The following is a 57,671-nucleotide window of genomic DNA, read 5'->3' as shown; positions in this document are numbered from 1 at the left end:
GTGCGTTGTCTACGACGCCCGAAGGTTTGTGTACGCCCCAATTGGCACACATGCTGGCAGCCCTCTCGCCCAGACGGGAAGGGGGCCACTCGGACGACTTGTTAAGATTTTCGTCGATGCCGGGCGTGCCAATCAGGTCCGTGACTTCGTCTAGGATTAGGACGCTGTCGCGGGGGATGGTCCGCCCGAACAGGTGGAGGTCTCTCTTCGCACGCAAAGCGAGGTGCGCCACGCTCGGGGAGGACAGGCCCCAGTCGATGCCCACCACCGGAGCCCAGACGTCGCCGTTTATGCTGTGCGGTGCGACGGAGATGACGTGCTTCTCGGTAGAGAATTGGGGCCACATGAGGCCTTCGCCACGGGTCCAATCGCCGAACAACCATTGGGACAGACGCACCGCGTCGCCGTGGCACGCTTCGCGCAGGCGGGTGATGTAGTCCTCTAGGTCGATAAAGGGGTTGTCCGCTGGGCCAGAGTTTATGGTCGCCCAGTGCTCGCCATCGACCGTGTATGGTACGTGGCTGCGGCGGTCTTTTACGTGGCGGTCGAAGATGCGCCCATGCAGCGGACCACCGGGGTTGCCCAAGTAGACGACGCGCGTCGGGACACCGGGGGCGGCGCGCAGGTTAGAGCGTAAGAGGCGCAGGACGCGCTCGCTGGGATACTGGGTGACTTCCTCGACGATTATTAGATGAAAAGATTTTCCCTGAAGCTTGTCGTAATCGGCGGCGCGTTCGATTGCGGCGAGCGTTACCTTGCCGCCGTTCCAGCGGAGGATCTTCTCGGCGCGGTTGTAGGAGTGGGTGCCGCCCGAGACGAGCCCAATGAGGCGGAGAAGCTCCTCCTCAAAGTCGGACAGGGCGCGAAGGGTGCGGCGGACAACCAGTACGCTGGCATCTTCGCCGTATTCCTGTAGGTCGCGCGCGATTAGAGCGACAGCGGCAGTGGACTTGCCGCCGCCCCGCGCGCCGAGAAGGGCGAGGTTTAGTTCGCGGGGCGTCTGTAGGACGCTAGCCTGAAACGGCGACAGGCGATCCATCGGCGATCCTCCGCATGTAGGTGTCCATGTCCTGCGCGGACGGGAGGGAAATCGTTTGTGTGCGGTTGTCCTGATTGATCGTGATGTGGGTAGGCACCTTGGTGCCCTCGTAGCCGCGCCGGGTCTTAAGCAGGAATATCATTGCGGTTACGGCGGCTTTGCTGTCGCTCATCGAAAGTGTCATCAGCCGGTCGACCAGCACGTCCTCCATGCGGGAGTAGCCGCGCTCGATAGCTTCCTCGACTTCGGGCTGGCGCTTCTTAATCTCGGTTAGCGTGCTGCGGTCCATGCGCAGCGTCTTTGCCATGCTGGTCTGCGACATGCCCTTGGCGGCCATCTCTTCCAGCAGGGCGAGGCCCTTCTTACCGATGGCGCGGTTCCGGCCTCCGGCGTTGTGTACGATGACGTCGTCGGTCATCAAGCCCCGGCGCGTTGCATCAAGGCTTGGCGGCTGACTTCGGCGACGGCCTTGGCGTCGGCGGCTGCGGCTTCGTTCCTGGCCCGATGGGCTTCGGCGGAGCGCTGGCGCTGCTCGGCGTCGTGCTTGTCGGACTGGGAGAACGCGCTGCGGGGGTCGTTGGCGTGGCGGGCTATAGTGATGCGCATTAGTCGTCCTTTCGTGGTGGGTGCCGGGGCGGGCCTCGCGGGAGGAGAAGGCCCAACCCGCCCCGGCGCGGGGGTGTTTATGTCCCCGCTGTCTCGTCTAAAGTTACCTGCAGAGTTACTTGCGCCGCAAAAGCCTCGTAACTGCGGGGTTTTCGATCTTAGGTGCTAACCGGCAGCAGGTTGGGGTCTGCTTTTTGGGTCGCCGGAAACGCGCCATTGCGGCCACTGTACCGCGCCCATCGAGGATGACTCGCGCAAACATCTGCCAATCGCGAAGAGCCCAGAGGGGAGGGGCCTATATCCCCTCTGGGCTAGGTTTCTCTAAAGCCGGAAACCCGAAGAACGTTAGTTCAAACGTACATTCGTTTGAACGTAACTTCTTCGTAGTTTCCTTTAGGAAACCAGGATGATTTAAACGTACGTTCCGTGAGTTCCGCCGTGAGTTCCGCCTCGGAATGTACGGTCAAAACGGGATGTCTCCCTGATCCGGGTCGTGCGTCGGTTTGGCGACCGCCTTCTTGTTGCCGTTGACCCACTTCTCCTTCGCTTCGACTGCGCCTTCCTCGACCAACCGGTCGAGCGTCTCGCGGACCACCTTAGTCGACACGCCCAGCAATGCCGAAAGCTCGGCATCGGCCCGGCCCTTGGTCGTTCCCTTCTTGGCCAGCGTCCAATCGTTCTCGCGCAGAAGGTTTAGGACCAGATTGTCGTCGATCTTTGTCGGAGCATGTTCCAGCACCGCGCGCTGCATAGCCGGATAGCTTTCGCCGTTCGGGTGCTCGACCGATTCAGTCCGCAACCACTTGTCGCCTTCGCGCGGTGCATAGTTCTGCTTCGCGGAGGTTACGTGCTGATACCGCCAGTAGTCCTTCTGCTCTTCCTTCGGGAGGAACGCAGCGTCGGCCTTGTCCAGCGGCACCAGCGTGACGACGCACCGCGCCGCATTGACAAGGGCCGAACCGCCGCGCGCCGAGTCTTGCTCGCCGGCAGACATGTTCTTCCGGCCGTGGTGAACCGCGAGGACAGCCGCACCCGTATCGCGCGCCAGAGCCCTTAGCGCCTCCATCACGCGCATCATGTCGCCGTTGCTGTTTTCGTCGAGCCCGGCGTGGGTCTCGACCAGCGGATCGATCACGATAAGGGCGGCGTCGATCTCGCGGGCCTTGCGGAGCAGGGCGTCGTACAGCGGCGTTTCGGTCGGCTTGCCGTCCGTCTGCGCCAGCAGCACGAGGTTCCGCAGGTTGGCTGTAAACAGCCAGCCCGGCTCGGGCCTGTCCTGTACGTGGCCGATGCCGTAGAGGCGGCGCTGGATTTCCATCTGGTCGTCCTCGGCATTGAGCAGAAGGACGCGGCCCCGCTTCCGGGCTTCCCAATGTGCCCAGCGGTTGCCGTTGGCGACCATCACGGCGAACTGGAGGGCGAGCAGGGACTTACCGGCTCCACCTTTGCCCGCTATGATATTGACTGCCCCGCCGAGCGCGATGCCGGGGATAATCCAAGGCCGGGGCTCGATGTCGCCTTCGGGCGCGATGTCGATAAGTTCGAGTTCCATCGGCTTCGGGTTCGCTTCTTGTAACTTAAGCATCGACCTGCCTCCCGTTCTTCTTCAGCCAGTCTTTTATCTGTTGGGCGACATGCCGCTCCGGGTCGCTCCGGGGGTCGCCGTTGGCTTCGTAATAAGCCCGGTGGCTGACGGAAAACTCGTCTACCGGCTCGCCCAGCAGGCAGGCGGCCACGAGGTCAATATCGTATTGGCTGATGGGGCAACGTTCGCCCAGCACTGCGCCGAGGAAGGCGAACTCGTGTTCCGAGCGGGACGGCACGTCCGGTCGATTGACCAGCAACCAGAAAGCCCGGTCGGAAAGACACTCCCGGACCCGCTCCATCGTGAAGCCTTCGGCCGCGAAAGTCACATCGGCCACCTGCATCGTCACAGGCGGCGTTGCACGACCGACTTCGGCCATGGGTAGCCGCGCGGCCCAATCGGCGTGGACGACGCTGCAAAGCGTCTGCCTGCCCGGCTTTCGGTTTATCGTGCCCGGAAGGCGCCAAACGTGATCACAGGTCCAGCAGTTCTTATCGACCGGGACGACGGCGGCCATCTGGTCCCGGAGCCAAAGATTGACGGCTTCGGCGTCGGCTGTGTCGGCTGTATATTGATCGAATCGCCAGTGTGCTTGATAGCCGCCGCCGGTAAACGCCACATAGGTGGGAACCCAGTCGAGGTAGCTGACCAGCGTGCTGGCAACGTCGGGGTCCCAGCCGGTGCCATCGACATCGAGCCACACGCCCACGGCCAACTCTATGTCCGCCTTCGTGGGCTTGCTGACTTCGGCCATGCGGTGCGAGTTGCCGACGAAGTAGACCGACCGGCCCTTCTCCTCGTTCCACCACTTCGCACCCCATGCAGCCTTGCGGATGGTGGGATACTGCTTCGTGTAGAAGCGCCGGGTCTCGTGATCGAGAAACGAGAGGGTTGGCTGCTTCCGACCGAAGTTCCGCAGGAAGCTCTCGATCTGATTTACTTCAGGCCCAGAGGGTTTACTTTGGAGGGCGAAGGCTTGGTCGGCTTTCTCTGCGGTAGGGCCTCCGGCGTCAGTGCTGGGGGCCTTTATCATTGGACCATCCCCCAACTCTCAAGTAGCTCGACGCACGACTCGTCGATCACGACGAGCGTTACCGCCGCCGGGTTGTAGAGCGGAAGCACTTCCACGAGCGCTAGGTCCCACCGGCTTTTAAGAATAGTCCGACAACGTTCAATCGCGTCCGACGCGAGGGAGGGGCGATAGGGGCTGGTGATGAGGGCGAACGTTTCGCGCCCGCCGCAGATGTATTCGGCATGGTCGATCAGCCGAAAGGGCTGCATGATGTCGGAGATTGGCAGATGACCGCGCGCCCAAGTGTGCCGGGGCACCACTGGTCGCCATTTCTCCCGGATGATCGCGCGTTCATTGGCGACGCGGGAGAACCGGAACGGCTTTTCAAGTTCGATCTTGTGAAGGGTCATTTCTGGCCCCTCCGTCGCTTGTCCAGCCATTCGACAATGTCGCTTCGGCTGTAGAGGACGCGGCTGCCGACCTTGAGGTAAGGTGGGTGGCCCGGCGACGCGAGCGAGCGCCCGACCTCAAAGAACGAGACCGATAGCCCGGTCATTTCTGCGACCTGCTTAGTGGTGAGGTAATCTTCCTCGGCCCGTATAGGCGCGCTCTGCGCCTGTACGACCGACATTTCTTCACGCACGATTGCGCGAATACGGGTTTCGATATCCACAAGGATCTCCGATCAAAACAGAATTTGGGTTTTGATCGGCGACAGGCTGACCGGCATGAATCCGGCACTCTAGATCTTGTCTCATGCCCCCGCCTAAACATGGGGGCTGCCGGACTGGCTTACTTACTGCCCGTGCGAAACGGGGCTTACGCCAGTCAAGTGTTACATAGGCGAATATCGTGCCAACTTAAAGGCTCAACTTCGCTTCTACAGTATTGGCGATGCGCTGGGCCCAATCAGCAACAATATCGGGGGCAATATTGCGATGGCCATACAGGTCGGTCGTGCTCCGCTTCTCGCTATGGTTCATCAGCCGCATAACGATCGGGAAGGGGCACCCCGCCTCTACTTCGGCCACGTACCGCCAGAAGTGGCGCAGGGCGTGCTCGGAGCAGAGGTGCCGAATGGAGGGCGGCTTCGGATTGACGATGTGGCCCGACTGTCCCGGAAAGATCCACTCGCCCATGCGAGGCATGTCCCGGACGACCGCCAGCGCCTGATTGGACAGTGGCAAGTCGAACGCCTTTTCCGCCCCTCCCTTGGGCTCGGGCAGGTAGAGCCAGCCGTTGCGCAGGTTGTCATGGCGCGCGGTCTTCACATCGTTCTCGCGCAGCCCAGTGAGGGCAACGAAGCGCCAGTAACCCCGGACGACGGGGGACTCGGCGCGTTGGATTTCGGACCACCATGTGTCTGGGTCAATGACTCTGCGCTTGGACGAGGGCGGTTTTAGCCCGCCAATGCCCTCACCGGGCCACGGGTCGTCTGAGACGGCTCGGTGCATCGTGCCCCAGTGGCGCAAGATGTCGTTGGCGGCATGTACCGAGGACTTGGCAATTTCAAGTTGTAGGGCGGACACCTGCCGCTTTGTCCAAGAAGTAAGCGGGCGGTCCATCTGGTCGCCCAGATGCTTGCGGAATTGCCGGCGGCGGTTCTCTACCGTGGCTTCCGACGCGCCGTTGGCCAGCGCCCGCTGTGCCCAATGCTCTAATGCTTGGGACAGGGTATCGGCCCGCGAAGAGCGACCCCGCGCGGCGAGGTCGGCGGCGCGGTCGCGGGCGGCGCGCAATCCGAACTCGGGCCACCGGCCCAGTGTGATGCGGGCACCGCCGCTACGCTGGAACACCCACGCCTTGCTGCCGGACTTGCCAACCCGGCACCCCAGACCGGGATTCTGCTTGCACCAATAGAGGCCGGACTTCTGGGGGCGGTCCAGCCATGCTTCTGTTAGCGTCGTGCTGCTGCGGGCCATGCGAGTAACTCTCCAAGTAACTTCCTTACAAAAACAACCTATAGTTGCGTAGTGCAGAAAAGCTATTGGAATCAGTGTTCTCTAAGGCATGGAAAGTTCCATAGTGAGCATACGCTTACCTTGCCAAGGTTGGGGTCGAGAGTTCGAATCTCTTCGCCCGCTCCAGAATAACGCCCATAAAAATCAATAAAAACAGTACCCTAAGGGGCCTTATGACCCCCTGCGTCTGACTGTGTGCGGATTTTGACCTACAAACAGGCCTACAATCGGGGTTGGGTCGTGGATAAAGAGTGTCCGTCGTCAGGTATTTTGAGACAGAAGACTGCCTGACTTAAGGAGGGTCTGGCGCATCTGGATTTTAGTTAAGCAGCAGACTCGGCGCGCTGCAAGCGCCGTAGTTTCATGGTCCTCCTTTTGATTTTCTCACGTTCGAGCAGGATGGTCTGCCCGCAGCCGGTGTAAACATCGGCCGGGGTCAGGTTTTTCAGGCTCTCGTGATACCGCTGATGATTGTGGTGGCCGACGAACGCGTCGATCTGCGCTTCAAGGTCTCCGGGCAGGAAGTAGTTCTCCAGCAAGATGTGGCTCTTCAAGGTTTGGTGCCAACGTTCGATCTTGCCCTGGGTCTGGGGATGGTAAGGCGCACCGCGTGTATGCTTCATACCCTTGTCGGCGAGATATTTGGCCAAGTCGCCAGAGATGTAGGATGGTCCGTTGTCTGACAGCAGGCCTGGGCGGTGAACGACGTTGGCGGTTTCGAGCCCCGAAGCATCGAGCGCCAGGTTGAGCGTGTCCTGCACATCACTCGCCGCCATGCCCGTGCAGAGCTTCCAGGCGATGATGTAGCGGGATAAGTCATCGAGCATCGTGGAGAGATAGAACCACCCCCAGCCGATGACCTTCAGATAGGTGAAGTCGGTCTGCCAGAGCTGGTTGGGTGCAGTGGTCTTGTCGCGGAACTCCCTGGCGGCTTTCATCACGATGAAGGCCGGGCTGGTGATCAGGTCATGCGCCTTCAGAAGCCTGTAAACACTGGCTTCCGAGACGAAGTAACGCTTCTCGTCCGTGAACGTCACCGCCAGCTCCCGGGGCGAGAGCTCCGGCTGGTCGAGGGCCATTTCCAGAACCCGGTCACACACCTGCGCCGGGATGCGGTTCCAGACGCGGCCAGAGCCGCCGCGCCGGTCTTCCAGCCCTACCTCGCCGAACCGCCGGTATAGGTCATACCAGCGATAGAAGGTCGGACGCGACACGCCGATCTGATCGAGCGTATTCTTTACCGGCTGGTGCGAGTTCTCGACCAGCCGGATGATTTCGAGCTTTTCGGATGCGAGGTATCTCATTCTTCGCCGCCCCCATCCCCGATCACGCTTTTTTTCAGAATGCGGTTTTCCAGCGTCAGGTCAGCCACGACCTCCTTCAGGTCGCGCATCTCACGCTTCAGGCCCGTCACTTCGCCGGACATCGCCTGACGCTCAGTGTCGCCTGACAATCGCTTCTTGCCGGCTTCGAGGAACTCCTTCGACCAGGTGTAATACAGCCCCTGCGTGATCCCCTCACACCGGCACAACTCGGCGATCGAGTACTCGCCGCGAAGGCCTTCAAGGACAATCCGGATATTCTCCTCGGCTGAAAACTTCCGACGGGTCTGACGCTTGATCGCTTGCACATGCTTCTCGGACGAAGACTCTTTCGGCCCGGATTTCTGTCTGATCTTCACTCCTCGTATCAGTTACGATGAGCCAGAAATCCTCCTTAAGCAATTTGGCCGATCTGTCTCACAGTCGCTGACGGGGAACAGTCCTCCTGAGGCCGAAGCTCATTCGGCATCACAAGCTGACATGCCGGCTGACGATCCAGAGCGGCCTTTAATTTTCCAACATGAAGATCGGCGTGTGAACCCACTTTGATCTCAGCAAATCCAAAAAGCCGCTTCGACCTTCACTGTTAAAACGAATTTTGACCCGGCTGCTATCTTGAGAACCAGCTACTCGGTCACCTGTAAATAGGCATAAGGCCGCTGGCCTGCCCAAGCCTCGTTAACGGGCGCGTAAAAACTCCCCGATTTCGCGCAATTTAAGGTACGTCGTCTTGCGAGCGACGGGGCAGGATGTTAATAAAAACTTAAGTGAGAGTAAGGATTTCACGCGTCAGGGGAAAATGAATACTTGAGTTCTGTTTCGCTCGAGTCTTTGGGCTGGGTTCCGCGCGAACTTCTTACAGCGATCTTCCAAAGATTGTCACTCACACGACCTAGAGGGGACAAAGCGGTTGATCGGGACATCACAATTGTTGCAGGCGGCCAGACCGCCAAATCGATCCGTTCTTGGTGCAGCCGTAGGCGCCGTGATGCTTGGGTCATGCTCTAATGCCCAGCCCGTCGTTGAAGACTGGGGCGACCTCGAACTGTCTGGTTACGAACTGTCATTCTCAGAGGAGTTTGACGGCCCTCTCGACGTGTCGAACTGGGGTTGCAACACGAAATGGATCGCGCACACGCCCTGGGCGGGAGATTTTGGCGCGGCGGCTTTCTCCGAGCCGAGGCTCGGTTTTCCGTTTACGATCTCTGACGGGATCCTGGCAATCGAGGCGCGCCGGGCCGAAGATGGCAGCTGGTGGTCAGGGCTGCTGGCATCATGGGACAAGTGCGGCAGTGGTGCGGCGGCCCAGTACGGATATTTCGAGAGCCGGCTGCGCGTTCCAAAAGATCCTGGGTTCTGGCCCGCGTTCTGGCTGATCGGTGTCGTCAGTGAACCGCACGGGACCGCCGAGATAGACGTCTTCGAGCACTATACGGTCAATACCGGGTCTTTTTCGACAGGTTTCCACAAGCACCCCGGCTCAGATGGTTCTCCAAAAATAAGTGACGGTCTGACTTATACCATTCCTAACGGCACGCGGCTTTCCGATTTTCACCTCTACGGCGTTCTGATCGACGAAAAGGAAATGGTCATGTACTTTGACCGAAAGGAAATCTGGCGCGCACCAATGCCCCCTGAGTTCCGCCAGCCCATGTACCCATTGATCGACCTGGCCGTCGTCGCGAACGATATCAGCGCCGACACACCGGACAGGGCCAAGATGTTCGTCGATTACGTCAGAATTTATCAGAAACCTTGGTAGCCGATGCAGACGGGACGCAGAATGTGAAGAAATTCTTGGAAGCAGCTGCCATGCCATTGATCCGCTATGCGTCACGTTCTTATGTTGCCGGCGATAACGCGGCGTCGGCCGCCAGGCTGGCCGAGACCGCGTCTCAGCACGGATTTTCTTCCACGCTCTGCTACTGGAATGACGGGCGCGAGGAGCCGGCTTTGGTGGCCCGCAGGTATCACGAAGCGATCGATACGATCGACAGGGCGCGGCTCGATTCATACCTTGCGCTCAAGATTCCGGCGCTTTGGGACAATTTCGATCTGGCTGCGGAGATCGTCACTCATGCACGCGCCTGCAGGGTTCCGGTCGTGCTCGATTCACATGCGCCGGAACAGGCCGATGCGAATTTCGCTTTCATCGAAAAGGTTGGTCCTGATGGCATGGGCTGTGCGATTCCGGGCCGCTGGCGGCGGAGCGCAGCGGACGTCGAACGGGCCATTGCGCTCGGTGTTCAAGTACGGGTGGTGAAGGGCCAGTGGGTCGATCCCCAACAACCGGACATCGATCTTCGGGCGGGCTATCTCGCATTGATCGACCAGCTCGTGGGCCGCGCGAAGCATGTGGGAGTAGCCACGCACGACGGATGGCTCGCCCGACAGGCGTTCGATCGTTTGCGGGCCGCGCAGACATCTTGCGAGCAGGAGCTGGTCTATCCGGATCCGACAAACAATGCCGTCGATGTCGCGATAGATGCTGACATCCCCAGCCGACTGTACATTCCTTTTGGCACCGCCTGGCTGCCCTATTCGGTTTCGCGCGCCGCGCAGAAACCGGAAGTGCTGCTCTGGCTGGTCAAGGACCTTTTTACGTCAAATCGATTTCAAATGCCGACCCGGCGCTCTTCGAGCGATGGCCTGGCCCAATAAGACTGGACGCCGATCCGATGAACAGAATCGATATGAGCGCAAATGAACGTCTCGACAGCGGCCTGACCGCTCGGCCGGAGAGCGATAAGCTTGACCTAAAGTCAATTCTTTTCGTTATCCAGCGTCGATCGCGGCTGATCCTCTCGATCATCGCCGGCGTCATGGCCTTGACACTTTTCCTTACCAGCCAGCTTAACGACGTCTACACGGCCAGCGCACGCGTGCTGATCGACACGCGCGATCGGCAGATTATTGATGACAAGATATCGACGACCGCACGACCGGATTCGACCCTCATGGACACGGAAGTCAAGCTCATCATGTCGCGCAAGGTGATGAACCGTGTGTCCAAGCAGCTCAACCTGGTCGAAGATCCTGAATTCAATCCGCTGCTGACGAAGCGGAGTGCATTCGAAAAATTCACGGACGATGTGTCGGCCTGGCTGGCGCGTCTGGCGTCGCCGCGGGGCAGCCCAGCAACCATCGCGACCACCGAAGACACTGACGATAATGCTATTCTTGACACGGACAGCACGCCGGCGGAACGCCTCGCCTTCAAGCTGTCTACAGACCAACTGGAAAGGACTGTTCTGGCCTACCGCGATGGATTGACATTCGTCATCCAGGTCAAGGCGACGAGCCGGGATCCCGAAAAGGCGGCGGCTATCGCGAACGCCGTCGTCAAGGCCTATATCGATGGTCAGCTTGAATCGAGGATCGCAGAGACCCAGAAGGCAAGCGACTGGCTGGAGCAGAGGCTCGAAGTTCTACGCAACGACGTTCGGGATGCGGAGAAGTCGGTTGAGGCGTTCCGCTCAGAGCAGGGCATCATCGAGGCCGCCGGCATCAGTACGATCGAAGCCAAGATCGCCGCACTGACACCACAGCTGCTGATCTTGCAGGCCGATCTTGTGGAGAAACAGTCGCGATACTCGGAAGCCTTGCGGCATTCGGGCGCGGATACCGATTCGGCCGACAATACCGACGTGATCAGTTCGCCATTGTTGACGATGTTGCGTGGTGAGCGCTCCGGGCTCGCAAGAAAGTTTGCGGAAATTTCGGCTCAGTATGAGGAGCGCCACCCCGCATACATCAGGGCGAAGACCGAGATTGCCGACCTCGACAAATCAATCGCACAAGAGCGCAGTCGCATCCTGTCCGGCCTCAAAAGTGATGTCGAAGTCGCGCGCAGCCGCGTAGCGGCTGTCGAGGGTTCGCTGAGTGAACAGAACGGCCAGTTACGCCGGAGCAATATTGATCAGATCGCGCAACGAGAGCTCGAGCGCGAGGCGAACGCGTCGCGGGTACTCTACGAGTCCCTGCTCGGCAGAGCGGCCGAAGTGACCCAGGCGGTCGAACTTCAGCAATCCGATGCTTACCTCGCCGCAGCCGCCGAAGTGCCATCGGAGCCCAGTGCACCGGACCACAAACTCAACATCCTGTTGGGGCTGGTGGCATCCCTCGCAATTGCGGGGCTGACCGTGCTCATTCTCGAATTTCTTGAGACCGGCTTCGTCAGCGCGGACGATATCGAACGGGACATCGGCGTTCCTGTTATTACGACAGTCGCGGAAGCGCGGGGGTTCAAGCTGCTGAAGAGCCCGACGGTCGGCGACCTACTGGCATACTTGACGGAAAAGCCGTATTCGGCCTACGCCAATGCAATTCGAAGTTTGTATGCGGAGATCCACAAGCACCGGGTAAACCGGGAGGCGTTTGTTGTCGCGTTCACCTCGTCGCTGCCAGGCGAGGGCAAGACAACCATGTCGTTGTGCCTCGCGCGGATGGCGGCTGGCCATGGTGAGCGTGTCCTGCTGGTTGATGGGGATATTCATCATCGGTCCTTGTCGGCGCTTTTGGCGACAGACACGGACGCAGGCTTCCTGGAAGCGCTGTCGAGCCGCATCGATCCGCTGAGCGCCATTCAGGACGTCAAAGAAACGAAGCTAAAGATTCTGCCGGCTGCCACCACGCGCAATGATGATCTTACTGTGATCCTTCAGGAAGATTGCCGGGCATTGTTTGCCAAACTGAAAGGCGACTTTGATCTCATCATCGTCGATTGCCCACCAGCTTTGCCCGTCCTCGAGGCAAGTACGATCAGCTCGGCCGCCGATATCGCTCTGTTTGCCTCGCGTTGGAAGAAAACCGACAAAAAAGCTGTAAGACGCGCGGTCAGGCTGCTCGCTTCGCACGGCACCAATGTGGCCGGGATCGTGCTTACGCGCGCCGACCTTCGCAAACAGGCGCTCTACGAACAGTTCAATGGTGAGCACTACAAATTGTATTCTGCCTATTACCATGACTAGTCGGCGGTGATGAGCGAACCAGACTCCATCGCCGCGTCACCAACAGACGCCCAAGGCGCCCCGCATGCCGGGCGGTGGACCCTTGTTTCGCGTGTTTTTGCGCAGGCGTCACAGCTCATCGTCTTCGTGTTCGCTGTGCGCTTTTTGTCACCGGCCGAATTCGGTTTGTTTGCGCTGGTTCAGGCAACATCCGTGATCCTTTTCATCGCGGCGAGCGCCGGTTGGCGCGAAGTGATCGTCAGCAGCGTGGAGGACCAGCATGATATCGAGCAGGTTACAACTTATGCCCTGGGAAGCGGGGCGCTTCTTTGCATCGTCGGCCTTGTCATCGCAGGTGCGATTGAAGTCTTTTTGCCGGGCGGCCGTGCTTCGCCCTTGATGGCGCTGTTTTCCGTTTGCGTTCTGGCCGCACCCGTTTCCAACGCATTTGCAGGAATGCTCGTACGGACAGGCCGTGTTTTTGACTTTGCTGCGAGCAGCATTGCCGCCGAAGTCGTGGGTTTCGTTGTCACGCTCTCAACATTATTCGCAGGACAGGGGGTCTTCTCGCTGGTGTTCGGAAAAATTGCCTACCAGGTTTCGGCCACTGCGCTAATGTGGTTTCAAACACGCTGGTTTGGACCGTTTGTCTGGCGCGGCCCCCGGACGCGTCTGCTTGTCTCCACATCGGTACATGTCTTCATGAACCGGTCGATCCTGTTCCTGCAGAACAATGGCGCAACGTTTGTCGTCGGCGCTTTTCTCGGTCCTGCGAGTGTCGGCTTTTATCGGGCTGCAGAACGCGTCGTGGCTTCGGTCGCAGAACTTGTGATGGAGCCCGTGCGCATGATCGCGTGGGTGTATATTCGACGAGCGGCTGAGAGAGCCGGCGACGGACCCGGCAGACAGGCTTACCTTGCAGCCGAAGCTACCCGGATCCTGCCGATCATGATGATGGCTGTGTCTCCGGTCCTCGTCGGCCTGTGTTTGGTCTCGCATGATGTCGTGACGCTCGTTCTGGGACCCGAATGGGCGCCTGCTGCGCCGGTTGCGGCGATCCTTGCGATCAGCGGTATTTCATACGTACCCGGAACACTTACTGAGCCCCTTCTCTCACATATCGGCCAGGTCAAGCAGATGCCGCGGATCTTGTTGCTGAATTGTGCTGTAACGCTTGTCTTCACTTTCGTCACGGGCAGCTTCGGCCTGATCCCGCTTGCCCTCTCGACACTGGCATCGGGGCTATTCAGCTTCATTACAACGCTCTGGATCATGCAGAAATATGGCGAATTATCATGGCGTGCGGCTGCCCGCCAGACAAGGCCCGTTATCGTGCCGTTGCTGGCGATGGTGACCGTTGTGCTGTTGCTGCAATGGGCCGGCGCAAGTTATGGCATACACCGGATTCTTATTCTGGGCGTACAGGTGCCTGTTGGTGCCGCAGTTTACGTGGCGCTCCTGTACCGCGTGCGACCCGACGCAGTCCAGCAGATCGTGAGCCTCTAGACCATGCGGAAAGCAGGACCGGATGTTTTTCCCTGCGAACACCTGGCAGTGTCCGCCCTGAAGGTGAGTGTCTGACGTGCAATTCTCTCTGATCGGCTTTTTCATCCTTGCGCTCTGGGGGTTTTTCGCTCTCAGGGGCGTCTCATCCGCCGTTCGATTCACACTCCTGATGATTCCGCTGGGCGCGACGTCAGTGATCGAACTGCCGGATAGCGGCATGAGCCTGATCGCACTTCAGGTTACGGCGGCCCTTACGACCGGTTTCGCTTTCCTGTTTTCGTATGGTGGTCAGCGCCAGACCTCCTCGTCGGGACTGCGCACCTCGGTCGTGCTGATGGGCACACTTTGTGTCTATGGCGCCATCTCGGCATTTTTCTTTCCGCGATTATTCTACGACAAGGTGCTCGTCGTACCCTATGCGGGGACCTATGACGGTCAGCGCGTCAGCGAAGCCTTCTCAACGACGATTGTTCCACTGGCGCCCGTCTCGTCGAACATCTCACAACCAGCCTACCTTGCTGCCAGTTTCGGATTCTACATGGTCCTCTTGTGGATCGGGCGGATAAGGGGGGCGAAATTGTTGTCCGACGCAATTCTGATGGCGGCGGTGGTGAATATTGCGTTCGGTGTGCTCGACTATTTTCGGCTGGACATGTTCCTCGAATATTTCCGTACAGCGGACTATGCGATCTTCACCGATACTGGCATTATGGGTGCGGACCGCCTGATCGGCGGTTTTCCAGAACCTGCCGCATTCGGCGCCACCAGCATTACATTTGCTGCGTACGGACTTTCACGATTTATAGACAGAAATGACAGGGTGGCATGCGCAATCGGCTTGATCAGTGCCCTGTTTGGAATGCTCGCACTTTCAACAACGGCCATTTTTGGTGCCGCAATCATGATTATATGGCTTTTCGCCCGTATCGCACAAGACGTCTACTACGGTTCGAACGGCAAGCGGGGCGCGATGATTCTGCTAGCGAGTTCCATCGTCAGCGGATTTCTGATTGTCGGGCTCTCGTTCACGCCCTTCCCGGACTATGTCATGGAGATGTTGAACACGCTCGTGTTCAGCAAGGCTGACAGCAGTTCCGGGCTCGAGCGAGGATTCTGGGCGGCATCGGGATTTAAGGTGTTTTTCGAGACATACGGTCTTGGAGCCGGACTCGGTTCAGTCAGATCCAACGGCTTGCTGCCGGTTATACTCGCTAATGTCGGACTCATAGGTCTTGTCCTGTTTCTGGGGTTCCTGTGGGCGGTCTTTCTGAAGAAACTCCCCAAAGTGTTGCCGGCCTCTTCGCCGGCGGTTGAGGCGAAAAGCCTGTTTCGTGCCGCGAGCGCCGGGGCGTTCGTCAACCTTGCAATGGCGGCTGTATCGGGCGTGTTGGTTGATCCCGGCATCACGTTCTTTACGTTTGCGGCGATCGCCGTCATTGCCCGCGACGAGATCGCTGCGACGATCCTTCGTCCGAAGCCGCGCATATCGGCTGGCCGGGCCGGTCCGACCGGGGCGGCCGATCATGTGAGCGCCCGCACCGCTTAGTGCGGTCAGACGAGCGCCTGTTTCAGAGATCGAGAATTCTGCCGGGTGACAGCCGGCCCCGCAGCAAATCCATGAAGGCCATCGTGTTGCCGCGCAACCGGCCCCGCCGATCGACCCAGGGCTCAGGCCGGACCGAGCGGACAATATTTATCGCCAGATGGCGTGCGACGTTGCCGAAAAGGTAGGCGCGTGGTGCAGGGCTGCGCGACAAGAGGTAAATTGGGTTGGCGATCTGCGAATAGCCAAACCTGACCCCTGAGGTCCGCCCGCGCTTGACGCCGCGGTGCGCGCCTACGAGGCGGTTGCACTGGATCAAACCCGGCGAGCGGGCGAATTTCGACGTCAGCGCCAAATCTTCGAGCCAGCCATAAAGTGGCAAACTCTCATCAAAGCGGTTGGCGCCAAGTACGCAGGTGCGGATGGCCATGTTGCATCCGTAGAGCCCTTCGCGGGGACGGATGCGGTCGTCGCCCTCAGGCCAGTTCTGCCGGTACAAGGCAATCTCGGCGAGCGTCTGTTCGCGGCTGAGGCCTGGGCCCGTCACCCCGTCCGCAATGACGAGACCGGTCGCCCCGCCAAGATTCGGGCGTGAAATAAAGCAGCGTTCCAATTCGAGCAGATAGTCTGGCGCGGGAACGAAATCGTCATCGAAAAATATCAAGATATCGGCATCAGACGCCGCCCGGTCGATGGCGAAGTTACGTTGCGCACAGGAACCCTTTTTCGGCGAAACAAGTATCTCGTGTCCGGATGGCAGGGGGCCGGACGGAGCATCTTCTTCATTTACCACACTGAATATCACGCGGTCCGGTCGGCGTATCTGGGCGTCAAGATCGCGAACGAGGTCTTCAGCCTCGGCGCGTCGCCCAAGCGTGGCGACGATAACTGCCATCCGCAATGTCTCAGGCGAATGCATGCAGTTGCTCCTTATAAAGATCGAGAAGCGCATCGCGCCATTGCTCGGGTGTCAGCGACAGGGACCGGCATTGGTCGAACGCCGCCTCACTCGCGGCTCGCACAACGGTGTCATTGTCGAGTTGCACGACGGCGTTTGCGAGTTCTTCCGGAATACGGCGGCTTGCGAGGAAGGCCGCGCCTCTGGCGGCGGCCTGGCGCCCAACAAAGGCATCGTCGAATGAGATCAGCGGCACGCCGGATTGCAGAGCCTCAAGCGCCACCAGCCCGAACGGCTCCGGCAATCGGCTCGGCATGATCAGACCGCGCGCTTCCGAAATCAGATCAGCGATATCCGAATGCGTCCGCCAACCTTCCCACTTGATAGCGGGAAATTCTGCTGCGAGCGCAGGCCTGCTCGCACCATCGCCAATCACCCGCAAGCGGCGGCCTGCCGCATGAGCAGCGCGGGCCGCGAGGTCGACTCCCTTTTCTACTTCCACCCGCCCGATGAAAAACAGGTCAGAATTCCGCTCAGCCTGGACCCTCTCGCCCCGGAAGGGGATCACGGGATTGGGGACGATCCGGATGCGCTCAGGTGCGACGCCGCCACGCGCAAGCCATGGCGCCATTCCAGGATGAATAGCAGCAACCAGAGCGCGACTCTTTCCGAAATCCACAAGTCTGCGGAGTAGCACCGAACGGGATACGCGGTACGCCTTGTCTGCCCGGCTTCGCTTGTCGCAATTGGAAGCGAGGCAGGCGGGTGACAGGGGAGTCAGATTGCACACTTCGTTCGTCTTGAAATTGAAGTAGGAACCGTTTGGGCACACCAGGCTGAAATCGTGCGACGAAATGACGAGGCGGTCGGCTACCGGACCCAGCGCTGCAAATATGGCCGGAGAAAATGTCTGCGCCCAGCTATGCAGATGATAGACGGTTGCCGGCGTGTCATGGCGGGCGATAATGGCTCGGATGAAATTCGCTGCCGATATATGGTAAAGGCCATTTGCAATGCGCCCCGGCATAGGCTGCTTCAGGAGTGCGGCGCTGCCGAGAGGCTCAATATCAATACCGTTATCTAGTTTGGCATCGGCTGCATCGTCTCCTGTCACATACACAACCTTCATACCAGCTTCATGAAACAGCTTTGCCGACAGCAAAGCGAGTGCCGCGGCTCCGCCGAGCGCGACGGAACTGTCATTGATGATGACGATCTTGTCCGGTGTCATGTCAGTGCCCGTTCCTCGACATCGCCTTCTTTCAAGGTTTGGACCGATTGCCGCGCGTCGAGGATGACCGTACCATCGGCGCTATCGATGTGATGGGCGCCTTCAAAGAAGCGGACGGGACGCTCGGTATACTGATCGGGGTTCAGCACCGCGATCTCCATAATGTTCAGTCCATAGCCATAAATGCCATAACGGTTAGACTGCGAGGGCCTGTAGAGTTTTCCGCCTTCCTGGAAGATCCGGCCGCCATTCCTCGCAAATCTCGCATCAATGACGATCGGATTGCGTACGTGCGGCCGAAGGTTTTCCAGCAGCGGTCCATCAGCTTCAAACAGATAGAGTTCGGTACTGTGTTCACCGAGGTGCGTGCGTGCGAGGCTGGTGAAGAGCCACCATCGTCCTTCGTACCAGCAAATGGCAGAGTCAACCGGCATCTGACCGTCAAGCGCCGTCGAAACGAGTTCCCAACGTACGGGAAAATCGATGCAGCGCCACACTTCGATCCGGTTACGCGATGCCGTTTCTGGCATCATGTATGTTTCGCCATCATGTTCGTAGACGTACGGAAAGGAATAATGGACTGGATCATCCAGCACGGGAACAATTTCGCCTGGCTGGCCCGTACTCATGTCGGCGGCACCGATATAGCCGCGCCCGAGACGGTAATCATAGACTTCACAGAAAAGTGTCAGCTTGCCGTCCTTCGCGTGAAGGAACGGATCGGCGAGAAAGTAATTGCCATAGGTTCCTGTCTCCGCGGTGCGCGCCGGGTCGAACGTCAATGGGGTACCGGAAGCTTTGACAAGCCTGAATTCCGGTTTCATTTTGCCGGTACTCAAGGCGATCGGCGCGCTTGCGGCGGACGCTAACTTTTTTGTGCCCCATCTGCCGACATTGATCAAATGAACCAGCGCATCTGTATGTGCTGGATCTTTGGCGCGGCTGTCGGTCAACGACGAAGAACTCGCGTCTATCCTCAGGCTTCGGCTCGCTAGCTCCCGAGTCGTCAGCGCGGTCGCAACGCGTCGAGCCTGGCGCAAATTGCGCACGGCACTCACCTTTGCGCCACAGGTGCCTGTCGCCAGAACCCTGCGATCACCTTGCCGGATGAGATCGATGAAAAACACTCCTCCGGGCGATGCAGCCGCCTTCATCCCGAAACCTTCACAGCCCATGGCGTCGCGCAGGAAGTTGTATGTCCAGGTTTCGTTAATCGGACCGGGCATTGAGTGTTCGAGAGTGCGGGCAGGTGTCGCCAGATCTATCAGCACATCGACGGCGCACGCGGAGACACCAGCTAGACGGTCGGCTTCGCACGCCTCAGCGGTCAGGAGCCGCAGGTTTTGTCGGGCGCAGAACTGCGTCCAGCCGATCGCCGCACCCTCGTCGATGCCGAAAAGAACTTGATCGATTCCGAATGCGAGACGGTCCTGGATCGAAAGGTGCGCAGGTCCTTCCTGGCAATTCTGCGCTGCAATGAATGCGAGTGACACGCCAGGCACTCGCAGTATTTCATCTATCAGCTCTGCTTGCCACGCTTCAACGCGGCGGTGCGCATCGATACGCACGGCCACTGTTTGCGAAAGCCGGCGATGATCGTCTGGTTGCATGTTCATCACCATACGCGTCAGGTACACCTCTCCAGGGACCGATCACACGACGCGCGCGTTCCAATCAGCACGAACAAATCAAATCCCTGCCTCTGGCGCTTGCGACACCCGCCCGTCCGGGAAATCTCGCCGCCTGTACGATGAAACAAACGCGATGCCTGCTCTGCCAAAAGACGCTGACGGCCGGACACTCCCGGCCTGGCTGGCATGTTGCAAAAAAGACGATTGCAGTGCAAGTAGTGTCATAATAATTAATCACGTGTGCGGACGTCAACTGGGATCTATCTATTTGAATGACATAGAAGGGGCGACGGGGCGATGCCTTTTTCTCTAATCACGCGAAAAAGAAATCTGGATGAGGCGCCTCTGGATACTTCAATGGCTGGTTGTAAAAGTATATCAGTCAAGACTGTGCGGCCAGTCGACTTGACGGAAGAGCATCTGTCGGAATGGAACGAAATTCTGTTGCGGCGCGCCGATCTCGACAGCCCGTTTCTGTCACCTGAATATGTCCAGGCAGTCGGCAGCGCTCGCAACGACGCGCGGGTCTCGATCCTGTCTCGTGCCGGGCAAACGATCGGATTTTTCCCCTACCACCTCGCGGCGCGCCGAATCGCCAAGCCGATTGGTGGTCCGATGACGGACTACCAGACCGCGATACTCGATGCGGGCGTCGACATGACCGCAGACAGCCTTCTCACCGCGTGCGGGCTGAGCGCGTATGATTACAATCATGGTCTGGCTTCGCTGGACTGGATGGGCGCACGTGCGCTCGACTTCACTTTTTCTCCGCGCGTCGAGTTTCGTGACGGCGTTGACGCCTATGTCGCCAGTCTCAACAGTCGCCAACGGCAGAAGATCAAAGAGGTGGATCGGCGGATGAGCAGCCTAGCTGAGGAAAAAGGTGAGATTGAGTTCTTCTACGACGACAGAGACCCGGCCGCCTGGACCTGGCTTGTGGACATGAAAACGAAGGCTCTGGCGGAGCAAGGCCTGCAAGCGGGATTCGATAGGCTTTGGGTCAAAGCCGTTCTTGCTTCGTTGAAGGCGACGAAGACGCCTTCGTTTACGGCGCGCCTGTCAACGATGCGCATCCGCCGTCAGATTATCGCCGCACATTTCGGGATGCAAAAGGGAGCAACCATGTGCTGGTGGCACACGACCTACGATCAGGATTTCAAAAAGTATGGCCCCGGCGTGGGCTTGATTATCCGGTGCATGCGGGAGGGCGAGCGATCGGGCCTCAAAGTGATTGATTTTGGCCGCGGCACCCAGGAATACAAACAGAAATTTGCAAACGCCCAAACTGCCTTGTGCGAGGGCTCGATATGGCGGACCGGAACATACGCGGGTGCGTTACGCAATGGCCAGGCAGCGGCTTTGGCAGTGGCATCGCTTATCCCCCTTGGCAAGTATGCCGACCTGCCGCGGCGCGGATCCACTCGGCTCATCGCTAGCGTTCGGCTGCCGAGCCGGAATGCCTAGTCGTAAACCGGGGCAGCGCAGTGACAAGGGTCCGGACCCATTAATGGGATTCCTGTCCGGTTCGGATCATGATTCACTGCCTCCGTTTCAGGAGGATAGGTGGGCCCGTCTGATTTCTTCTGGTTTTCTGATGAGCCGTGGGCCTGGATCGAACCGCTGCGGCCGACGGATACGAGCGGAATGGCGCCGGTTGATGGACGGCGCGTCCTGTCGGGGATAGTCCACGCCCTGAAGATTGGGGGCGACGGGCCGGTTGTCCCCGCGACGTATGCGTCCCGAAGAAGACACGCTGCAATCGCTTTGTGCGCTGGGCCGAGCGCGGGGTTTGGGAGGACATCTTCGCTGGCCCCGCAGGTGCTGAGGATACGTCCGACAGAGTGTTCATCGACAGCACCTGCATCAAGGTCCAACGCTGCGCGGGCAGTAGAGTGAAGGACCAGGCGTTTGATCGAGGATCAAAAGCGTCCGGAACGGGGGTTTTGCGCACGGTATCGGCGTTACCAAAGCAGACCGCAACACAAAGCTATACTCCGTCTGCGACGAGAAACGTCGCCCGCTCGTCCTGATGCTCACGTCCGGAAACGTGCATGATTGCAAGGTTGCAGAGGCGTGTCTGACCGCGCTTCCACCGACCGCTCATCTTGTCGTCGATAAAAGATATGACAGCCAGAATCTGCGCGAGTGGCTGGAAAATTGCGGCAACGAACCCGTCATTTCACCGCGATCAAATCGCAAGGTCCTGTACGCCTATGACAATTGAACCTATCGCCAGCGCAAGGTCATCGAGCGCATGTTCTGTAGGCTGAAGGACTAGCGGCGTATCGCAACTCGCTTCGACCATAACAACACCAAATTCATGGCGGCAATCGCCATAGCAACCGCTGTCATCGGGTGGCTGTAATGAGTCTGGACCCTAGGCTGAGGCATCCGGAGGGGTTCGAGAAAAGCGTGTGCCCAGCCTGCGCATCGCAAGTTCACCCGTATCAGCCAGGAGCGTCCAGGCGCCTGATGCATTGTAGGGATAGAGTCGTGCATTTACGATGGGACGTGCCTCTGTTGTCCAAAGTTTTGTCCAATCTGCCTCTCGCCCGAGAAATTCGTAGGCGGCGATGCCCTTGGTTGCAGCATAGCTGATCGTTTCACGCATGAGCAAACTACCCGGTGAACAACGCCGATAGGTCTCGTCATACCCGATTTTAAGGAGCCAGAATGCGTTGTAACATTCGACGGCAAATTGCATGGCTGCCGGAGCGCCGTCGATCCGCAGGAAACACAGGCGCAGAATGCCAGCGTCGGCGGCAAGGCGCGCGTACTCCTTGTAGAAAGCGCCCTTTGCGGCATCGCTTGCCATTGCTGTTCCGGACCGACCTTTCCAGTTCTTTTCCTCGACCGCAAATGCCTCAAGAACGAGGGAATCGACCTCCGCGCAGCCGGGTGAAATAATCTCGTAACTGACCTTTCCCGCTCCCGATGCCAACCGGCCCATGCGCCGGAGATCGGAACGGCGACGGGAACTCAGTTGGCTTTCCGGTGCGCACCATTGAGGCCCGAGCAGGATACGGGGCAGGGCCCTGCCGGGCACGGCATGGCGCACAAACAATGCCTTTCCCCGCGCGGCCCGCGTCATCGCCTGCAGAAAGCTGGAATTCGCCGGGTAGTGTCCGAAGCGCAGTGGGCGCGATGACCTTGCAAGCTGCCTTACGAGTACCTCCTCCGCCTCAGCGTCCTGCGCCGCAACTTCAACCGATTCCCACAGGTCCTCTGCGCCCAGCAAAGTCCAGCGACCTGTTCCGCTGACCGATTTGGCGAAAGCTGCGAGTGCGCGCGGCGCGGACGGGTCGCCGACAATCACGACATCTATTTCACCCTTTGCGAGTGTCGCTGCATATGCCCGCGCCCAGAGGTGTGACTGCATCGGAGTCCGGTAGCGAGTCTCGGCATTGTCCCAGGCACGATCAGATACCTCGCCGAATCCCACGTGCGCAGCCTGGCGGATGGGTGGAGTCTGCGAGTCGAACATGTCTTACGAACTCGCTGCGTCGGTCAAAGACTCACAATCCTCGGCGTCAGGCCTATCTTTGCAAGATCGGCGCGGATCTCTTCCTCATAGACGCGGTTCATGCAGATCACCAGGCCGGGCCTGATTGCGGCGAGTTCGGCTGGTGGCACGATCCGCTGGGCGGTAATCGGCATGAAGTGATTGTGCCGGTGCGGATTGATGTCGGTGACATAATCAATATCAGCCCCCGCATCGAGTGTGCTTAGAAACGACACTGCTTTGGAGCCTGACCCCCAGAGAACGATCGTGTCGCCCGCTGCTTTGGCCTCCTCGATGACGCCGCGCCAATGGTCCAGCCTTTCGCGGCAGCGCCGGGCGAAGGTATCGATCAGGCCAGCCATGATCGCAAGATCGTCCTCACCAGGCTGCGGCGGCTTGGGCGGCGCACCGGCGGCCCGTGGTCTCGCTTCGATCGTCAGATACTGTTCGCCGTATTCGGTCGCGATATCGAGCGCGTCGAAGCCGATTGCACGGAACATCCGCCCGATCGAGCCGACCGAAAAGTAAGCACAGTGTTCGTAATAGATGTCTTCAAACGCACATTGATTGAAAATTCGGAAGGCCTCCGGGACCTGGAAGAAGACCACCGCATCGGTCTGGTCACCCAGACCGCGCCGAACCGTTGACACGAACTGCCCGGCGCGCGGAATATGTTCGAGCGTCATCTTGCAGGCGAGGAAGTCGACCTTGTGGTCGCCATAGGCCTCCGAATAAAAGTCCGGGATGAACTTGAGCAGACCCGGCGCAGCTGTCTCGACGCGCTCAAGGTCGACACCTGGGTCGATACCTACGCCGCGATTGTTGCCGAGCTCAGCGAGCAAAACGAGAAACTCGCCCTTGCCACAACCGATCTCCAGTACATCCTTGTCATGCAGGTCGTAGGTATTGACGAGCCTTTCGGCCAGCTCACGATGGAATCGGTTGAACGTTCCCGAGAAGGCCTGTGTTTCCTCATAGCGGCCAGAATACTCGGTCTTGGCGAGGTCAAAGGCGGTATTGAAGACGAAACCGCACAGGTCGCAGAAACCGAGGGCTATGTCCCCAGTGGGGTAGGCGCGAGCTTCTTCTGGCGTCGACAGGAGAATGCAGCTGTTTGTTGGCACATTGCGCGCGGTGTAGAAGATGCGCATCGGTGCTTTTTCACAGGCCGGACAGAGGCAGGCAGCGCTGTCTGTCCCGAGCGATGTCACTTCGCGCGTATCTGCGGCTTGGGGCATGGCGGTCTCCGCTTGTTCAGACAATGCGCGGCACAGGCACGGGAATAATGAACTTGCCGCCTCGGGCGCGATACTCGCTCTGCTGCTCAAGAATTTCGTCGGCGAAATTCCAGGCCAGCATAAGTACATAGTCCGGCTGTTCTTCGACGAGCGCTTCTGGCGGCCGGATCGGGATCTTCTGTCCGGGCATGAGTTTGCCGTGCTTGTGAACGTTGCGGTCCACGACAAAGTCGATGAGGTCGGTCCCGATGCCCGAATAATTGATCAGCGTTGCCGCTTTCGCAGCTGCGCCGTAGGCGGCGATCGATTTGCCGTCCGCTTTCAGGGCATGGAGCATTTCCATCAACTTGCTCCGCAGATCCTCCACGCGAGAGGAAAAGTCGCGGAAGTAATCGAGCGTGTCGAGTCCTTCGAGCTGTTCGACGCGCAGCTGCTTGCGCACACTTTCACCCACACGTTCGATCGGTTCTAGATAGTAGCGAATTGATCCGCCATGGATCGACAAGTGCTGGATATCATTCAGGAACAATCCGTGGCGACGTGCCAGAGCGTCGACGGAGGTGACAGAGAAATAACACATGTGCTCATGATAGATCGTGTCGAACTCGACATGATCTATCAGATCCTTGACGTACGGTGCCTCAATCACGGCTAAGCCTTCGGGCGCCAACAGCTCCGCAATTCCTGCAACGAAGCCATTGGTATCGGAGACATGGGCAAGCACGTTGTTTCCGTGGATGACGTCGGCGCGTACGCTTTGGGCGCGCAAGTCACGCGCGAGGTTCAGCGAAAAAAACGCATTGAGCGTTTTGACGCCGACCTTTTCGGCGGCTGCCGCGGGCCCGATGGCAGGATCGATGCCAAGCACAGGGATGCCGGCCTCGCAATAATTTTTCAGGAGGTAGCCATCGTTGCTCGCCAGTTCGATGACGAGGCTATCCTTGCCCAGCTTGCGCCGCTCGATCAGGTCGAGGGCGTTGGCGCGCGAATGCGCGAGCAGGGCAGGGGAGAATGACGAATAATATGGATAGGCGGCTTCAAAAAGCAGTTCCGGATCGACTGTTTCGGTAATCTGGACAAGTGTGCAGTCTTGGCAGAACGCGACACGGAGCGGAAACTCGGGTTCCGGTTCGTCACGGCGCGCGACGTCGACCAGCCGGTCGACCAGCGGCGTGATACCGAGATCGAGAAAGACGTCGAGGTCCGAGCCGCCGCATGAACGGCATTGGGTGATTGTCTGCGAACGCGAAGGTGCGAGGGCGATTGTATCTGGCATGGACTGGCCTTTCAGGAGATCGAATAGGTGGGCTGGCGCCAGCGTAAATTGCTGTCGAGCTTGCCCTCTGAAATCAGCTTCTTGATCTGGGCGATGCGCTTGAATCGGTCGCCTTCGAATTCATCGACCGTAACTCCAACCTTGCAGAACGTGTCGTAGAGTTCCTCGACACCGCGCCGGCACGTCCATTGCGGTTTGAAGCCGGGCAGCTTGCGGGCGATATAGTTGCAGTCGACCCTATAATTTCGTGTGTCGGGCGACGCGTCGTCGGCAAATGTCACGCGGCTGCCCGGAACCACCTGCCCGACGATTTCAGCAATGTCGCGAACCCGGTAGTTCTCGCTCGTGGTCCCGACATTGAATGCTTCATTGTGAACGTCTGTCCGATCAGCCTCAAGACTGGCGACATAGGCGCGGGCAATATCCTCAACATGCACGATCGGACGCCACGGCATGCCGTCGCTTTTCATGCGGACTTCACCGGTTGAAAAGGCCCAGGCGGTCAGGTTGTTGACGACGAGGTCGAAGCGGAGCCGCGGCGACAGGCCATAAGCAGTCGAGGCCCGCAAGAAGGTGGGACTGAAGGTCTCGTCCGCCATCGGGCCAACGATCTGCTCGACTTTAACCTTCGACCAGCCATAGGGCGTCACCGGATTGAACGCGGCCGACTCTGTCAGGAAGTCCTGGCCGGCTGCGCCATAATTGCTGCACGACGAGGCGAACAGGAACCGCGGAACACCAGCGGCCTTCGCGAGCTTCGCAAGGTGAATTGATGCGGAGGCGTTGATATCATCCGTTAGCCCGGGCTGGTAATCGCCGAGCGGATCATTCGAAAGTCCGGCGAGATGAATGACCGCATCGAAGCCCCCGAGCCGGTCAGGCGTCAGATCGGCGGCGGTCGCATCGCGGCAATCTTTTTGGCTGCCTGGAACGTCGATGATCTCGCCTGTGAAGGTCGAGCCACTATAGAGATCGCTGTCCATGCCATAGACCTCGTGTCCACGGTCCTGCAGCATAGGTGTGAGGACGGTTCCGATATATCCTCGATGTCCTGTCAAAAGTACTTTCATGGATCTGTCCCTCAATCCCAGATTTTCCAGGGCGCCTGGCCGCTGTCCCATAAATCCTGGAGAATCTGCTTCTCGCGAAGTGTGTCCATGCACTGCCAGAACGACGTGTGCTTGTAGGCCATCAGCTCGCCATCGGCCGCCAGGCGCTGCATCGGAGCATGCTCGAACATGACCCCGTCGCCGTCGATGTAATCAAGGACGCGGGGCTCGAGAACAAAGAATGCGCCATTGACCCAGCCTTCGCCGATCTGTGGCTTTTCCGAGAATTCCTTCACCTGGTTGCCGTCCATTTCGATGTGACCGTAACGGGCGGGTGGCCGGACCGCTGTCATTGTCGCGAGCTTGCCGTGGCTGCGGTGGAAGGCGAGCAGTTTGTCGATGTCAACGTCCGCCACGCCGTCACCCCAGGTGAGCATGAACGTGCCTCCGCCAAGCCAGTCACGCAGTCGCATGATGCGGCCACCGGTCAGCGTCGTCGGTCCGGTTTCGACGAGATCGACATTCCAGTTCGGACGAATGCCCGCGTGGCTTTTGTAGGTCCCGTTTGCGGTATTGATGCTGAGATCGCCGCCCATCGAGCCGTAGTCGCGGAACCAGCGTTTGATGTACTCGCCCTTGTAGCCGAGTGCGACGACGAAGTCATTGTAGTTGAATTTCGAGTAGATGCTCATGATGTGCCAGAGGATCGGCATTCCGCCGATCTCGACCATCGGTTTGGGACGGGATTCCGTTTCCTCGGCAAGCCTGGAGCCAAAGCCTCCCGCTAGAATAGCAACTTTCATTCTTGCCCCCCCTCCACGGGCTTCTCCCGTGCGGATACGCTAAAAAACTGTTCTGTTGCGATCAGTCATTGCCGCAATCAAACTGACGACTGTGCCCCCCGGCGGGGGCCCGCAACCCACCGTTTTAACCGAGCGCCCATGCTCGGCGAAACGTACCGGATGAGATCGAGAAGGTACCGCCCGATCTGAAACGGGCGGAAGGCAAAGCGCGCGAGCGCCGCGCGGGCTCGTACCGGCGACACCACATCCCGGTGGCGCCCAGCAATTTCGTACAAATGAAGAAGGAGATTGACGTGCTCCATCGCGGCGCGCCGATTGGCCGTGCCTGTCTGCCACTTGCTGCGCACGGCCACGCTGTCGATATTGATTGAGCGCTGAGGATGTTCACGATTAAGGAACAAGGCTTCGGGCACCCGTATACATTTGCCGAGCAGAGCGGTCTCTGCGATCAGCCCGCGATCAGAGCCGTAATACTTGCGGTGCAGCGACGTCCGTTTCAGCACGCTCATCCGGAACAGGCCAAAGATCGGAAAGCAGGTCGCAGCTTCGTCAATCGAACGGTAGAAGCGGCGCGCAGGGTCGGCGTCCAATAATGACGTCATTTCGTTTGGCGGCACGGCGATCGTCTGTCCGTGCTGGTCGATGCTGTGAGTCTCGCCGAAGGCCAGTGCAATATTCGGATCACGGTCAAGCACAGTGATACACTCCTCAAGGAAATTGGAGCTCAACAAGTCGTCGTGCGCACACCATTTCAAGTATTCTCCGCGCGCCAGCTCGTAACCGCGATTGTAATTGGGCGCCGCGCCAAGATTGCGCGGATTGCGAAAATACTGCACCCGCGGATCGCGCGCGACGAAAGTCTCGCAGATGGCGCGGGTACCATCGGTTGATTCATTATCCGTGATGATCAGTTCAAAGTCGCCATATGTCTGATTAAGCAATGAGTTGAGCGTTTCGCGTATGTAATTCTCCCCGTTGTACACAGGTAGAGCCAACGTCACGCGTGGCGTTTTTCCAATCAACTTTCCCACCTCAAATATTGCGTCCCTTTACTTTTATAATCGAAAGCACGAATTCAATCTAGTCCTGCAATTCGATCACGACCGGAAAGATTTTTTCCGAATGATCCGGCTACCGCGGACATCTCGGGTCTCCACGCTCTGACAGCTTCGTCGAAAGCGACCAGGTTCATGCGGACGAAAATCGCAGGCTTTGAGAATTTCTTAGAACGCGACTTGCAAAGATGAGGAGCGGAGTGTTTTATTAACCATGTGGGGAGACAGACATGATTACTGTAAAACTTCCGGAAAATGGCGAAGCCAAGAGTTGGCCGGGCGCGGAGCTAACAGCTTTTACTGCGGACCTGCTCGAGAATACTTCAGACCAAAATTCAGTCGAGGGTGTGGGCTGTCCGGATACCCAATCCGGAAGTTTCGGCAATGAGCACTTCATAATCGAGCGCGACCCTTCCGACGTCAAGTGTCTGGCAGGCAGCGTCGCCAAGCGCCGGGACATTCCGTTGGTGGAGTATCAATGGCGCGGCAAGATTTCCGGCTTACCGTGGAAGAGGGCTTACGATATCGGATTGTCAGCGTTCGGGCTTGTTCTGACATTTCCGCTGATCTGCCTTGTCGCGTTCGTGCTACATTACCTGCTCCGCCGGCCGGTGTTAATGCGCCGTCAGGCGGTTGGCGCACGTTGCCGTCTGTTTGATGTCCTGATCTTCGACACGACCGAGACGCCGGCAGGGAAGGGCCCTGCATCCGTTTTGGACGACGGGGAGGGCACCCGGAAATTCCTGGCGTTCTTGCGCAAGTCCAGCATTGCCAGTCTGCCAAAGCTCGTCAACGTGCTTCGCGGCGAAATGAGCATTGTCGGTCCGCGGCCCATCATGCCAGAAGAACTGGAAGTGTATGGTCTTGATGTTATTCACTATTTGCGGAACCGCCCGGGCTTGACCGGCCTTTCCCAGATCACACTCGGCCGTGACGCCGGCACGTTGAAAAGAAATCTGTTGGACCGCCGGTACTCCCTCCAGCGGACCTTCTGGATGGATGTCCATATTTCAAAGCGTTTCGTTTCACGCATCCTATCAGGCAAGCACTTCGCGTAACATGTCCGCTAAAACCAGCACCCTTCACGCCGCGGTTCCGATCAGTTCCTGGTCGCACTTGGCCCGCGAGATGCCGCCGTGCGCGATGCGTGTTGCGATCATCCACTATTGGCTGACCAATATGCGCGGAGGCGAGAAAGTCCTCGAACAGATCTGCGAGATGTTTCCTGAGGCGGATATCTTTACCCATGTCTATGACGAAAAAGGCGTGTCCGACCGGATCCGCAAGCACCGCGTCAATACAACCCTGATACAGTCACTGCCTTTTGCGCAGAAGCACTATCCCTATTATCTCAGCCTGATGCCGCAGGCCCTTGAGCAGCTCGATCTGAGTGAGTACGACCTTGTCATTTCCAGCGAGGCCGGGCCGGCCAAGGGTGTGATCACGCGGCCGGACTCTCTCCACATCTGTTACTGCCATTCGCCGATGCGATATATCTGGGACCAGTACGGGCAGTATTTCCGCCAGGCTGGATGGATGTCACGCCTGGGTATGCTGGCCTTCGGGCAATCCCTTCGGTCATGGGATGTCACGTCAGCGGCGCGGGTTGATCACTTCATCGCCAACTCGAACGCCGTTGCGATGCGTATCCAGAAGTTCTGGCGCCGTAAGGCGGAAGTCATTCCGCCGCCGGTGGATACAGCGAGGTACAAGCCAAACGGTGACCGGGGTGAGTTCTATTTGTATGTTGGTGAATTCGTGCCCTACAAACGCGCGGATCTTGCAATTGAAGCCTGCACGAAGCTCGGCCGGCGGCTCATCGTTATCGGCGACGGTAACGGCGTGGCCGGACTGAAGAAGATCGCCGGCCCGACTATCGAGTTTCTCGGACGCGTCCCCAATCAGGTTCTTGCGGACCATTATGCCAACTGCAAGGCGCTGCTGTTTCCGGCTGAAGAAGACTTCGGAATCGTGCCCGTTGAAGCTTTGGCGTCAGGCGCGCCGGTCATCGCATTCCACCGCGGCGGAGCAAAAGACTACGTCTCGCCTGGGGAGAATGGTGTGTTCTTTGACGAGCAGACGATCCCATCGCTCGTCAATGCGATGATGCGGTTCGAGGCTGTCGCCGACGGGTTTGATCCTTATGCAATCTCCCGCGGAGCGAGTTACTTCGATACGCCCCAGTTCATACGGCGCATGCAGAACGCGATCCTCGAGCAGATGTCGCTACGCGCCGACCAGCGGAAATGGATCGGTCAGTTGCGCGATCGCTGGGCGAAGGTTGATCAGAGAATCGCGCCGCAAAGTGCCAGCGATGTAATGGACGCGATGGATGAGGCTTCGGCCTGACGCCTCTGCACACTCAGGCCAATCCAATCAGGTTGCCTCTTGCAAATCCGTCAAGCACAGACTCAGGCGGGCGAATTGGCGGTACACTTTGAGCTGCCTCGGCGACGAGCGCCTTCGTCATGTCCTCAACGTCCTTACGGTTGCGAGGCGCCCACGGCAATTCGACATCGTCTGAGCGGGTGACCGGAACTTTCAAAACGCCGAGCAAGACCGGCGCCTTCCCGGCGATGGCGTCGCGGAGCTTGGGCCCGTATCGGAATCGCAGGAAAACCAGCCGGCTCGTCAACTGATCGACGACCGTCTGTGGCTTCACAAAATCGGCCCAAGCCGTGTCGCGCAGTTCGTTTGCATACCAGGCGGCAGCGGCCCGCCACCGGGCTGGCCGCTTTTTCGACCATGGCTTTGTTGATGTGTAGTGCTCGAGATAGGGCGTGAGGCGCCCCCCGAAATTCAGGTAGGTTTCGTGCAGGTTCCAGCGCGGATCGATCGGAGTCCACTTGTCCTCGAAGGCGGCGTTGAGCGCGTCCTGGTCCGGTGCTTCCTGGCAGCCCTCGGGATGATCTTCAAGGAACTTGCGTGCACGCGCCAGTGCACCATCCTTCAGGGTGGCGGGCCAGTCGAACACCATCACGCCTGATTGAAGATAGGGCGCATCAATCTTCAACATAAGCTCACGCCGGCGCCGACGGATATTGCCAGTCAGATAATAGATGAAGTCATGAACAGCAGCGACGGGCCGACCATGCATATCAGTTTCGACAAGCGGGGCGAGCGGCGAACGCACGCGCGTATCAGCGTCGAGATAGATCAGCCGGTCGTATTTGTCATCGAAAATCAGGTCGAAATAGAGCCGAAGGTAGGCAGCGCGGGGCCAGCGACGATTGATCGGTTTGATGCGCTCATCGACGAAGTTCGGCAGCAGGATGCGCACTGGCATGTTCCTGTCAGCAAAGAACTTCTCCGCATTCGCGACATCATCAGCGCTGACGTCGCAGCACACGAGAAAAAGGTCAGCTGCTACATCGCCAAGGTGATCGGAGACGGATTTCAGCTGGCAGCACGCCGCCGGAAGGTAACCGGCATCGGTGACCGTAACAAAAGCAGTTTTCAAAAGTTTGTCCCCCCCTAGAGCGTCGAGATAACCGGTCGTTGCGCGTTTATGGGACAATGAGGCGCGCCTTACAACGCCAAGCCGCCTTAGACGCGAGCCCTCACTATGGACCGAACCGCCTGACGCGATATTCGGGGAAGATGGCGTAGGCAAAACCCTCCGGAGTGCGCTGCTGGCGCTCCGACCGGATCCCATAGAACGCCTTCAACAGCACTGCTTGTCTTATTTGATTTCCTGCCGATTGGAAGTTATTGGCACCGCCGCCGGGAGTTACCGCTCCCGGCGGCGGCGAGGGCAGGACCGTGACTTCGCAGGCGCCTGGGCGCCGTTGCTGAGTGAGGTCGCCCTCGTTCGGCAGCTTACGCGGCCTTCGGCCACGGTCCGCCTCACTCCCCATCGGCCTGAACGGATACAGGGGCTTTGAGGCCCGCATGACAAGCAGAGGCAGGAAAGATGACAGACCTTACCATCGGCATTTACGTTTCGAAAGCTACGCTCGACGTTCATATTCATCGAACCGGTGAGCACCGCCAGTTCCCCAATACACCAACAGACTTCAGGACCATCGTGAGGTGGATCGTGGACCGGCCCGTCGCCTCGTCTTCGAGCGCGCGATGGGCGGGCAGGCCTGCCACTGTGCAAGGTCAATCCGCGCTAGGCCAAGCGCTTCGGCGAGACATTCGGCCAGCTGGCGAAGACAGACCGCATCGACGCAGGGATGCTCACCCACTTCGGGGCCTTGATCGAACCGGACGTGCGCCCGGCGCCCTCGAAGATCATCGGTGATCTCAAGGACCTGCATGTGGCCCGCATGGCCCTCATCAAGGACCGCGCCGCAGCCAGGAACCGGGAGAAATCGCTACAAAGCTCGTTGCTGAAATGCCAGTCACGCGAACGCCTCGCCCAGGTAGCGCGCCATCTGGAGGCCATCGAAGACAGGATGCGGGCCATTATTGAAAGCGACCAGGACCTTGCCAGAAGGCTTGGCGTCCTGACGTCTATCCCCGGCCTCGCCACACGTTCAGCCTTTACCCTGATCGCCGACATGCCAGAGCTCGGAACTCTCGACAGTCAGGCCATAGCCGCCCTCTCGGGAACTGCGCTCATGACCCGCCAGTCCGGCAAGCGGACGGGCAAGGCCTTCGTTACCGGAGGCAGGGTAAATGTCCGTCAGGCCCTTTACATGCCAGCTCTGGTCGCTGCCCGGTTCAATCCGGACTTCGCTGCCATGTGCCAGGCCATGACGGCACGCGGTAAACCACCAAAAGTCGCGCTCACCGCAATCATGCGAAAACTCATCATCCTCGCAAATGCCCTCATCAGGGCTGACCGGAAATGGGAACCAAGACTGGCTTGACCAAGACGGATACTGGTCAGGCGCTGGGATGGAATGGAAGAGCGCCCCAGCCGTGGCGGATAAACCGCATCATAATCAACACTCAGATCGGCAAACGCAGCATCTACAAAATCACGGATCGTCCGCAACGTATGATCGGGCCGCACCTGATGTTCAAAATCCACATATGAGAACAGTGAGCCGGACCGAACATCCAATCCGCGCATCGCACTTTTCCTGCTCCCAGCAGAAGAAATGAATCATGCTTCGAAGGCCGACGCTATCGACTTTTTCAAAAGCCTGCCAGCGGGCTGGAACGCTTCTTGCAAATTCGACGGCCAGCGCGTTTGAATGGGTAGGGCCGCTTTTGTTGGGGGATGAGTATGTCTAGGGATCGATTCGAGCGGTTTCGTTCCAGTCACTGGAGCGGTTTTCTCCTAATACTCCTTGTGGCGCTGGGCTTGCGATTTTACGCGATCGGGCAGGAATCCCTTTGGATTGATGAAATCAGGACGTACTGGTTTGCCAGCTCAACCTGGGAACGTGTGTGGGTAGAGTATCCTATCCTCGAAGTGCATCCTCCGCTCTATTTTGCGCTTTTGAAGTTGTGGATGGGCGTATTCGGCACGACCGAAGCAGCCATGCGGTCTCTTGCTTGCCTCTTCAGCCTGGCAGCGATGACGTTCGTCTATCTAACAGCCCGGATCGTAACAGGGAAACAGAGCAACCACCCCGCCTGGATTGCCGCCCTGGTTTTTGCGATCGCCACGCAACAGATTCAATATGCCCAGGAAGTGCGGTTCTATTCTGCGCTGACGATGGCGTTCGCGATGGTCGTGTATGCAACGGTCTGGTTCCTGAACAACCCGAACAGCGCGCGCGATCCGATCTGGGCGCCTCGCAGCCGGCCAGCATGGCTTGCCTACGCCTGCCTTGCGCTCGGTTCTGCCTTGCTCATGTGGTTCCACTCTCTTGGTGCGCTCTATAATCTCAGTTTCGCATTGGTGATGGGAGTTTGGTGGGCGCGCGTGCATCGCGCATCGCTGACAGTATTGATCAATTTTTCCCTGATTGTCGCGGTGGCCTTGCTGATCTACAGCCCGAATATCGCCAACCTGTTCAACACACTCTTCAACATGCAGACAGGGGGGTACTGGATTTCCGCGCCGTCATTGGAGCGCTTGGCGGAATTGTTTTCGTTCACTTACGGGTTCGAGCAGCCCTACGCCAACAAGATCGACTTCGCACTGACCGCAATTGTCGTCGCGCTGGCGGGGGTGGGTGGATATGGAATCTGGCGCAGCGGGCGCCAGCAGATAGCGCTCGCGCTCATCGCGTTCTCGTTCATGCCATTTCTGTTGTCGACCCTCATAACCTATGGCCTGCAGCCAACCTTGCTGGACCGGACCCTGGTGCCGATGTTCGCGCCTTGGTCTGTCCTGATTGGCGCCAGCGTGTTGACGAAGTTCAGGTACCGGGCAGGCCTTGCGGCTCTGGTCGTCGTTCTTGTCGCTTACTGTGCCTATGCGGTCGATTATTACAGGGAAATGCGTAAGGAGCCATGGCGAGATGTTGTCGGTTATGTTGCTGACAACGCAGCGCCTGATGAACCCGTCTTCCTGCTGAACAATATTATCCAGATCGCATTTGACTACTATTTGCGTGACAGTGACGCGCAGCTGGACCTGCGCCCGCTTCCGGACCGCTTTCCAGCCAATCGCGATACTTATCTCTATCCGATCGGCGGTCGTTCGGAGCCGAGGATCACCGATGCGCGCGCGCGTGAGGCGTTCGATCAGGTCGCTGGTGCTCAGCGCATATGGATGGTTGCGCGCAGCTCTTTCCGTTTCGAAGAAACGCAGGGGTATGCGAAGGACTATTATGCTACCCATTCCGACTGCACCATGCTGGTCGTTCGAGGCAACCCGGGCATAGTGGTGTATAGGTACGACAATCCATCAAGTGTTCAGAAGCATGAACAGCCCAGTTGTGGATTCGAGGGCGATCAATACGAATACCTGCCATTTTGAGCCGTAGCATTGCCATGGTGGAAGATAGCTTGATTGACCGAAGTAGTTCTGATGAGAAGTTTCGAGTTGGAAAGTTCGTCATAGCGAATACGCTGCAGCCGTCTTCGGATATGCGCAATGACATAGGGAGAGGACTGTTAATGTTCATGGCGGGCTTTGCGGCACCTTTTGCCGGGGTGAGGATCTGTCGAGATGGTTAGTCAGCGACCACTCAAGATCGGCTTTCGTGTGGGAATTTTTCCAAAGCGCTCGGAGACCTTCATACTCAACCAGATCAAGGGCATGGTAGAACGAGGGCATGAAGTCAGCATCTTGGCTGACGAATCGATCACGCAGCAAGCCGGCGGCTCTCTTCCAGGCTGGCACAAGAACCTGAAATCCCTGAAGTTCATAGAGCCAGGTACAACTGGGTGCGGGCGATTAAGTCGCGTGATGCCCTTGCGGGTAAAGCGCGCTCTTCGCCAGCGTGCTGAGCGCGCCATGTGCGCAGAGGTTGATGTAGTGGTGTGTAATTTTGGGTGGTTTGGGGAGAGCGTCGTAAGAAGTGCGCATCATCGAAACCAGACCAAGGTGGTCACCATCTTCCATGGTGCAGACATGTCAAGGAGTCTGCTGGTTGCAAAGGAAGATCCCTACAAAGAGCTATTTCAGCGAGGGGGGCTTTTCTTGCCCATCAGCGCCTATTGGCGTGCCGAATTGATTTCTCTGGGAGCGCCGCCGGAGCGTATAGCACTTCAACGCATGGGCGTTGACCTCAACCAGTTTTCCTTCCGAACACGAATGGAAGTAATCGGCAGGCCATTTCGATTCATTACAGTGTGTCGGTTTGTCGAGAAGAAGGGGATCCGCTTTGCGCTGGAGGCGATGAGTGACCTCGCGGCGCGATCGGATGTGCCCGCGTTCACTTTCGAGATAATCGGTGATGGCCCTTTGGATTCGGCTTTGAAGGAGCAGGTTCAGATCTCCGGCCTGGGTGACAGGGTCGTGTTCAGGGGCGAGATGCCGCATGAAGACGTGTCTCGTGCGATGGCCGATGCAGATGCTTTCGTGTTGCCGAGCATCGTCGCTCAAGATGGCGATATGGAAGGAATACCCGTGGTTCTGATGGAGGCGATGGCAAGTGGCTTGCCTGTTGTGTCAACGCGCCACAGCGGCATTCCGGAACTGATCCAGGATCGCGTGAATGGCTTGCTGGCGAACCAGGAAGATTCGGCGGGACTCGCTGAAATTTTGCTGGTTGCGATGCGCGATCCTGCCGGACAAGCCGAGCGCACTGTATTGGCGCGCCGGACAGTCGAAAGCCGTTTCGATTTGGAAAAGCTGAATGATCAGTTGGAGCGCTATTTACTTGCGCTGAGCGCAGGTGAATCCGATGTGCGCTCTATAGCCGACGAACTTTGACTTGACACTGGCCTGCCAACTAGATGCGGCTCTCCAGGAATGCGTCGTATGCGGCATTCATCATGTCGATATCCGATCTCATGGGCGCCCACCCGAGTTCCTCTCGAGTGCTCATTGTGTCGAGCAGGATGTCGATATCCGCAATGCCGAACTGCTCAGGATAAAGCAGGGTCAGGCCGATCTTGTCTAGAATTGCCAATATGGGTTTGAGTAGTAGCGCAGGGACGGGGATGAGGATCGCTTTCGAGCCTGCGTGGTCGATAATACCCTGCAACAATTCTTTTGTTGTTGGCGGCCTGTCCGATCCGAGGTTGAAAGGGCCAGGCGGGCATCCTGCATCGGCGGCCATGATGGCAGCATTTGCGCAATCCTCGACGGCGACCATCTGGTACCGGTTGGTACCTGATCCGATCATGGGCACAGGCAGGCCGAGCCGGATGAAGTTGAACAGTTTGCCGAGAATTCCAAGGCGTCCCGGACCTGTGATGAGCCGCGGGCGGAAGATCGTTGCGTTCAATCCCGGTTCGTTGCGAAGCAAGGCTTCGGCGTCACGTTTGCTGGCGCCGTAGGGACCAAGCGGGTTTTGCGGATGAGTCGGCTGAACGGGCGAATGCTGTGGTTTGCCGTAGGTCATGTCGGTGGAAAAGAACACGAGCCTGTTGGCGCCGCCTTTGCGCATGGCGGCCAAGACGTTACGAGTGCCATCCACGTTGACGGCACGGAACCATTCGTCGCGTCCTCGTAACGGGACTTCGTCGGCGAACTGGCGTGCCGCAAGGTGATAGACGATATCATCGGGGCCAAGCGCCAGTTGTTCCAAGTCTGCGGCGCGGCAAACGTCACCCGTAAAGTGTTGAATGCGTGAGGCGAGCGCGACGTCGTTCTGGTGGCGCAGGTCAAAGCTGACAACCTTTTCGCCACGTTCCACCAGTGCCCTGGCAAGGAAGGTGCCGGTAAAGCCACTTCCGCCTGTAATGACGTGTCTCATTGTCAGGCGCTCCGCGAGATCAATATTATCCCGCAGCAAATCAGTGCAATTCCGCCAACCCGCAGAAGGTTGACGTTTTCACCCAGAAAAAAATATCCGATCACCGCAGTGATGATGTAGCCGATCGAGAGAAGCGGGTAAGCCAGGCTGACCTCAACCTTGCCAAGCACGATCATCCAGACACCGATGCTAACGACATAGCAGGCCATTCCAGCGAGAAACCATGGGTTGAAGGCGAGTGAAAAGCCAAAGGCCGGCAAACCAGACATGCCGGAAGGGAGCGGTCCGACTGACAGCATTGTCTTGCGCAGCGCGATTTGCGCCATCGCATTGAGAGACACGCTGGCGACTGCAGTCGCTAGGATAATTGGATTCATTTTTCAGGTCGATCCTATTCGTAAAGGTCCGCTATGCGGACATGCAATAACGGTGCCGTCGGATCAGCGCGAGCGAATTCTGGAAACCGGCCAATATTATAGGGGCTGGAGGGCACGATTTTGCTGTGGCGAGCATCGCAAGCATGTAAGTCTGCGCAGAGGTGGGGACATTACAGACACCGTCGCGCGGCGGGCAAGGCTGGATGAAATCGCCAGAGAAGCTGGCACAGATATTGCGATATTTGTTCAGGTTTTTGGGGAATTGAGACAATGCTGGGCGCTATCATGAAGCAAGCAAGTGAAGAGTCGCTGGATGTGATGGGTGAAAAACTCCCGCTCGTACTGGATTTGGACGGCACCTTTTTGCGTACTGACCTTTTGGTCGAGGGGATCGTCAACGCATTCTTTCGGCGCCCTTTGTCCCTGTTCGCCGCCATGCCCCTTGCATTGGTCAGCCGTGCAAGATTCAAGCAGCGGATCGCGGCGATTACCCAACTGGATATCGACAGCCTGCTTGTCAATGAACAGGTACTCGATTTTGCCGAAACTGAACGTAACGCGGGCCGTGAAATCCATTTGTTCACAGCCGCCCCCCAATCTGTCGCTGACAAGGTTGCCGCGCGGTTCGGCATCTTCAGCAGCGTCGTCGGATCGACGCCCACGCTGAACCTTAAGTCATATCGAAAGCGTGACGCACTCGTCGAACGTTTCCCTGATGGGTATATTTATGCCGGGGATGCGCGGGCAGACCTGCCAGTCTGGCAGGCGGCTGCGGCTGCAGTGCTTGTCGATGTTCCGGCATCTGTCGCGCAGGCTGTTCGGGCTGACGACACGCGGGTATTCGCGACCTTTTCGACGCCGACCAATCACCTGAGAAGCTGGCGCAAGGCGCTACGCCTGCACCAATGGGTCAAGAACCTGCTGGTGTTCGTGCCTTTGCTGTTGAGCCACGAATATCTCAATCCGCCTGTCGTATTGTCCTATTTGACGGTCTTTCTGATCCTGAGCGTTTCGGCATCGGGTACCTATATCCTCAATGATCTCGCCGATCTCTCGGATGATCGCCGTCACAGGACCAAGCGCAACCGTCCTTTTGCGGCGGGCAAGCTGAACCCGCTGATGGGCCTGTTCGTATCAATTGTGGTCATTCTTGGCGGGCTGATCGCATCTGGTTTTGTCTCGACCGGCTTCTTCATCGCCCTCTTTGCCTACTTGGCGCTGACCCTCTCCTATTCCTTCGGCCTGAAGCGGATCCCTGTGCTTGACGTGGTCATTCTTGCGACCCTGTTCACTCTCAGGCTCGTGATGGGCACCGAGGCGGCCGACGCGGGCTATTCCGAGTGGTTGCTGACATTCTCGATGTTCTTCTTCCTGTCATTGTCGCTGGCCAAGCGCTTTGTCGAAGTGTCGGCAAAGGCTGCACGGCCGATGGAGATTATCAGCGGGCGCGGGTACCGGGGAGGCGATCATGCATTCATCTCGGCACTGGGCGTTTCCAGTGGGGTTGCTTCGATCCTGATCCTCGTCTTGTTCCTTCGTGAGGATGCGTTCAAGGTGGATATTTACCAGATCGAGGCCTTTCTCTGGGGCATTCCGATCTTTATGACCTTGTTCTTGGGGCGCATCTGGTTGCTCGCGTCACGCGGAGAGCTCAACGAGGATCCCGTCGCATTCGCCGTCAAGGACAAGGTGTCCTACCTGCTCGGTATCGGTCTGGTTTTCTGCATGCTGGAAGCCGTTCTCATCCCCGGCTGATCAACGAGCTGTTGCCTGCCGGGCCAGTCCAACGACTTCGACCAGCGCGCTACGAGCAGACAGCGCTATGGCGCCGCCATAGACCACGACGCCGAGCGGGATGCACACGAGCAGCGTATCGAATTCCGATAGCCCACGCTCACCAAGCAGACGCGCTGTCCACCAGACCACCACGCTCATTCCGACCGCCGCGAGCGCGATAGGTGCGATTCCACCCAGAAAACGCCCCAGACTGAGTCCCATCAATCGGAACAATATCCAGTAGCCGGGAGGTGCCAGAAGCAGGTTGACGATCAGGTAGGCCAGCGCGACCCCCGTCACGCCCCATGGGACGGCGATGAGGAATGCGCCAACGATGACGACATTGCAGAACAGCGACCAGCGAAACATGATATCGGCCCGTCCAATCGCCATGAAAATCGCGCCATGGGAACTGGACAGGGACTGCATTGCCCCGACAGGTGCGAGGATGGCCAGAAGGGGCGCTGCTGGGCGCATGTCTTCACCAAGTACCTGCACGATTAAGGGTTCGGACAGCGCGCAGGCGCCTGCCATGACCGGGAATGTCACGACCGATACGATCTTGAAGACGCGCATGCAGGCCGCACACAATCTGTCTGCATTATCCTTCATTTGGGCCAGTCCAGGCAGAAGGACGGTCGCAATTCCCCAGCTGAAAACCTGGATGGGAAGCAGCATCAACCGGTATGCAATGCTGTAATAGCCGAGTTCGGCAGTGCCAAACTGCCTGCCGATGATGATATTGTCTGCATTTCGCCCGAAGAAATTGGCGAGATCCGCGAGGTTGACGTTTATGCTGAAGCCGGTGATCGATTTCAATTCCAGCCAGTCGAAAGCGAAGCCGACGGGCGGGGCAGAGCGCCACCAAAGATAGGCGGTGCGCGCTGCATGGGTGACGAGTTGCTGCAACACAAGCGACCATACGCCGAGTCCGAGCAATGCGGTGGTGATGACAACTGCCACACCGAGGCCATTGCCCACGATATCCGCGATCGCAAGGTGCTTGAACTGGAATTCGCGCTGCAGCCAGGCGCCGGGTACGATGCTGGCGGTTTGCAGCACGATGGCCATGGAAAGGGCAATGATGAGCGGAATAACAGCGCTATTTCCGTAAAACAGAGCGATAAGCGGCGCCGTGACGACCAGAAGGCTCGTAAAAACGACACCGATGCCGATATTTGCCCAGAACGCGCTTGACCAGAGGGCATCAGAACATGTGTCCGCACGGACCAGTGCGGGGCCCACGCCGGCATTGTTGAACACCATCGTAAATACGATAACCGGCATGGCCATCTGGATCAGACCGAACTCGTCTGCCGAAAGTATTCTGGTCAGTATTGGCAGTACGACGAGGCCGGCGCTGATCTTTGCGATATTGGCGGCCACGTTCCAGGCGCTTCCCCGAGCCATTTTTTGGGCGTGTTCGGTCATCTGCGTGTGCCTTTGGGAAGCGGAAGTCCAATTCGCATCAGAATAACCTCGCGTTAACGTCATCCAGCAGGATTATGTGGCCTCAATCTTGCTTGCTTCAGACGATCAAGCCATACGAAAGTGAACATGATATCGCCGTTTTCACTTTCGCGGAATTCTTCAGGATGCACCCCAAAGGACGACTAAATGCTTAACCATCGACTTGCAAGTAAGTCCCGGATTCGCCTCGGAATTGTCGCAAATGAATTCTTTGATCAGCGGATTAGCAGAATGGGCGGATTTGGTATGCTGAGCAAGCAGATCGCCGAAGCTGCTCTTTTGGCGACCGACAAACGACTGGATGTCGATATGTATTGGGGCGAAGCGCCCGAGCACGTTGTCGGGAACGGCAAGAAGCTGAGCGTCTACGGCCGCCCGCTTCGTTACCCGACCTGGAATTGGCGCCGAGACAAGCTGTCGATTGTGACGAAGCTCGCGACTCCAGATATCTTTCTGACGATCGATTATCGGGCGAACTACGAGTATTTCCTGTCAATGTTCACCAAGGCCCCGATGGTGATGTGGGTGCAGGACCCCAAAACGCCGGAAGACTGGGACCGGATCGCCACTTGCCGGATCCCGGGCCAGGGCGATGTGATGCCCAAGGGCCTTGAATACATAGATTGCACGCCACTGGCCGAATTGGTGAAGCAGCGCCGCCGGAAGGGACTGAAGACCATTTTTGCTGCGCCGTCGCCTTTCCTCGAGGCCAAGATCGAATCCACCTATGGATGCCGCGCCGATGAAGTCGCATCGCTATGCTATCCGATGGAGCCAGCTCCCGAGGGTCCATATGTCAAATCAGAAAAACCGACTGTCATGTTCCTGGGCCGACTGGACGCACAAAAGCGTCCGTGGATCATTCCGGAAATCGCTCGACGCATGCCGGACGTGACATTCCGGCTTTTCGGCAAATCGCACTTCACGGGGCCCGGTGCATGGGCGCCAGATAACTTGCCGCCGAACGTGGAAATGCTTGGCCATACGGAAGGTGCAGAAAAGCACGAATTGATCGCGTCGTCGTGGCTTCATCTGAATTGCGCCATCCATGAAGGCTTGCCGATTGCCTTTGTGGAAGGCCTGCAGCGCGACGTCCCTATTGTGTCCTGTGTCAATCCCGAACGTGTGGCCGAACGGTTCGGTCGCTATGTCGGCGAGTTCCGTGGCGACGGGATGCAATCTGTTGATGCCTTCGTTATCGCCCTGCGCGACCTGATCGACAATCATGATGAGCGACAGCGGCTTGCCGAAGCCGGTCGGACCTGGGCGAATGAAACCCATTCGGCCAAGGGGTTCTTGACCGCATTCAACAACCTGCTCGAGCACGCCGACTCCATGGACGTTCCCGCTTAGCATTTTAAGGTATACAGGCATGTCGGTGACTCCGGAATTCGATGTCATTGTTGTGGGCTCAGGCGCCGGCGGGGCAATGAGTGCACTGACCCTGACCCGCGCCGGTCACCGGGTGCTCATGCTTGAGGCGGGTCGTCACTATGATCCTGTTGCCGAGACCCCCATGTTCAACAGGGATATCGACGCACCTTTGGGCAACCTGCCAACAGAGGATCGCCATCCCCGCTTTTTCGACCCGATCATTGGTGGGGCTGAGATCGAGGGAGAGCCTTACGTCTGTGCCGACGGCACTCAATACGACTGGGTCAGGACGCGAATGCTGGGTGGTCGTACAAATGCGTGGTGGGGGTTTGCGCCTCGTTTCGGACCCTACGACTTCAAGAACCGGTCACGCGACGGGCTTGGTTTTGACTGGCCTGTTACATACAATGATATCGCGCCCTACTATGATCGAACAGAAGAGTTGGTCGGCATGTTCGGCTCCAGCGAAGGTTTCGAAAACGAGCCCGGGTCTCCGCCCGGCATTTTGCAGCCCCCTCCGCCTCTGCGCGCATTCGAGTATTTCGTGCAGGCTGGATTTGCAAGCCTGGGCATTCCATCCAAGGTGGCGCCAACAGCGATTTTGACGCAGCCCCTTGAGGATCGCCAGGCGTGCTTTTATTCGACCCATTGCCGACGGGGCTGCTCCATCGGGGCGAAGTTTCAGACGACAACGTCTTTTATACCGATGGCTTTGAGGACCGGAAATCTGACTTTGCGCACAGATGCTATGGTGATCCGTGTAAATACAGATGCCGATGGGCGGGCAACCGGCGTGACATATGGCAACAATAAGACGGGTGAGCGCATCGACGTTACCGCACGTGCGGTCGTTTTGGCGGCGAGCACGTTTGAGACTGCTCGAATAATGATGAATTCAAAGTCCGCAAGCCACCCGCACGGGCTTGGTAGTCGCAGCGGACAGCTTGGCCGCAATATTGCCAACACGGTCAATTTCCTTGTTGACGCACAATTTCCGCTTTTGGAGGACCGTCCGCGTTACAATGAAGATGGTGTATCTGTCCCCCATATGTACATACCCTGGTGGGGTTATGAGGATCAGAAACAAGGCAAGCTTGAGTTCACTCGCGGCTACCATTTTCAGGTTTATGGCGGAATGTCGGAAGTTCCCGGAGTCACTACAGGTCCTCAAATTGTGAATCCCGAGCTTGGTTACGGTGCCCAGTTGAAAGCCGCGGCCCGCCGCAGATACGGATCGATAATCAGGTTCGAAATGTTTGGCGAAATGATCCCCAATGCAGAAGCCTACATGGATATCGACCATTCTGTTCTAGACAAATGGGGAAGTCCTGTCGTGCGATTCCACTGGGGAATAACCGATTCTGAACGCGCCATGGTGCGGCATGGAATGGAAACTGCTCACAAGGTCATTGATCGAATGGGTGGAGTTATTTTGCCTCAAGATGAAGCCATAGGCGACAAGACGACCGGTGCTGGCGGGCTGCACGAGACCGGGTCAGCCCGCATGGGTGACTCGCCTGATAACTCGGTGGTGAATAACGTTTCCCAATGCTGGGATGTAGACAACCTTGTTCTCGCCGACGCGAGCGTGTTCGCATCCCATCCGCACAAGAATCCTACTTTGACTATCATGGCTCTTTCGTTGCGGGCATCGGAAGCTCTGGCGCAGCGGGTAGCTGTTCAAAAATCCCAGGGCGGCGTCCGATGACCTTCGTTCCAAGACAGATCAGTCGACGCACAGCAATGACCTGGGCTGCAGCCGCCGTCCCCGCAGTGGTGGGCGCGGGCCTGTTGACGATAAGATTATCTGTATCGAAATGGCCCCATGATGAATGGCCGGTGCCGCCTGGGCCGGGATATGGTAATGACGCGGACTTGTTTGCGCCCGCTCCATGGCCAGATTTGATGTCACAGGCCAATCGGGCCACATTGGCTGCGCTGTGTGATCAGATCATTCCAAATGATGGTGTCTCGGTTGCGGCCAGCGAAGCCGGTGTGGTCGACTTTATTGATGAACTGGTGAGTTCTCCCTATGAGAGCATGCAGTATTTTCGTACAATGGTTTTGAATGGTATCGCGTGGTTTGACGCCGAAGCGGCAAGCAGGTTTGGGAAAGTTTACCATCTCGCTTCGTCTGGTCAGCAGGCCGATTTGTTCCATGACTGCTTTGGCAAGCACGCCCGAAAAGGAGCAGGGTTGCTCCGCAAGTTGGAAACGCGCATTGATGCAGAGCCGATCCGCCTAGCTGGCTGGTTTCTGGATCTATTATACTACCTGACAGTCATGGGATTCTACATGTCAGATGCGGGCACTGCCGACCTCGGATACGTCGGAAACCGGCCTCAGAGCGGAAAGTATTCCGGACCGACTGAGGATGCGCTTGATCATATTAGCGGTGTCATAAGTCAACTCGGGCTTCCTATGCCGGACTTTTCTCGATAGCGGCTTTGACCTGTCATTTTTGAGAGGACAATCGCCAGTGAGGCTATAATATGAGCGAGCGCAGCATAGGCTGATAAATGGCCGCGTATTCTTCTCGTGAGCCATCAATGTCCACCGCTTTGTGGATTTTTGCAAGAATTCAGCAATCACAAGTTAAAGGCAGGCCGTTCCAGATATGGCATCAAGTTTACTGAAACGAGCAGGCCGGGCAGCCGCCCTCAATACGATGGGGAACTGGTTCGGCTTGGTCGGGGGGCTCGTCTCTATCGTCGTGATCGCGCGCATGCTCACGCCGGCCGATTTTGGCATCTTCGGCATGGCGCTGGTGACGTTTGCGATTCCCGAGATTCTCAGTACTGGAAGCCTCAACCAGTGCCTGATCCAGCGCAGGGATCTGCGGCCCGGGCATATCAATTCGGTTTTCATCCAGTCGCTCCTGCTAGCATCGATATTTTTCGTCGGAGTACTGGTCGCGGCTCCGTTCGTAGCGGCGCGTTTTTCCAGTCCAGAACTCGTTCCGATCCTCCGGGTCTTTTCAGTCGTCCTGTTCATTGGGGCGCTTTCGTCCGTTCCGTCGGCGCTGCTCCAGCGTGATCTGAAGTACCGCCAGATCACGATTGTCGACATTTCCGGCACGGTCGTGGCAGCTGTTGTCGGGATTGCGCTGGCGCTCTATTTACAAAATAGCTGGGCCTTGGTCGGGATGGAGATTGCGCGGCGCACAGTCCGACTGTTCGCCTTCCTCTGGTTTGCCAGATGGAGGCCGTCACTGCGAAGCAGTTGGGCAGAGACCGCAGAGCTGACACGGTTCAACGCAGCGAATGTCACTTCGAGATTGGTGCAGACGGTTTCAGCGTCTATTCCACGCATTCTGGTCGGAGGCATATTGGGGGCGCCAGCGCTCGGCCTGTTCAATATGTCGATGCGATTGAGAGAGCAGGCCGTTTCGATGCTTGTGTCACCGATGGCAGCGGTAACGCTTCCGGTCGCAGCCCAGGCACAGGATGATATGGCGCTGATGCAGAAGGCGTTCGAGGGGGCGATCCGTCTGACAGCCTTGATCGCTTACCCAGCCTTCATCGGGGCGGCTGTCATCGCACCAGTGGCAGTTCCGCTCATGTTCGGGCTTCAATGGAGTGCCGGGGTGCCGATTATACAGGTCGCACTTTTGATGGGGCTTCGCGCGCCGACGACGTCATTCAACTCAGGCATCCTTATCGGCATGGGACGGCCGGTCGTCATCATGCGCATATCGATCGTCACACTCATAGCGACCACGGGTCTGGTCGTGATGGCGATCAATTTCGGGCTCATGGCGGTCATGCTTGCATTGTTTCTTGCGCAGTTCCTGACATGGGTAATGGGCGCAATGGCGGTCAAATCAGCTATTGGATTTTCGATCAGGCGCCAGGCAGCCGCCGGGTCCACCGCCTTGTTGGCCTCAATCATCATGGGCACATTGGTCTGGTTAACACCATTCGTGATCCCGGGGGCCTGGAGCGAGGTTGTTAAGCTATTTGCACTTCTTCTGGTCGGCGTAACGTCATACCTCGCGAGCCTTGCGCTGCTCTCTCCTGAGGTGACAAGACGGTTTGGCTGCGCGGCGGTCCTGCTGTCCAGGGGCAGGTCACAGGATGCGATGCGGATGGCGTTGGGCGTGGCGTCCTGATTGATTATATCAGCTGTGTGATCGGTCCGCCGGAGGGGCGTGACAAAGCAGGGTTTCGACCAGCTGGACCTGCGGCGCATTTATAAGGATTTCGTCTATCGGTGTTTTACCCATCACGCGCCTCACGCAGCGGATAGCGGTCGTCCAGGACACTATTGGTGGTGTCGCGAGTGACCTGGCCATGCCAAGCGGGTTCCGCGTGCGAACCGCTTCTATCATGCTAACCCACGCCCAGTCCTTCAGCACGAATGACTTGTGCTCTCGGACAGCAGCCCGCGCCGGTTTGGACAGGTTTGCATCCTGAAGGATCATCCGATCAGTATTCACGAGGTGACGGATCTGGCTCGCGCCATAGCTTCTTGAAAGAGAGTTGGGGTAGTCGACCGAATAATATCCGCAGGGGTCGATAATGGCGAATTGTGCGCCGGCGTGCAGGGCGCGGGCATAGAGGTCATAATCCTCGCCGAGGCGCATCTGCTCATTGTAACGCATTGCTTTTTCAATAAGAAATTTCACGCGAATGAGCGGCTTGATAAATCCCAGTTCGCGCCGCATGCCAGTTCGTGTAGCAACATTCTCGCGCGCAAAGCGCGCAAGATCCAGTTCAAGCATTCCGATCGGATTGTCAGACCACAGCCGGGTCCCGGTTTCAGGCGCGAGGCCGGGAGATACCCGGATAAGATCGTCAGCGATGAAATCCAGGTTAAAGCGCTTGGCCGCATCAAGCAGGCGACAAATACGGTCTGGGTGCATGTAGTCGTCGGCATCTAGGATCGCGATCCACGACGTTTTTGCTGCGGCGATGGCCCGATTTCTGGCGGCGGACGGACCTTGATTTCCTGGTTGGACGATCAGGGTCAGCCGATGATTGGCGTTGGCCAGTTCCTGGGCTATTGAGACGGTATCGTCGCTGGATCCGTCATCGACGACAATCACATCGACAGGAATTGTCTGGTCAAGCGCACTGGCTACAGCGGCCGCGATCGTCGCAGAATTATTATAGCAGGGAATTATGACAGTCACTTCGGTCAATTCGGTCGCCTGATATCTTTGTCTCTTGCTCATGGATGCATAATTGACGCTGCAAGATCCGCGCCGTGCAATCGGCGAAATCTATCGCATCGTCTCGGATCCCGGATGTATCGGATTTGCGTCAGTGCGATGTCATGGCTCCATCTATGACGAGTTCCTGCCCACTGATATAGCTTGATGCGTCGCTCGCGAGGAAGACAACAAGATCTGCGACTTCCTCCGGGCGTCCGGCCCGTCCCATGGGCGCAGCCTGTGCGATGACGTCTGCATTGAGCGAATTTCCGCCCGATGACCCTGAGAGTCCCGCAATTTGGTCGGCGGACATGGTTTCAGTCATGCGCGCGATGGATTTTTGCCAGATTGGCGTATCAATAATGCCGGGATGGACCGAGTTGACGCGGATCGGAAGGCCAAGCTGGCCACACTCGACTGCTGCGGCCTTGGAAAAAAGCCGGACACCGCCCTTGCTGGCGCAATAGGCACTGACGCCGGATGCACCGCGCAGTCCGGCGATCGATGATAGATTGATGATCGAACCGCCTGTGACCTTCATGGCTCTCATCGCCGCGCGTGTGCCGAGGAAGGCGCTGTCCATGTTGATCGCCATCTGCTTTTGCCAGTCTGCGAGACTGAACTCCATGATCGCGCCGCCGATCGCAACGCCGGCATTGTTCACCATGACGGACGGCACACCCAACTCAGATTCACATAATACCATCACCTCGTCCCAGCGGGCCTCATCGGTAACGTCATGATGTGCCGAGATCGCCCTTCCACCGTCTTTTTCAATGATTGCAACAGTTTCCGCGGTGCCAGCATCGTCAATATCGGTCACCAATACAGCAACCCCTTCGCGTGCCAGGCCCACGCAGCAGGCCCGGCCGATGCCGCTGGCGCCACCGGTGACGATGGCCATCCGTCCCTTCAGGTTTTTCATTGTCTTCCTCCCGCATTTTTCTGAATGTTTGTGCTCCAGCAGTAGCAGGCGTATGGCTTGACGCGCCAGTCAATTTGGTGTTTTACCCGCCGCTTATCTACGGGCTGGTGCGGAGCCGCCGTTGAAATCGTGGGTGCGAATTAGCGCCGCCCGCCGGCCCGCGTCAAAAATGAGGTACTACCATGTCACGTCGCCATAGCGCGAAGTACAAGATCGACCGTCGCGTCGGTGAAAATATCTGGGGCCGCCCAAAGTCTCCCGTCAACAAGCGCAACTACAAGCCTGGACAGCACGGCCAGAACCGCCGCAGCAAGGTCTCGGACTTTGGTATGCAGCTCATGGCGAAGCAAAAGCTCAAGGGCTATTATGGCGACATAACAGAGAAGCAGTTCTCGCGCGTGTACGTTGAAGCCAGCCGGATGAAGGGCAACGCCGCGGAAAACCTGATCGGCCTGCTTGAATCGCGCCTTGAGGCGTTCGTTTATCGCGCCAAGTTTGTTCCGACGATCTTTGCGGCCCGCCAATTCGTCAACCACGGTCACGTCACGGTCAATGGTCGCCGTTGCAACATCGGCTCGGCTCGGCTCAAGCCGGGCGATGTGGTTCAGGTGCGTGAAAAGTCGCGCAACATTGCGCTCGTGCTTGAGGCACTTGGCAGCCCTGAGCGTGACCTGCCTGAATATATCGAAGTCGATCCGAAGGCGATGTCCGCAACCTACATTCGTGTTCCCGGCCTGGCCGAGGTGCCCTATCCGGTCCAGATGGAACCGGCACAAGTGGTCGAATTCTATTCGTCGTAAGACACCTGTTTTTCTTGAAGTTTTGGGGAGGCCGCGCCAGACTGGTGCGGCCTTTCGCATTCCGGAGACCTAATTAATGCCCATACCCAGCATCACCGCGACCCGGAAGGCCCTCATGGCTTCACCCGGCAAGGCTTTCGACCTTTCGGCGCGCGACCCTGGCGACCGGTCCCTGTTTGACGACAAGGAGATGGCGGAAACCAGCCTCAAAAAGGACGCTGCGGTCATCAATGAACTGAAGGACCGGATGTACGCCGAAGGCAAGCGATCGCTCCTGGTTATCCTTCAGGGCATGGATACGGCCGGCAAGTCAGGCACGATCAAAGGCGTTTTCTCGGATACGACGCCGCTGGGCATGGAAGTGAAGGCGTTCAAGGCACCAAGTTCGAATGAACTGGCCCGCGATTATCTCTGGCGCGTGCACAACGCAGTGCCGGCAAAAGGGCATATCGGCATCTTCGATCGGTCACACTATGAAGACGTCCTGGTCGTGAAAGTTCGAGAATTTGTACCGGCTGAAGCGATTGAGCAGCGCTATGGCCAAATCAACGCTTTCGAGAAGCACCTCACCGAGAACGGCGTGACAATCGTGAAATGCATGCTCAACGTGGGATATGAGGAGCAGGGCGTCCGCCTGGCCGAGCGCCTGGAAGAGCCCCACAAACGGTGGAAGTTCAATCCTGCCGATCTGGACGACCGCAAACGGTGGCCTGATTTCATGTCAGCCTATGAAACAGCGGTGAACCGTTGTTCCACCCGGCATGCGCCTTGGTATGTGATTCCGTCTGATAGCCGCACAAGGCGAAATGCCATGATCGCGAGACTCGTGCGCGGTGCGCTCGAGGACATGAATCTTGAATGGCCCGGCTCTAAATACAAGCCGGGCGACTTCGATATCGGTTAGTGGAAGTTCGTCGAGCCGCCTGATACCGAACGATTATTTTCGCGGGATTCCGGATCGCCGTAGATGTCGACGCTGCCGCCGCTCGACGTGTGGCTCTTTGCTTGTTCAGAGGCGTAGGCCCTGACGGTGCCACCACTCGAAGCGTTCGCGGCGACCTTCTGGCAGGCGACACTTTTTGCTGATGCAACGCCACCTGAGTTCGCCACGATCTTGAGCGATCCACATTTGCCATCGGCCTTGATGCTGGCTCCGCTCGACGCGTCGAGCACCAGGATTTCCGAATCAATTCCTGAGGCACGGATACTTGATCCGGAGCTGGCTTCGATTTCGTTCAGGTGCGGGGAGGAGACGCGCACTTTGGCCCGGACCCTGTCGCGCCATCCGGAGGTCGCCTTTCGAGAAATATACAGACGGGAGCCGTCCTGGCGAAGTTTCATGTCTTCAGGGCCGCCTTGCTCGAAGTCGATGACGACAGAGTAACCGGGCCCCGTTTCAAAGGTGACATCGACACCGGCCGAGATGTCGAGTGCGTCGAAACCTGTAAAGTCATATGTTTCGGACGTATCGGCGAGAGCGGTGCCGGGTATGAGAAGGGTGAGACAGATGGCGGCCAGGAGTGTCTTGCGCATGGGATAGGTCCTTCAGAAATTAGCCGTTGATCTCGATATTGCCGCCGCTGGACTCGCTGACGTCACGCGATGGCGGATTGCCCGAAATTACAATGTCGCCGCCGCTGGAAGCGCTCGCTTCGACACTGCCTTTCAGGAAAGCCGATATGTCGGCGCCGCTGCTCGCCTGGACCTTGCCCGTTTTGCAAGGCAAATCGTGGGCCTCGACGTCGGCACTGGCTGATGCGGTAATGTCGAGCGTCTCACAGCTTCCCGTTAATTCAACATCTGCGCTCGATGATGCGTGAACCGACACCTTGCTGGAGTCAAAGGTTGTGACAGCCACATCAGCACTCGACGAGGCATCAATAACAAGCGTCCCATTACGGACAAGGGCGAGTGCGTCAGCGCTGGAGGAGGCGTCCAGTTTCAGGCTTTCCGCTTCGAATTTTGATGCATCGAGATTGCCGCTTGATGATGCGCGCAATGAAACCTGTACTGCCTGACCCTCAAGCATCAGGTCCGAGCTGGATGATACCGCGCCCGTAAATACCTGGCTGTTGATGCCGGATGCCTTGATGGATGAGGAATTGGAAACAGACGCTTCGGTCAGCAGTGGTGCGATGACGCGTATGGTGTAGGTCGGCACGCGCTTCCCGTTCACCTTGACCACTTTCTGGCCATCCTTGTGTCGGACGGAAACGTTGCGAGCCCACCCGGCTTTGTCGCGTAGACTATTTCGTCCGATTTCCAGCGTTGAGCCGTCCTGATCAATATAGATGTCGGTAAAATCCCCTTCATCCTGATCGACTGCGATCGAGGCCGTTTGGCCGGTTTCAAAAATGACGTCGACAACGCCACTGACATCGATGCCGGTGAAATTGCCGGCCGGGTATGTTTTTGTCTCGGCATTTGCCAGCGGTGCCAGCAACGCAGCCAGGGCGAGCAGAGGAAGTGTGGTGCGGGTCATCTAATGTCTCCCAAGTGATTTTGGGCGACTATGATATATCGAAATACGATATGTCAACATATTGTTTTTCAATAAGTGAATTATTCCGTGTATTCAGGGACCTTCGCCACAAAGAAGAGTGACTCGACAGGACTGGTCCTATGAGGAATTGGGAATTCCGCCGTGCGGGACATCAAGAGGGGTCCGCTAGGCAGTTTCTGCATAAAGATCGTATGCATCGGCATCAGTAATACGCGCGCGTACGATGTCGCCGGGCTTCAGGTGTGAAGCGTTCGCGAGGTAGACCACTGCGTCCACTTCCGGCGCATCGGCCTTGGTGCGCGCCAGCATCTCGCCAGGCTCGTCCCCGGGGCCATCAATGATCACATCCTGCGTCGTTCCAACCTGGGCAGCGGCGCGCGCAGCGCTCACATCGGCCTGAGCCTGCATGAAACGGTGCCAGCGGTCTTCCTTAATTTCTTCGTCAATATGGCCGGGCAGGTTGCGACTGTCTGCGTGGACCACATTCTCGTATTTGAAGCATCCGGCCCGATCGATCTTCGCTTCCCGAACAAAATCGAGCAGGATCTGGAAGTCTTCTTCGGTCTCGCCCGGGAAGCCGACGATGAAAGTGGACCGAATGGCAAGGTCAGGCACATCGCGGCGCCATTGCTGGATGCGCTCGAGAACACGGTCCTGCTTGGCCGGGCGCTTCATGGCCTTCAGGACGTTCGCCGAGGCGTGCTGAAAGGGGATATCGAGGTAGGGAGTGATCAGGCCCTCGGCCATGAGGGGTATGACCTGGTCGACATGGGGATAGGGGTACACGTAGTGCATGCGCGTCCACACGCCGAGACTGCCGAGTCCTCTGGCGAGATCGAGGAAGCGCGTTTGGTATTCGCTACCGCGCCAGGTTTCCGGCTTGTAGCGAACATCCAGGCCATAGGCCGAGGTATCCTGGCTGATGACGAGCAACTCCTTGACGCCTGCGCGGACGAGCTGTTCGGCTTCTGTCAGGACATGGTGGATCGGGCGGGATGCGAGGTCGCCGCGGAGCTTGGGGATAATGCAGAAGCTACAGCGGTTGTTACATCCCTCCGAAATCTTGAGGTAGGCGTAGTGGCGGGGTGTGAGGCGCAGGCCGGCCTCCGGCACAAGGTCGAGATGGGGGTTGTGGGGTGGGGTGAGGTGGGTGTGGACCGCAGCCATGACGTCTTCGTACTGGTGGGGTCCGGTAATCGCGAGCACCTTGGGGTGCGCTCTCTCGATCACTTCGGGTTCGGCGCCGAGGCATCCCGTAACAATGACCTTGCCGTTCGCCTCGATGGCTTCGCCAATGGCTTCGAGGCTTTCATCCCGCGCACTGTCCAGAAAGCCGCAGGTATTGACCAGCACAAGGTCTGCGCCGGCATAATCCGGAGCGATCTGGTAGCCTTCTGCGCGCAGGCGCGTGATGATACGCTCAGAATCGACAAGTGCCTTCGGGCATCCGAGAGATACGATGCCGACTTTCGGCGCATTGGTGCTGAATGGGGTCAATGTCATGGCGCGCGCTTTACCACATCATGCGGCGTTTGCGAGATGAATGTCTCAGCTCGCTGGCGGCTAGATGGACAATGCCCCGTTAATTATCAGTCCAAATTTGCCTGGTTTCATTTTCGTGAACGCAAACACGTTCATCGTAATATTCTGACTGGCTGCGAGGTGGAGGAGTCGTTGACAGTGTTGGGCGCAGGCATTCTGTATTGGCTCGCATCGAGTGCGGGCCTGTTCCTGATCGGCTATGTGCTTGTTCGCTGGCGGAAATCTGCACGGGCCTGCTACCCCATGCCGTTCCGGCGTCGCAAAGGCTATTTATCGGGCCTGCTTTTCGCCTTTTCGCTCATGTTCGTGCCTCTCAGCCTGCGCCCGGACAATTGCGCTAGCTGCGCTCTCGGGGCAGCCCCTGCAATAGTTGCGAACCTGGTGAGCGAATAGGTCTCAAGACCGGTACAGATGCACCTTAAAATTTGCTATAATCCCTGACTGTGCCGCCAGGGGGACTTACATGGACCAAAAGCCGGATTTCAAAAGGTTGCGCCTATTGCAGGTCGGCGCTCTGGTCGCCGGAGCGGCTGTTTTCTTCTTGGCACTATGGGGGATGGGGCAATTCGCCCGACCGGAACTGGCGCCTATCATCATGAGTTTTGCATTCGGTGGGATCACGTTCAGCGGTCTGTTCTATTTTAGCGCATTGCTGACCGAGGGGTCCTTGCAGAAATATATCATTTCTGACGACACGGTGATCAAAGGCGAGCGCGTCGAAATGGTGACCACGACGGCGTTATCCGGTGATCCGGAGATCGACAAATGGATCGGAATCTATGCGTTCACACGCAACCTGTTCGGCATGTCGATCATACCGCTACTGATACTTGGGGGCCTGTACTTGTTCGCCTGAACTCAAGCCGCTTCGACTTCGACGCCTTTTTCCTGGAAGAAGTCACGCAGTTCGCCGCTCTCGAACATTTCCTTGACGATGTCGCAGCCCCCGACGAATTCGCCCTTCACATAGAGCTGTGGAATCGTCGGCCATTGCGAATAGGCCTTGATACCTTCACGGACGGCAGCGTCTTCGAGGACGTTGGTCGAGACGTATTCAACGCCGAGGTAATCGAGGACCTGGACGACAACCGATGAGAAACCGCACTGCGGGAACGTGGGGGTGCCCTTCATGAACAAGACGACGTCGTTCGAATTGACGGCTTTTTCAATGGCATCGCGTGTGGCTTGGTCGGTCATGGCAGGTTCCTGAAACACAAGTGAAGGGCTGATGTGTGGTGCGCGGCCGCCCTAGTCAAGCGGGCCGCCGCGCACAAAGGTAACGAGCCTACTCGGAGGCTACTTCGTCCCAGCCGCATGACTGACCGGCATTTTGCTCCTTGAGATAGACCATAAGCGGGTCGAAATACTCAACGATCGCGCTGCCATCCATCTCACGGGTGCCGGTAAAGGATTCAAGGGCATCCGGCCATGGCTTGGATGCTCCTATTTCCATCATCGCGTTGAAACGCTCGCCGACTTCCTTGTTGTCATAGATCGAGCACCGGTGAAGCGGACCTTCCCAGCCAGCCTGTTCGCAGGCCGCTTTATGGAACTGGAACTGCATTACATAGGACAGGAAGTAGCGCAGGTAGGGCGTGTTGCCGGGAATGTGGTACTTCGCGCCCGGGTCGAATGCGTCAGCCGGGCGCTTGCCGGGCGGTACGATGCCCTGCAATTCCAAGCGCTTGGCCCACCAGGCATCATTGTAGTCTGCCGGTGCAGTCTCACCGGACAGAACGTCCCAGCGCCAGCCATCGACGGTGAGTGCGAAGGGCAGGAAAGCGACCTTCTTGAGCGCCGTATTCAACAGGAGAGCGGTGTCAGCCTCGGCTGGCGGCATCTCGCTCTCGTCGATCAGGCCGATCTGCTTGAGGTATTCCGGCGTGATGGAGAGGCCGATAAAATCGCCGATGGCTTCGTGGAAACCATCATGGGCGCCGTCCTTGTAGAGCAGGTCCTGGTCCTTGTAGGCGCGCTGATAGAAATTGTGACCCAGCTCGTGGTGGACCGTGTCGAAGTCTTCTTCGTTGACCTCGGTACACATCTTGATGCGCACATCTTCCTTGTTGTCCAGATCCCATGCGGACGCGTGGCAGATGACTTCGCGGTCAGCCGGGCGTGTGATCATCGAGCGTTCCCAGAATGTCTGGGGCAGCGGCGCCAGACCGAGCGACGTGAAGAAGGCTTCACCGGTCTTGACCATCTTGATCGGGTCATACCCTTTTTCGACAAGACGCGCGGTAAGGTTGTAACTGGGGCCGGGCGTATCGGTCTTGACGACGTCGTAGATGCCCGACCAGTCCTGGGCCCACATATTGCCCAGCAGGTCGGCACGAATGGGGCCAGTCTTCGGCTGGACGTCGTCGCCATACTGCGCGTTCAGCTTGGTGCGTGCGTAGCAGTGGAGTTCGCTGTAAAGCGGTTTAACCTGTCCCCAGAGGCGGTCGACTTCCGCTTCCATCTCTTCGGGTGCCATGTCGTAGTTTGACAGCCACATCTGGTCGAGGCTGGCATAGCCAAGCTCACGTGCGCCATCATTGGCGATTTCGACCATGCGGGCATAGTCATCCTTCATAGCTGGTGAGACGGTGCGCCAGCCCTCCCAGACCACTTTCAGCTCTTCGGGGTCGCGCGAGGTTTCAATGATGGTCGACAATTCGTCCAGCGTGAGGTCCTTGCCCTTGTAGTTGAAGGTACCCGTGCCGTAGGCGGCATCCAGGCCGGTCGTGATGTTGGAGAGCTCTTCCGCAGCGCCTTCGGTCGATGGGGCAGGAATGGTGATGCCCGCGCGCAGGCGGGTGAACTTGCGGGCAAGGTCAGGCGGCAAGTCATCAATATTGAATTTCTTGGATTCGTTGGCGAGCGAAACGGCCAGCTTGGTTGCGCGCGCGCCGACTTCTGCTGCTGCCGTGTTTGTTTCGTCTGTGATATTGGTCGCCTGGTTCCAGAATACCAGGCTGGCTTCATCCGACATGTCCGACAGTTGCGTTTCGGCGCGGGACATGAACGCCTTGGCTTCTGTGACTGTCGTATCCTCGGTGACGGTTTCAGTGGCGACCGGCGTTGTTTCTGCGAGGGTTTCTTTGGGGGCCGTACAGCTGGCGACGGCAATAGTTAGCGCGATTGCGCTGGTTGCGAGTGAAAAACGCATAGTAAATTGGGACTCCCTTGGTGAGATTTGCCCCGAAGTGACAGGATTGACGCAATGACGTCAATCACGACAGCAGACAAAATAATGATTGGTTCTTTCAGTGTTCAGGCAGTAATGTCCGCGCAGCAAATGGAGCTGCAAACCAATGACCGATACTCTGTCCTACGTTCTCAAGACGTCCATCAATCAGATACTTGGTGCGACCCGAAGCACACTCAGGAAGGGCGAAGAACACGCCCGCACCCTGGGTGTTGAAGATTCAGTCATGCTGGCGGCGCGTCTTTACCCGGACATGCTGCCGCTCAGCCGTCAGGTGCAGATCGCCTGTGACAATGCCGCGCGCGGAGCAGCCCGTCTTGCCGGTCTCGACATGCCGAGCTTTCCCGACACCGAAACGACTTTTCAGGAACTGATGTCCCGGTGTGAGGCGGCCTTGGCATTCGTCAATGCGACCGACGATGCCAGCATCAACGCGAATGAACTCGAGACCCTGCAGATTCCGCTCGGTCCGCAGACCGTGCCTATGCAGGGGCGTCAGTACCTCACCTCGTTCGTGCTGGCGAACGTGCTGTTTCATGCCACGATGACCTACGGCCTGCTGCGCCATCAGGGCGTCGTCCTGGGCAAGCGGGATTTCCTGGTCCCTGACTAGGTTGTGGACTCATAAGCGCGTGTCCAGAGTCTGACAGAAGCGATAGCGACGGCGGCGAGGTAGTTTCTGGCGAGTTTGTCGAATCGGGTTGCGATGCGCCTGAAATGCTTGAGTTTGTTGAAGTATCGCTCGACCAGATTGCGCTGGCTGTAGATGGCTCTGTTGACGGAGCGCTGGGCCTTGCGGTTGCGCTGGGTGGGGATATGCGCCTCGGCCCCGCGTGATCGTATCTGCTCGACCAGCGAGAGCGCATCATACCCGCGATCAGCCACGACATGGGCGGCCGTCTTCAGGCTGTCGACAAGGGCAGGCGCGGCGGCCTTGTCGGAGGCTTGACCGGCCGTCAGGGACAGGCGGATCGGCAGGCCCGCCTCATCAACCACGGCATGGATCTTGGTGCTCAGTCCCCCACGAGAGAGACCGATGGCGTTATCCGGGCCCCCTTTTTTCCGCCTGCGGCGTGCTGGTGGGCCCGGATGATCGAACTGTCGATGAAGGCCATAGATTCGGGAGATCGCTCCGCCA

The 57,671-nt window shown here is 58.0% G+C and carries 52 protein-coding genes and 1 pseudogene (1 of these 53 running past the window's edge); 24 read left to right on the top strand and 29 right to left on the bottom strand.

The annotated features are described in order from the left end of the window. Positions 1-1,039 carry the 5' portion of a terminase family protein gene (locus tag VR74_RS17545; protein ID WP_045698969.1) on the bottom strand. 344 nt of this gene lie to the left of the window's left edge, so the window shows 1,039 of its 1,383 coding nt (coding positions 1-1,039); it begins with the start codon at positions 1,037-1,039; its stop codon lies off the left edge, out of view. Continuing rightward, on the bottom strand, positions 1,011-1,457 hold the full coding sequence (locus VR74_RS17540; protein ID WP_045698967.1) for a hypothetical protein: 447 nt from the start codon (positions 1,455-1,457) through the stop codon (positions 1,011-1,013). The genes VR74_RS17545 and VR74_RS17540 overlap by 29 nt, the downstream gene beginning before the upstream one ends. 26 nt (positions 1,458-1,483) lie before the next feature. On the opposite strand from VR74_RS17540, the gene VR74_RS21275 reads away from it, so the two are divergent. Continuing rightward, positions 1,484-1,648 (top strand): hypothetical protein, encoded by a 165-nt coding sequence (locus tag VR74_RS21275; RefSeq protein WP_299951104.1) that lies wholly within the window; start codon positions 1,484-1,486, stop codon positions 1,646-1,648. A gap of 460 nt (positions 1,649-2,108) precedes the next feature. Here VR74_RS21275 and VR74_RS17535 read toward each other — a convergent pair whose 3' ends face one another. From VR74_RS17535 to VR74_RS17510, 6 genes are all read right to left on the bottom strand, one after another. Beyond that, positions 2,109-3,230 (bottom strand): AAA family ATPase, encoded by a 1,122-nt coding sequence (locus tag VR74_RS17535; RefSeq protein WP_045698965.1) that lies wholly within the window; start codon positions 3,228-3,230, stop codon positions 2,109-2,111. Then, complete coding sequence (locus VR74_RS17530; RefSeq protein ID WP_045698964.1) at positions 3,223-4,263, bottom strand: hypothetical protein; 1,041 nt, start codon at positions 4,261-4,263, stop codon at positions 3,223-3,225. Before VR74_RS17530 ends, VR74_RS17535 begins: the two co-directional genes overlap by 8 nt. Continuing rightward, a complete protein-coding gene (locus VR74_RS17525; RefSeq protein WP_045698962.1) occupies positions 4,260-4,652 on the bottom strand; it encodes a hypothetical protein in 393 nt (130 codons plus the stop codon). The genes VR74_RS17530 and VR74_RS17525 overlap by 4 nt, the downstream gene beginning before the upstream one ends. After that, positions 4,649-4,915 carry a helix-turn-helix domain-containing protein gene (locus tag VR74_RS17520; protein WP_299951101.1) on the bottom strand — a complete coding sequence of 89 codons (267 nt, stop codon included), beginning with the start codon at positions 4,913-4,915 and terminating at the stop codon, positions 4,649-4,651. Before VR74_RS17520 ends, VR74_RS17525 begins: the two co-directional genes overlap by 4 nt. Before the next feature lie 187 nt (positions 4,916-5,102). Then, a complete protein-coding gene (locus tag VR74_RS17515; RefSeq protein ID WP_045698958.1) occupies positions 5,103-6,164 on the bottom strand; it encodes a site-specific integrase in 1,062 nt (353 codons plus the stop codon). Between the two features lie 362 nt (positions 6,165-6,526). Next, a protein-coding gene (locus VR74_RS17510) for an IS3 family transposase (RefSeq protein WP_299951160.1) occupies positions 6,527-7,878 on the bottom strand; the annotation gives its coding sequence in 2 pieces (ribosomal slippage) (positions 6,527-7,542 and positions 7,542-7,878; 1,353 coding nt in all). Between the two features lie 635 nt (positions 7,879-8,513). Between VR74_RS17510 and VR74_RS17500 the strand changes: the two genes are divergently transcribed. The 5 genes from VR74_RS17500 (at position 8,514) to VR74_RS17480 (ending at position 15,526) form a co-directional block, all read left to right on the top strand. Then, entirely contained in the window at positions 8,514-9,287 is a 774-nt protein-coding gene (locus tag VR74_RS17500; RefSeq protein WP_045698953.1) for a glycoside hydrolase family 16 protein, read from the top strand. Between the two features lie 23 nt (positions 9,288-9,310). Then, entirely contained in the window at positions 9,311-10,186 is an 876-nt protein-coding gene (locus VR74_RS17495) for a hypothetical protein (RefSeq protein WP_299951098.1), read from the top strand. Between the two features lie 32 nt (positions 10,187-10,218). After that, the gene (locus VR74_RS17490) at positions 10,219-12,495 is read left to right on the top strand and encodes a polysaccharide biosynthesis tyrosine autokinase (protein WP_045698951.1); all 2,277 of its coding nucleotides are present in this window, start codon (positions 10,219-10,221) and stop codon (positions 12,493-12,495) included. A gap of 9 nt (positions 12,496-12,504) precedes the next feature. Then, entirely contained in the window at positions 12,505-13,980 is a 1,476-nt protein-coding gene (locus VR74_RS17485; protein WP_045698949.1) for an oligosaccharide flippase family protein, read from the top strand. Positions 13,981-14,056: 76 nt separating this feature from the next. After that, positions 14,057-15,526, top strand: a complete 1,470-nt coding sequence (locus VR74_RS17480) for a hypothetical protein (protein WP_299951095.1) — start codon at positions 14,057-14,059, stop codon at positions 15,524-15,526. A gap of 22 nt (positions 15,527-15,548) precedes the next feature. On the opposite strand, the gene VR74_RS17475 is transcribed toward VR74_RS17480, so the two are convergent. The 3 genes from VR74_RS17475 to VR74_RS21270 are packed head-to-tail and all read right to left on the bottom strand — an operon-like array spanning position 15,549 to position 19,262. Then, a complete protein-coding gene (locus tag VR74_RS17475; protein ID WP_045698945.1) occupies positions 15,549-16,442 on the bottom strand; it encodes a glycosyltransferase family A protein in 894 nt (297 codons plus the stop codon). Beyond that, positions 16,429-17,652 carry a glycosyltransferase family 4 protein gene (locus VR74_RS17470; protein ID WP_299951092.1) on the bottom strand — a complete coding sequence of 408 codons (1,224 nt, stop codon included), beginning with the start codon at positions 17,650-17,652 and terminating at the stop codon, positions 16,429-16,431. Before VR74_RS17470 ends, VR74_RS17475 begins: the two co-directional genes overlap by 14 nt. After that, positions 17,649-19,262 (bottom strand): hypothetical protein, encoded by a 1,614-nt coding sequence (locus VR74_RS21270; protein WP_299951089.1) that lies wholly within the window; start codon positions 19,260-19,262, stop codon positions 17,649-17,651. The genes VR74_RS17470 and VR74_RS21270 overlap by 4 nt, the downstream gene beginning before the upstream one ends. Positions 19,263-19,688: 426 nt before the next feature. On the opposite strand from VR74_RS21270, the gene VR74_RS17460 reads away from it, so the two are divergent. Together VR74_RS17460 and VR74_RS21610 are read left to right on the top strand one after the other, a co-directional pair. After that, entirely contained in the window at positions 19,689-20,747 is a 1,059-nt protein-coding gene (locus VR74_RS17460; protein ID WP_045698940.1) for a GNAT family N-acetyltransferase, read from the top strand. A gap of 454 nt (positions 20,748-21,201) precedes the next feature. Continuing rightward, the gene (locus VR74_RS21610) at positions 21,202-21,507 is read left to right on the top strand and encodes a transposase (protein ID WP_366462820.1); all 306 of its coding nucleotides are present in this window, start codon (positions 21,202-21,204) and stop codon (positions 21,505-21,507) included. Positions 21,508-21,660: 153 nt separating this feature from the next. On the opposite strand, the gene VR74_RS17450 is transcribed toward VR74_RS21610, so the two are convergent. The 6 genes from VR74_RS17450 to VR74_RS17425 form a co-directional block, all read right to left on the bottom strand. Beyond that, positions 21,661-22,725, bottom strand: coding sequence for a GNAT family N-acetyltransferase (locus VR74_RS17450; protein WP_299951086.1), 1,065 nt, complete (start codon positions 22,723-22,725; stop codon positions 21,661-21,663). A gap of 65 nt (positions 22,726-22,790) precedes the next feature. Further along, a complete protein-coding gene (locus tag VR74_RS17445; RefSeq protein WP_299951083.1) occupies positions 22,791-24,023 on the bottom strand; it encodes a class I SAM-dependent methyltransferase in 1,233 nt (410 codons plus the stop codon). Positions 24,024-24,039: 16 nt separating this feature from the next. Continuing rightward, a complete protein-coding gene (locus VR74_RS17440) occupies positions 24,040-25,299 on the bottom strand; it encodes a class I SAM-dependent methyltransferase (protein ID WP_045698938.1) in 1,260 nt (419 codons plus the stop codon). 11 nt (positions 25,300-25,310) lie between these two features. After that, positions 25,311-26,369, bottom strand: a complete 1,059-nt coding sequence (locus VR74_RS17435; RefSeq protein WP_045698936.1) for an NAD(P)-dependent oxidoreductase — start codon at positions 26,367-26,369, stop codon at positions 25,311-25,313. Between the two features lie 11 nt (positions 26,370-26,380). Beyond that, positions 26,381-27,151 (bottom strand): glucose-1-phosphate cytidylyltransferase, encoded by a 771-nt coding sequence (gene rfbF / locus VR74_RS17430; protein ID WP_045698935.1) that lies wholly within the window; start codon positions 27,149-27,151, stop codon positions 26,381-26,383. 77 nt (positions 27,152-27,228) lie between these two features. Next, positions 27,229-28,173, bottom strand: coding sequence for a glycosyltransferase family 2 protein (locus VR74_RS17425; RefSeq protein ID WP_299951081.1), 945 nt, complete (start codon positions 28,171-28,173; stop codon positions 27,229-27,231). Positions 28,174-28,436: 263 nt separating this feature from the next. Here VR74_RS17425 and VR74_RS17420 point away from each other — a divergent pair, with 263 nt between their 5' ends. Further along, complete coding sequence (locus VR74_RS17420; RefSeq protein ID WP_045698933.1) at positions 28,437-29,264, top strand: sugar transferase; 828 nt, start codon at positions 28,437-28,439, stop codon at positions 29,262-29,264. Between the two features lies 1 nt (position 29,265). Next, positions 29,266-30,555, top strand: coding sequence for a glycosyltransferase (locus VR74_RS17415; protein ID WP_299951077.1), 1,290 nt, complete (start codon positions 29,266-29,268; stop codon positions 30,553-30,555). 13 nt (positions 30,556-30,568) lie between these two features. Here VR74_RS17415 and VR74_RS17410 read toward each other — a convergent pair whose 3' ends face one another. Beyond that, the gene (locus VR74_RS17410) at positions 30,569-31,666 is read right to left on the bottom strand and encodes a glycosyltransferase (RefSeq protein ID WP_045698931.1); all 1,098 of its coding nucleotides are present in this window, start codon (positions 31,664-31,666) and stop codon (positions 30,569-30,571) included. Positions 31,667-32,119: 453 nt separating this feature from the next. On the opposite strand from VR74_RS17410, the pseudogene VR74_RS17405 reads away from it, so the two are divergent. The 4 genes and pseudogenes from VR74_RS17405 to VR74_RS17390 all read left to right on the top strand — a co-directional run bounded on the left by VR74_RS17405 (position 32,120) and on the right by VR74_RS17390 (position 36,433). Beyond that, a pseudogene (locus tag VR74_RS17405) lies at positions 32,120-33,023 on the top strand (transposase). Continuing rightward, positions 33,020-33,193, top strand: coding sequence for a hypothetical protein (locus VR74_RS17400; protein WP_299951074.1), 174 nt, complete (start codon positions 33,020-33,022; stop codon positions 33,191-33,193). Before VR74_RS17405 ends, VR74_RS17400 begins: the two are co-directional and overlap by 4 nt. A gap of 258 nt (positions 33,194-33,451) precedes the next feature. Further along, positions 33,452-35,032, top strand: coding sequence for a glycosyltransferase family 39 protein (locus VR74_RS17395; protein WP_299951071.1), 1,581 nt, complete (start codon positions 33,452-33,454; stop codon positions 35,030-35,032). Positions 35,033-35,224: 192 nt separating this feature from the next. Next, entirely contained in the window at positions 35,225-36,433 is a 1,209-nt protein-coding gene (locus VR74_RS17390) for a glycosyltransferase (protein WP_299951068.1), read from the top strand. A gap of 19 nt (positions 36,434-36,452) precedes the next feature. On the opposite strand, the gene VR74_RS17385 is transcribed toward VR74_RS17390, so the two are convergent. Together VR74_RS17385 and VR74_RS17380 are read right to left on the bottom strand one after the other, a co-directional pair. Continuing rightward, positions 36,453-37,421: an NAD(P)-dependent oxidoreductase gene (locus VR74_RS17385; RefSeq protein WP_045698925.1), complete on the bottom strand. Its 969-nt coding sequence runs from the start codon at positions 37,419-37,421 to the stop codon at positions 36,453-36,455. Positions 37,422-37,423: 2 nt separating this feature from the next. Next, positions 37,424-37,762 (bottom strand): EamA family transporter, encoded by a 339-nt coding sequence (locus VR74_RS17380; protein WP_299951065.1) that lies wholly within the window; start codon positions 37,760-37,762, stop codon positions 37,424-37,426. A gap of 321 nt (positions 37,763-38,083) precedes the next feature. On the opposite strand from VR74_RS17380, the gene VR74_RS17375 reads away from it, so the two are divergent. Beyond that, positions 38,084-39,553 carry a UbiA family prenyltransferase gene (locus tag VR74_RS17375; RefSeq protein ID WP_299951063.1) on the top strand — a complete coding sequence of 490 codons (1,470 nt, stop codon included), beginning with the start codon at positions 38,084-38,086 and terminating at the stop codon, positions 39,551-39,553. Here the strand turns inward: VR74_RS17375 and VR74_RS17370 are convergent, their stop codons facing one another. Next, positions 39,554-41,005, bottom strand: coding sequence for a lipopolysaccharide biosynthesis protein (locus VR74_RS17370; protein ID WP_299951060.1), 1,452 nt, complete (start codon positions 41,003-41,005; stop codon positions 39,554-39,556). Between the two features lie 270 nt (positions 41,006-41,275). On the opposite strand from VR74_RS17370, the gene VR74_RS17365 reads away from it, so the two are divergent. The 4 genes from VR74_RS17365 to VR74_RS17350 all read left to right on the top strand — a co-directional run bounded on the left by VR74_RS17365 (position 41,276) and on the right by VR74_RS17350 (position 46,529). After that, on the top strand, positions 41,276-42,397 hold the full coding sequence (locus VR74_RS17365) for a glycosyltransferase family 4 protein (RefSeq protein WP_299951057.1): 1,122 nt from the start codon (positions 41,276-41,278) through the stop codon (positions 42,395-42,397). 19 nt (positions 42,398-42,416) lie between these two features. Continuing rightward, on the top strand, positions 42,417-44,126 hold the full coding sequence (locus VR74_RS17360) for a GMC family oxidoreductase (RefSeq protein ID WP_045698917.1): 1,710 nt from the start codon (positions 42,417-42,419) through the stop codon (positions 44,124-44,126). After that, a complete protein-coding gene (locus tag VR74_RS17355; protein WP_299951054.1) occupies positions 44,123-44,860 on the top strand; it encodes a gluconate 2-dehydrogenase subunit 3 family protein in 738 nt (245 codons plus the stop codon). Before VR74_RS17360 ends, VR74_RS17355 begins: the two co-directional genes overlap by 4 nt. A 175-nt stretch (positions 44,861-45,035) precedes the next feature. Next, a complete protein-coding gene (locus tag VR74_RS17350; protein WP_299951051.1) occupies positions 45,036-46,529 on the top strand; it encodes a lipopolysaccharide biosynthesis protein in 1,494 nt (497 codons plus the stop codon). A 9-nt stretch (positions 46,530-46,538) separates the two neighbouring features. Here the strand turns inward: VR74_RS17350 and VR74_RS17345 are convergent, their stop codons facing one another. Both VR74_RS17345 and VR74_RS17340 read right to left on the bottom strand, forming a co-directional pair. Then, a complete protein-coding gene (locus VR74_RS17345) occupies positions 46,539-47,552 on the bottom strand; it encodes a glycosyltransferase family 2 protein (RefSeq protein WP_299951158.1) in 1,014 nt (337 codons plus the stop codon). A 130-nt stretch (positions 47,553-47,682) separates the two neighbouring features. Beyond that, positions 47,683-48,498, bottom strand: a complete 816-nt coding sequence (locus tag VR74_RS17340) for an SDR family oxidoreductase (protein WP_045698912.1) — start codon at positions 48,496-48,498, stop codon at positions 47,683-47,685. 182 nt (positions 48,499-48,680) lie between these two features. Between VR74_RS17340 and rpsD the strand changes: the two genes are divergently transcribed. Together rpsD and VR74_RS17330 are read left to right on the top strand one after the other, a co-directional pair. Further along, a complete protein-coding gene (rpsD, locus tag VR74_RS17335; protein WP_045698910.1) occupies positions 48,681-49,298 on the top strand; it encodes a 30S ribosomal protein S4 in 618 nt (205 codons plus the stop codon). 76 nt (positions 49,299-49,374) lie between these two features. Beyond that, the gene (locus VR74_RS17330) at positions 49,375-50,202 is read left to right on the top strand and encodes a polyphosphate kinase 2 family protein (RefSeq protein WP_045698908.1); all 828 of its coding nucleotides are present in this window, start codon (positions 49,375-49,377) and stop codon (positions 50,200-50,202) included. Here the strand turns inward: VR74_RS17330 and VR74_RS17325 are convergent. The 3 genes from VR74_RS17325 to rimO form a co-directional block, all read right to left on the bottom strand. Further along, on the bottom strand, positions 50,199-50,831 hold the full coding sequence (locus VR74_RS17325) for a DUF2807 domain-containing protein (protein ID WP_045698906.1): 633 nt from the start codon (positions 50,829-50,831) through the stop codon (positions 50,199-50,201). The two genes, VR74_RS17330 and VR74_RS17325, sit on opposite strands and share 4 nt — an antisense overlap. 19 nt (positions 50,832-50,850) lie before the next feature. After that, on the bottom strand, positions 50,851-51,780 hold the full coding sequence (locus VR74_RS17320) for a DUF2807 domain-containing protein (protein WP_045698904.1): 930 nt from the start codon (positions 51,778-51,780) through the stop codon (positions 50,851-50,853). A 186-nt stretch (positions 51,781-51,966) separates the two neighbouring features. Beyond that, the gene (rimO, locus tag VR74_RS17315) at positions 51,967-53,304 is read right to left on the bottom strand and encodes a 30S ribosomal protein S12 methylthiotransferase RimO (RefSeq protein WP_045698902.1); all 1,338 of its coding nucleotides are present in this window, start codon (positions 53,302-53,304) and stop codon (positions 51,967-51,969) included. Between the two features lie 171 nt (positions 53,305-53,475). Here rimO and VR74_RS17310 point away from each other — a divergent pair, with 171 nt between their 5' ends. Both VR74_RS17310 and VR74_RS17305 read left to right on the top strand, forming a co-directional pair. Continuing rightward, the gene (locus VR74_RS17310; RefSeq protein WP_299951049.1) at positions 53,476-53,736 is read left to right on the top strand and encodes a hypothetical protein; all 261 of its coding nucleotides are present in this window, start codon (positions 53,476-53,478) and stop codon (positions 53,734-53,736) included. 70 nt (positions 53,737-53,806) lie between these two features. Then, the gene (locus tag VR74_RS17305) at positions 53,807-54,199 is read left to right on the top strand and encodes a hypothetical protein (protein ID WP_045698899.1); all 393 of its coding nucleotides are present in this window, start codon (positions 53,807-53,809) and stop codon (positions 54,197-54,199) included. A 2-nt stretch (positions 54,200-54,201) separates the two neighbouring features. Here the strand turns inward: VR74_RS17305 and grxD are convergent, their stop codons facing one another. Both grxD and VR74_RS17295 read right to left on the bottom strand, forming a co-directional pair. Continuing rightward, on the bottom strand, positions 54,202-54,540 hold the full coding sequence (gene grxD, locus VR74_RS17300) for a Grx4 family monothiol glutaredoxin (protein WP_045698897.1): 339 nt from the start codon (positions 54,538-54,540) through the stop codon (positions 54,202-54,204). Positions 54,541-54,628: 88 nt separating this feature from the next. Continuing rightward, the gene (locus tag VR74_RS17295; protein WP_045698895.1) at positions 54,629-56,494 is read right to left on the bottom strand and encodes a M2 family metallopeptidase; all 1,866 of its coding nucleotides are present in this window, start codon (positions 56,492-56,494) and stop codon (positions 54,629-54,631) included. A gap of 145 nt (positions 56,495-56,639) precedes the next feature. Here VR74_RS17295 and VR74_RS17290 point away from each other — a divergent pair, with 145 nt between their 5' ends. Further along, complete coding sequence (locus VR74_RS17290; protein ID WP_045698893.1) at positions 56,640-57,146, top strand: DUF1993 domain-containing protein; 507 nt, start codon at positions 56,640-56,642, stop codon at positions 57,144-57,146. Here VR74_RS17290 and VR74_RS17285 read toward each other — a convergent pair. Further along, positions 57,143-57,671: IS5 family transposase (locus VR74_RS17285; RefSeq protein WP_299951046.1), on the bottom strand; the 529-nt coding region annotated here is incomplete at its 5' end. The genes VR74_RS17290 and VR74_RS17285 overlap by 4 nt on opposite strands.

The sequence above is a fragment of the Hyphomonas sp. BRH_c22 genome, assembly GCF_000961795.1.
GTDB lineage: Bacteria > Pseudomonadota > Alphaproteobacteria > Caulobacterales > Hyphomonadaceae > Hyphomonas.
The sequence above is the reverse complement of the archived record's forward strand: the minus strand, read 5'-3'. Positions and strand labels throughout refer to the sequence as shown.

Coding starts and splice junctions, on each gene's coding strand:
- VR74_RS17540 (WP_045698967.1), bottom strand. CDS start 1,457: ATGACCGACGACGTCATCGTACACAACGCCGGAGGCCGGAACCGCGCC.
- VR74_RS17535 (WP_045698965.1), bottom strand. CDS start 3,230: ATGCTTAAGTTACAAGAAGCGAACCCGAAGCCGATGGAACTCGAACTT.
- VR74_RS17530 (WP_045698964.1), bottom strand. CDS start 4,263: ATGATAAAGGCCCCCAGCACTGACGCCGGAGGCCCTACCGCAGAGAAA.
- VR74_RS17525 (WP_045698962.1), bottom strand. CDS start 4,652: ATGACCCTTCACAAGATCGAACTTGAAAAGCCGTTCCGGTTCTCCCGC.
- VR74_RS17515 (WP_045698958.1), bottom strand. CDS start 6,164: ATGGCCCGCAGCAGCACGACGCTAACAGAAGCATGGCTGGACCGCCCC.
- VR74_RS17500 (WP_045698953.1), top strand. CDS start 8,514: ATGCTTGGGTCATGCTCTAATGCCCAGCCCGTCGTTGAAGACTGGGGC.
- VR74_RS17490 (WP_045698951.1), top strand. CDS start 10,219: ATGAGCGCAAATGAACGTCTCGACAGCGGCCTGACCGCTCGGCCGGAG.
- VR74_RS17485 (WP_045698949.1), top strand. CDS start 12,505: ATGAGCGAACCAGACTCCATCGCCGCGTCACCAACAGACGCCCAAGGC.
- VR74_RS17475 (WP_045698945.1), bottom strand. CDS start 16,442: ATGCATTCGCCTGAGACATTGCGGATGGCAGTTATCGTCGCCACGCTT.
- VR74_RS17470 (WP_299951092.1), bottom strand. CDS start 17,652: ATGACACCGGACAAGATCGTCATCATCAATGACAGTTCCGTCGCGCTC.
- VR74_RS21270 (WP_299951089.1), bottom strand. CDS start 19,262: ATGCAACCAGACGATCATCGCCGGCTTTCGCAAACAGTGGCCGTGCGT.
- VR74_RS17445 (WP_299951083.1), bottom strand. CDS start 24,023: ATGCCCCAAGCCGCAGATACGCGCGAAGTGACATCGCTCGGGACAGAC.
- VR74_RS17440 (WP_045698938.1), bottom strand. CDS start 25,299: ATGCCAGATACAATCGCCCTCGCACCTTCGCGTTCGCAGACAATCACC.
- VR74_RS17435 (WP_045698936.1), bottom strand. CDS start 26,369: ATGAAAGTACTTTTGACAGGACATCGAGGATATATCGGAACCGTCCTC.
- rfbF (WP_045698935.1), bottom strand. CDS start 27,151: ATGAAAGTTGCTATTCTAGCGGGAGGCTTTGGCTCCAGGCTTGCCGAG.
- VR74_RS17420 (WP_045698933.1), top strand. CDS start 28,437: ATGATTACTGTAAAACTTCCGGAAAATGGCGAAGCCAAGAGTTGGCCG.
- VR74_RS17415 (WP_299951077.1), top strand. CDS start 29,266: ATGTCCGCTAAAACCAGCACCCTTCACGCCGCGGTTCCGATCAGTTCC.
- VR74_RS17390 (WP_299951068.1), top strand. CDS start 35,225: ATGGTTAGTCAGCGACCACTCAAGATCGGCTTTCGTGTGGGAATTTTT.
- VR74_RS17385 (WP_045698925.1), bottom strand. CDS start 37,421: ATGAGACACGTCATTACAGGCGGAAGTGGCTTTACCGGCACCTTCCTT.
- VR74_RS17375 (WP_299951063.1), top strand. CDS start 38,084: ATGAAGCAAGCAAGTGAAGAGTCGCTGGATGTGATGGGTGAAAAACTC.
- VR74_RS17370 (WP_299951060.1), bottom strand. CDS start 41,005: ATGACCGAACACGCCCAAAAAATGGCTCGGGGAAGCGCCTGGAACGTG.
- VR74_RS17365 (WP_299951057.1), top strand. CDS start 41,276: ATGGGCGGATTTGGTATGCTGAGCAAGCAGATCGCCGAAGCTGCTCTT.
- VR74_RS17360 (WP_045698917.1), top strand. CDS start 42,417: ATGTCGGTGACTCCGGAATTCGATGTCATTGTTGTGGGCTCAGGCGCC.
- VR74_RS17355 (WP_299951054.1), top strand. CDS start 44,123: ATGACCTTCGTTCCAAGACAGATCAGTCGACGCACAGCAATGACCTGG.
- VR74_RS17350 (WP_299951051.1), top strand. CDS start 45,036: ATGGCATCAAGTTTACTGAAACGAGCAGGCCGGGCAGCCGCCCTCAAT.
- VR74_RS17340 (WP_045698912.1), bottom strand. CDS start 48,498: ATGAAAAACCTGAAGGGACGGATGGCCATCGTCACCGGTGGCGCCAGC.
- rpsD (WP_045698910.1), top strand. CDS start 48,681: ATGTCACGTCGCCATAGCGCGAAGTACAAGATCGACCGTCGCGTCGGT.
- VR74_RS17330 (WP_045698908.1), top strand. CDS start 49,375: ATGCCCATACCCAGCATCACCGCGACCCGGAAGGCCCTCATGGCTTCA.
- VR74_RS17325 (WP_045698906.1), bottom strand. CDS start 50,831: ATGCGCAAGACACTCCTGGCCGCCATCTGTCTCACCCTTCTCATACCC.
- VR74_RS17320 (WP_045698904.1), bottom strand. CDS start 51,780: ATGACCCGCACCACACTTCCTCTGCTCGCCCTGGCTGCGTTGCTGGCA.
- rimO (WP_045698902.1), bottom strand. CDS start 53,304: ATGACATTGACCCCATTCAGCACCAATGCGCCGAAAGTCGGCATCGTA.
- VR74_RS17305 (WP_045698899.1), top strand. CDS start 53,807: ATGGACCAAAAGCCGGATTTCAAAAGGTTGCGCCTATTGCAGGTCGGC.
- grxD (WP_045698897.1), bottom strand. CDS start 54,540: ATGACCGACCAAGCCACACGCGATGCCATTGAAAAAGCCGTCAATTCG.
- VR74_RS17295 (WP_045698895.1), bottom strand. CDS start 56,494: ATGCGTTTTTCACTCGCAACCAGCGCAATCGCGCTAACTATTGCCGTC.
- VR74_RS17290 (WP_045698893.1), top strand. CDS start 56,640: ATGACCGATACTCTGTCCTACGTTCTCAAGACGTCCATCAATCAGATA.